The 55,787-nt window shown below is 68.3% G+C and carries 56 protein-coding genes; 34 read left to right on the top strand and 22 right to left on the bottom strand.

Going from position 1 to position 55,787, the window contains the following annotated elements; translation table 11 throughout:
• Window positions 1–204: 204 nt before the first annotated feature.
• A complete protein-coding gene (locus ACSVDM_RS27125) occupies window positions 205–1,542 on the bottom strand; it encodes a lipase family protein (RefSeq protein ID WP_439268637.1) in 1,338 nt (445 codons plus the stop codon).
• A 338-nt stretch (window positions 1,543–1,880) separates the two neighbouring features.
• Here ACSVDM_RS27125 and ACSVDM_RS27120 point away from each other — a divergent pair, with 338 nt between their 5' ends.
• From ACSVDM_RS27120 to ACSVDM_RS27100, 5 genes are all read left to right on the top strand, one after another.
• Window positions 1,881–2,132, top strand: coding sequence for a hypothetical protein (locus ACSVDM_RS27120; protein WP_067638753.1), 252 nt, complete (start codon window positions 1,881–1,883; stop codon window positions 2,130–2,132).
• Between the two features lie 67 nt (window positions 2,133–2,199).
• On the top strand, window positions 2,200–2,682 hold the full coding sequence (locus tag ACSVDM_RS27115; RefSeq protein ID WP_439268636.1) for a DUF2599 domain-containing protein: 483 nt from the start codon (window positions 2,200–2,202) through the stop codon (window positions 2,680–2,682).
• A gap of 33 nt (window positions 2,683–2,715) precedes the next feature.
• Window positions 2,716–3,372, top strand: coding sequence for an SDR family oxidoreductase (locus ACSVDM_RS27110; RefSeq protein ID WP_439268635.1), 657 nt, complete (start codon window positions 2,716–2,718; stop codon window positions 3,370–3,372).
• A gap of 34 nt (window positions 3,373–3,406) precedes the next feature.
• Window positions 3,407–3,547 (top strand): hypothetical protein, encoded by a 141-nt coding sequence (locus ACSVDM_RS27105; protein ID WP_439268634.1) that lies wholly within the window; start codon window positions 3,407–3,409, stop codon window positions 3,545–3,547.
• A gap of 173 nt (window positions 3,548–3,720) precedes the next feature.
• Window positions 3,721–3,960, top strand: a complete 240-nt coding sequence (locus ACSVDM_RS27100; protein WP_067638759.1) for a hypothetical protein — start codon at window positions 3,721–3,723, stop codon at window positions 3,958–3,960.
• Window positions 3,961–4,017: 57 nt separating this feature from the next.
• On the opposite strand, the gene ACSVDM_RS27095 is transcribed toward ACSVDM_RS27100, so the two are convergent.
• The gene (locus ACSVDM_RS27095) at window positions 4,018–4,902 is read right to left on the bottom strand and encodes a helix-turn-helix domain-containing protein (protein WP_181697057.1); all 885 of its coding nucleotides are present in this window, start codon (window positions 4,900–4,902) and stop codon (window positions 4,018–4,020) included.
• 18 nt (window positions 4,903–4,920) lie between these two features.
• A complete protein-coding gene (locus tag ACSVDM_RS27090) occupies window positions 4,921–5,154 on the bottom strand; it encodes a DUF397 domain-containing protein (RefSeq protein WP_370465698.1) in 234 nt (77 codons plus the stop codon).
• Between the two features lie 351 nt (window positions 5,155–5,505).
• Here ACSVDM_RS27090 and ACSVDM_RS27085 point away from each other — a divergent pair, with 351 nt between their 5' ends.
• The 5 genes from ACSVDM_RS27085 (at window position 5,506) to ACSVDM_RS27065 (ending at window position 10,234) form a co-directional block, all read left to right on the top strand.
• Window positions 5,506–5,739, top strand: coding sequence for a hypothetical protein (locus ACSVDM_RS27085; RefSeq protein ID WP_067638762.1), 234 nt, complete (start codon window positions 5,506–5,508; stop codon window positions 5,737–5,739).
• A gap of 89 nt (window positions 5,740–5,828) precedes the next feature.
• Window positions 5,829–6,263 carry a CBS domain-containing protein gene (locus ACSVDM_RS27080; RefSeq protein WP_439268633.1) on the top strand — a complete coding sequence of 145 codons (435 nt, stop codon included), beginning with the start codon at window positions 5,829–5,831 and terminating at the stop codon, window positions 6,261–6,263.
• 49 nt (window positions 6,264–6,312) lie between these two features.
• The gene (locus ACSVDM_RS27075; protein WP_439268632.1) at window positions 6,313–7,542 is read left to right on the top strand and encodes a heavy-metal-associated domain-containing protein; all 1,230 of its coding nucleotides are present in this window, start codon (window positions 6,313–6,315) and stop codon (window positions 7,540–7,542) included.
• A complete protein-coding gene (locus ACSVDM_RS27070) occupies window positions 7,539–8,930 on the top strand; it encodes an alanine racemase (RefSeq protein ID WP_439268631.1) in 1,392 nt (463 codons plus the stop codon). The genes ACSVDM_RS27075 and ACSVDM_RS27070 overlap by 4 nt, the downstream gene beginning before the upstream one ends.
• Window positions 8,927–10,234 (top strand): pyridoxal-phosphate dependent enzyme, encoded by a 1,308-nt coding sequence (locus ACSVDM_RS27065; protein WP_439268630.1) that lies wholly within the window; start codon window positions 8,927–8,929, stop codon window positions 10,232–10,234. The genes ACSVDM_RS27070 and ACSVDM_RS27065 overlap by 4 nt, the downstream gene beginning before the upstream one ends.
• Here ACSVDM_RS27065 and ACSVDM_RS27060 read toward each other — a convergent pair whose 3' ends face one another.
• On the bottom strand, window positions 10,235–11,725 hold the full coding sequence (locus ACSVDM_RS27060; RefSeq protein WP_439268629.1) for a condensation domain-containing protein: 1,491 nt from the start codon (window positions 11,723–11,725) through the stop codon (window positions 10,235–10,237).
• 225 nt (window positions 11,726–11,950) lie between these two features.
• Here ACSVDM_RS27060 and ACSVDM_RS27055 point away from each other — a divergent pair, with 225 nt between their 5' ends.
• The 3 genes from ACSVDM_RS27055 to ligD all read left to right on the top strand — a co-directional run bounded on the left by ACSVDM_RS27055 (window position 11,951) and on the right by ligD (window position 14,514).
• A complete protein-coding gene (locus ACSVDM_RS27055; protein ID WP_067638768.1) occupies window positions 11,951–12,316 on the top strand; it encodes a cold-shock protein in 366 nt (121 codons plus the stop codon).
• 123 nt (window positions 12,317–12,439) lie between these two features.
• Window positions 12,440–13,519: an ATP-dependent DNA ligase gene (locus ACSVDM_RS27050; RefSeq protein ID WP_439268628.1), complete on the top strand. Its 1,080-nt coding sequence runs from the start codon at window positions 12,440–12,442 to the stop codon at window positions 13,517–13,519.
• On the top strand, window positions 13,516–14,514 hold the full coding sequence (gene ligD / locus ACSVDM_RS27045) for a non-homologous end-joining DNA ligase (protein WP_439268627.1): 999 nt from the start codon (window positions 13,516–13,518) through the stop codon (window positions 14,512–14,514). The genes ACSVDM_RS27050 and ligD overlap by 4 nt, the downstream gene beginning before the upstream one ends.
• Window position 14,515: 1 nt before the next feature.
• Here ligD and ACSVDM_RS27040 read toward each other — a convergent pair whose 3' ends face one another.
• Window positions 14,516–15,214 (bottom strand): hypothetical protein, encoded by a 699-nt coding sequence (locus ACSVDM_RS27040; protein ID WP_439268626.1) that lies wholly within the window; start codon window positions 15,212–15,214, stop codon window positions 14,516–14,518.
• 126 nt (window positions 15,215–15,340) lie between these two features.
• Window positions 15,341–15,886, bottom strand: a complete 546-nt coding sequence (locus ACSVDM_RS27035) for a TetR/AcrR family transcriptional regulator (RefSeq protein ID WP_245655316.1) — start codon at window positions 15,884–15,886, stop codon at window positions 15,341–15,343.
• A gap of 234 nt (window positions 15,887–16,120) precedes the next feature.
• Here ACSVDM_RS27035 and ACSVDM_RS27030 point away from each other — a divergent pair, with 234 nt between their 5' ends.
• Entirely contained in the window at window positions 16,121–17,551 is a 1,431-nt protein-coding gene (locus tag ACSVDM_RS27030) for an SDR family NAD(P)-dependent oxidoreductase (RefSeq protein ID WP_439268625.1), read from the top strand.
• 71 nt (window positions 17,552–17,622) lie between these two features.
• Window positions 17,623–17,997 (top strand): DUF2784 domain-containing protein, encoded by a 375-nt coding sequence (locus tag ACSVDM_RS27025; RefSeq protein ID WP_067638773.1) that lies wholly within the window; start codon window positions 17,623–17,625, stop codon window positions 17,995–17,997.
• Here ACSVDM_RS27025 and ACSVDM_RS27020 read toward each other — a convergent pair.
• On the bottom strand, window positions 17,978–18,724 hold the full coding sequence (locus tag ACSVDM_RS27020; protein ID WP_439268624.1) for a thioesterase II family protein: 747 nt from the start codon (window positions 18,722–18,724) through the stop codon (window positions 17,978–17,980). The genes ACSVDM_RS27025 and ACSVDM_RS27020 overlap by 20 nt on opposite strands.
• 21 nt (window positions 18,725–18,745) lie before the next feature.
• Window positions 18,746–19,315, bottom strand: coding sequence for a TetR/AcrR family transcriptional regulator (locus tag ACSVDM_RS27015; RefSeq protein ID WP_439268623.1), 570 nt, complete (start codon window positions 19,313–19,315; stop codon window positions 18,746–18,748).
• A 109-nt stretch (window positions 19,316–19,424) separates the two neighbouring features.
• Here ACSVDM_RS27015 and ACSVDM_RS27010 point away from each other — a divergent pair, with 109 nt between their 5' ends.
• From ACSVDM_RS27010 to ACSVDM_RS27000, 3 genes are read left to right on the top strand one after another with little or no spacing between them, the layout of a single operon-like run.
• Window positions 19,425–20,636: an FAD-dependent monooxygenase gene (locus ACSVDM_RS27010; RefSeq protein WP_439268622.1), complete on the top strand. Its 1,212-nt coding sequence runs from the start codon at window positions 19,425–19,427 to the stop codon at window positions 20,634–20,636.
• 27 nt (window positions 20,637–20,663) lie between these two features.
• Window positions 20,664–21,704 (top strand): nucleoside hydrolase, encoded by a 1,041-nt coding sequence (locus ACSVDM_RS27005; RefSeq protein WP_439268621.1) that lies wholly within the window; start codon window positions 20,664–20,666, stop codon window positions 21,702–21,704.
• Entirely contained in the window at window positions 21,701–22,588 is an 888-nt protein-coding gene (locus tag ACSVDM_RS27000) for an amidohydrolase family protein (protein ID WP_439268620.1), read from the top strand. The genes ACSVDM_RS27005 and ACSVDM_RS27000 overlap by 4 nt, the downstream gene beginning before the upstream one ends.
• A 36-nt stretch (window positions 22,589–22,624) precedes the next feature.
• On the opposite strand, the gene ACSVDM_RS26995 is transcribed toward ACSVDM_RS27000, so the two are convergent.
• From ACSVDM_RS26995 to ACSVDM_RS26985, 3 genes are all read right to left on the bottom strand, one after another.
• On the bottom strand, window positions 22,625–23,257 hold the full coding sequence (locus ACSVDM_RS26995; protein WP_439268619.1) for an NAD(P)-dependent oxidoreductase: 633 nt from the start codon (window positions 23,255–23,257) through the stop codon (window positions 22,625–22,627).
• A 94-nt stretch (window positions 23,258–23,351) separates the two neighbouring features.
• The gene (locus ACSVDM_RS26990) at window positions 23,352–23,981 is read right to left on the bottom strand and encodes a response regulator (protein ID WP_439268618.1); all 630 of its coding nucleotides are present in this window, start codon (window positions 23,979–23,981) and stop codon (window positions 23,352–23,354) included.
• Window positions 23,978–25,117 carry a sensor histidine kinase gene (locus ACSVDM_RS26985; RefSeq protein ID WP_439268641.1) on the bottom strand — a complete coding sequence of 380 codons (1,140 nt, stop codon included), beginning with the start codon at window positions 25,115–25,117 and terminating at the stop codon, window positions 23,978–23,980. Before ACSVDM_RS26985 ends, ACSVDM_RS26990 begins: the two co-directional genes overlap by 4 nt.
• A 256-nt stretch (window positions 25,118–25,373) precedes the next feature.
• Between ACSVDM_RS26985 and ACSVDM_RS26980 the strand changes: the two genes are divergently transcribed.
• Window positions 25,374–26,870 carry a multicopper oxidase family protein gene (locus ACSVDM_RS26980; RefSeq protein ID WP_439268617.1) on the top strand — a complete coding sequence of 499 codons (1,497 nt, stop codon included), beginning with the start codon at window positions 25,374–25,376 and terminating at the stop codon, window positions 26,868–26,870.
• On the opposite strand, the gene ACSVDM_RS26975 is transcribed toward ACSVDM_RS26980, so the two are convergent.
• The 6 genes from ACSVDM_RS26975 to ACSVDM_RS26950 form a co-directional block, all read right to left on the bottom strand.
• On the bottom strand, window positions 26,864–27,343 hold the full coding sequence (locus ACSVDM_RS26975) for an SRPBCC family protein (protein WP_439268616.1): 480 nt from the start codon (window positions 27,341–27,343) through the stop codon (window positions 26,864–26,866). The two genes, ACSVDM_RS26980 and ACSVDM_RS26975, sit on opposite strands and share 7 nt — an antisense overlap.
• Window positions 27,340–27,705, bottom strand: coding sequence for an ArsR/SmtB family transcription factor (locus ACSVDM_RS26970; RefSeq protein WP_067489363.1), 366 nt, complete (start codon window positions 27,703–27,705; stop codon window positions 27,340–27,342). Before ACSVDM_RS26970 ends, ACSVDM_RS26975 begins: the two co-directional genes overlap by 4 nt.
• 102 nt (window positions 27,706–27,807) lie before the next feature.
• A complete protein-coding gene (locus ACSVDM_RS26965; RefSeq protein ID WP_357143724.1) occupies window positions 27,808–28,122 on the bottom strand; it encodes a hypothetical protein in 315 nt (104 codons plus the stop codon).
• 189 nt (window positions 28,123–28,311) lie between these two features.
• Complete coding sequence (gene meaB / locus ACSVDM_RS26960; RefSeq protein WP_439268640.1) at window positions 28,312–29,361, bottom strand: methylmalonyl Co-A mutase-associated GTPase MeaB; 1,050 nt, start codon at window positions 29,359–29,361, stop codon at window positions 28,312–28,314.
• 175 nt (window positions 29,362–29,536) lie between these two features.
• Window positions 29,537–31,801: a methylmalonyl-CoA mutase gene (gene scpA, locus ACSVDM_RS26955; protein WP_439268615.1), complete on the bottom strand. Its 2,265-nt coding sequence runs from the start codon at window positions 31,799–31,801 to the stop codon at window positions 29,537–29,539.
• Window positions 31,801–33,672, bottom strand: coding sequence for a methylmalonyl-CoA mutase family protein (locus tag ACSVDM_RS26950; RefSeq protein WP_439268614.1), 1,872 nt, complete (start codon window positions 33,670–33,672; stop codon window positions 31,801–31,803). The genes scpA and ACSVDM_RS26950 overlap by 1 nt, the downstream gene beginning before the upstream one ends.
• A 119-nt stretch (window positions 33,673–33,791) precedes the next feature.
• On the opposite strand from ACSVDM_RS26950, the gene ACSVDM_RS26945 reads away from it, so the two are divergent.
• The 6 genes from ACSVDM_RS26945 (at window position 33,792) to ACSVDM_RS26920 (ending at window position 40,568) form a co-directional block, all read left to right on the top strand.
• On the top strand, window positions 33,792–34,481 hold the full coding sequence (locus ACSVDM_RS26945) for a TVP38/TMEM64 family protein (protein ID WP_357396445.1): 690 nt from the start codon (window positions 33,792–33,794) through the stop codon (window positions 34,479–34,481).
• Between the two features lie 215 nt (window positions 34,482–34,696).
• The gene (locus ACSVDM_RS26940) at window positions 34,697–36,121 is read left to right on the top strand and encodes a condensation domain-containing protein (protein ID WP_439268613.1); all 1,425 of its coding nucleotides are present in this window, start codon (window positions 34,697–34,699) and stop codon (window positions 36,119–36,121) included.
• A 2-nt stretch (window positions 36,122–36,123) separates the two neighbouring features.
• The gene (locus ACSVDM_RS26935; RefSeq protein WP_439268612.1) at window positions 36,124–37,380 is read left to right on the top strand and encodes a glycosyltransferase; all 1,257 of its coding nucleotides are present in this window, start codon (window positions 36,124–36,126) and stop codon (window positions 37,378–37,380) included.
• Window positions 37,377–38,330, top strand: coding sequence for an ATP-binding cassette domain-containing protein (locus tag ACSVDM_RS26930; protein WP_439268611.1), 954 nt, complete (start codon window positions 37,377–37,379; stop codon window positions 38,328–38,330). Before ACSVDM_RS26935 ends, ACSVDM_RS26930 begins: the two co-directional genes overlap by 4 nt.
• Before the next feature lie 23 nt (window positions 38,331–38,353).
• Window positions 38,354–39,172, top strand: coding sequence for an ABC transporter permease (locus tag ACSVDM_RS26925; protein ID WP_439268610.1), 819 nt, complete (start codon window positions 38,354–38,356; stop codon window positions 39,170–39,172).
• 16 nt (window positions 39,173–39,188) lie between these two features.
• The gene (locus tag ACSVDM_RS26920; RefSeq protein ID WP_439268609.1) at window positions 39,189–40,568 is read left to right on the top strand and encodes a hypothetical protein; all 1,380 of its coding nucleotides are present in this window, start codon (window positions 39,189–39,191) and stop codon (window positions 40,566–40,568) included.
• A gap of 11 nt (window positions 40,569–40,579) precedes the next feature.
• On the opposite strand, the gene ACSVDM_RS26915 is transcribed toward ACSVDM_RS26920, so the two are convergent.
• Window positions 40,580–41,008: a DUF779 domain-containing protein gene (locus ACSVDM_RS26915; protein WP_378671337.1), complete on the bottom strand. Its 429-nt coding sequence runs from the start codon at window positions 41,006–41,008 to the stop codon at window positions 40,580–40,582.
• Between the two features lie 613 nt (window positions 41,009–41,621).
• Here ACSVDM_RS26915 and ACSVDM_RS26910 point away from each other — a divergent pair.
• From ACSVDM_RS26910 to ACSVDM_RS26880, 7 genes are read left to right on the top strand one after another with little or no spacing between them, the layout of a single operon-like run.
• Window positions 41,622–42,671 (top strand): 3-oxoacyl-ACP synthase III family protein, encoded by a 1,050-nt coding sequence (locus tag ACSVDM_RS26910; protein ID WP_067638808.1) that lies wholly within the window; start codon window positions 41,622–41,624, stop codon window positions 42,669–42,671.
• 8 nt (window positions 42,672–42,679) lie between these two features.
• Window positions 42,680–43,576, top strand: coding sequence for a hypothetical protein (locus ACSVDM_RS26905; RefSeq protein WP_439268608.1), 897 nt, complete (start codon window positions 42,680–42,682; stop codon window positions 43,574–43,576).
• Window positions 43,573–45,219, top strand: coding sequence for a fatty acid CoA ligase family protein (locus ACSVDM_RS26900; RefSeq protein WP_439268607.1), 1,647 nt, complete (start codon window positions 43,573–43,575; stop codon window positions 45,217–45,219). The genes ACSVDM_RS26905 and ACSVDM_RS26900 overlap by 4 nt, the downstream gene beginning before the upstream one ends.
• Window positions 45,216–46,259: an NAD-dependent epimerase/dehydratase family protein gene (locus ACSVDM_RS26895; RefSeq protein WP_439268606.1), complete on the top strand. Its 1,044-nt coding sequence runs from the start codon at window positions 45,216–45,218 to the stop codon at window positions 46,257–46,259. The genes ACSVDM_RS26900 and ACSVDM_RS26895 overlap by 4 nt, the downstream gene beginning before the upstream one ends.
• Window positions 46,260–46,274: 15 nt before the next feature.
• Window positions 46,275–47,471 (top strand): peptide synthetase, encoded by a 1,197-nt coding sequence (locus ACSVDM_RS26890; RefSeq protein WP_439268605.1) that lies wholly within the window; start codon window positions 46,275–46,277, stop codon window positions 47,469–47,471.
• Complete coding sequence (locus ACSVDM_RS26885) at window positions 47,468–49,549, top strand: MMPL family transporter (protein ID WP_439268604.1); 2,082 nt, start codon at window positions 47,468–47,470, stop codon at window positions 49,547–49,549. Before ACSVDM_RS26890 ends, ACSVDM_RS26885 begins: the two co-directional genes overlap by 4 nt.
• Window positions 49,542–49,688, top strand: coding sequence for a hypothetical protein (locus tag ACSVDM_RS26880; RefSeq protein WP_439268603.1), 147 nt, complete (start codon window positions 49,542–49,544; stop codon window positions 49,686–49,688). The genes ACSVDM_RS26885 and ACSVDM_RS26880 overlap by 8 nt, the downstream gene beginning before the upstream one ends.
• Here ACSVDM_RS26880 and ACSVDM_RS26875 read toward each other — a convergent pair.
• From ACSVDM_RS26875 to ACSVDM_RS26865, 3 genes are all read right to left on the bottom strand, one after another.
• A complete protein-coding gene (locus ACSVDM_RS26875; RefSeq protein ID WP_439268602.1) occupies window positions 49,685–50,377 on the bottom strand; it encodes a hypothetical protein in 693 nt (230 codons plus the stop codon). The two genes, ACSVDM_RS26880 and ACSVDM_RS26875, sit on opposite strands and share 4 nt — an antisense overlap.
• A 241-nt stretch (window positions 50,378–50,618) precedes the next feature.
• Window positions 50,619–52,010: an MFS transporter gene (locus tag ACSVDM_RS26870; RefSeq protein ID WP_439268601.1), complete on the bottom strand. Its 1,392-nt coding sequence runs from the start codon at window positions 52,008–52,010 to the stop codon at window positions 50,619–50,621.
• 55 nt (window positions 52,011–52,065) lie between these two features.
• Window positions 52,066–53,007 (bottom strand): quinone oxidoreductase family protein, encoded by a 942-nt coding sequence (locus tag ACSVDM_RS26865; RefSeq protein WP_439268600.1) that lies wholly within the window; start codon window positions 53,005–53,007, stop codon window positions 52,066–52,068.
• Between the two features lie 86 nt (window positions 53,008–53,093).
• Between ACSVDM_RS26865 and ACSVDM_RS26860 the strand changes: the two genes are divergently transcribed.
• On the top strand, window positions 53,094–53,723 hold the full coding sequence (locus ACSVDM_RS26860; protein ID WP_439268599.1) for a TetR/AcrR family transcriptional regulator: 630 nt from the start codon (window positions 53,094–53,096) through the stop codon (window positions 53,721–53,723).
• A 156-nt stretch (window positions 53,724–53,879) separates the two neighbouring features.
• Here the strand turns inward: ACSVDM_RS26860 and ACSVDM_RS26855 are convergent, their stop codons facing one another.
• Entirely contained in the window at window positions 53,880–54,785 is a 906-nt protein-coding gene (locus ACSVDM_RS26855; protein ID WP_439268598.1) for an SDR family NAD(P)-dependent oxidoreductase, read from the bottom strand.
• A 164-nt stretch (window positions 54,786–54,949) separates the two neighbouring features.
• On the opposite strand from ACSVDM_RS26855, the gene ACSVDM_RS26850 reads away from it, so the two are divergent.
• Window positions 54,950–55,678 carry an alpha/beta hydrolase gene (locus ACSVDM_RS26850; RefSeq protein ID WP_439268597.1) on the top strand — a complete coding sequence of 243 codons (729 nt, stop codon included), beginning with the start codon at window positions 54,950–54,952 and terminating at the stop codon, window positions 55,676–55,678.
• Window positions 55,679–55,787 lie beyond the last annotated feature (109 nt).

Raw genomic sequence — 55,787 nt, 5'->3', positions numbered from 1 at the left:
ACGGCATTTCGTTTCTCCGTGGGGTTCTGGGTAGTTCACCACCAGTCGGCGACGGGCCCCATGACGGCACACAGGAACTTTTCCCCACGACGATCCCGCAGGTCGGGACGCTGATCGGAAGAAATAGTGATACTTCCCAGAACATTCGGCCGTTCACACTGACCGAGCACTGAAACACCAACATTTCGGCCGGAAAAATGGGGCTCAGCATTCGCTGTGCGCGGGAATCCCTCGTAGCCGCTCGTCGAGCCACAGCATCGCCTCCGGATATCCGGTCACCGCACCGACGATGTGCTCGCCGAACACCCCGCGATACACCGCGGTCGCGCCGAGTTCGCACTGTTCCTGATAGAGATTGCGCGCGCCCTCGGCCGGGATCCAGAACTCCTGCTCCCCGTTGTAGACGTAGAGCGGTGTGGCCGAACGCATTCCCTCCATCCGGGTGACCTCGTAGATCCGGGCGGCCAGGTCCGAGCGCAGGGGGTCGGCGATATTGGCGCCGACATCGATGGGCAGGTGCAGGATGCCGGGCAGCGCGAAGATGCTCACGCACTGGTCCTTCATCGCCGAGGTCGCCACCCAGCGGCCGAGATTGTTCATGGCGGCCAGGATTTCGGGCCGCTCGCGCCCGACCGCGAGGGTCGCGGCCATGAAGATGCCCGACGCCAGATTGGCGTTCATGCTGCGGGCGAGGATCTCGAAGTCGGCGGGCACGCCACCGAGTGCGGCACCGACGATCACCTCGGCCAATTCCGGTGCGTAGGAGGCGATCAGCTTCGCCGCGCCGTGCGTGGCGATGGCGCCGCCGGAGTACCCCGTCATCGCGAACGGGCTGGCGCCGTAGGTCTGCGGTTCGACATTCCTGGTTGCCCGGATGGCGTCGAGGACGGCATGTCCGGCGACATACGGTTCGGCGTAAGCCATTCGGGGGCCCTGATGGTCGGGGATCAGGACCGCGTATCCACGTAGCACCGCCAGCTGGGTGGTCGGCGGCAGGAACTCGGTGGCGCTCGATTTCAGCGAAAGCCCGTGTGTGAACGTGTAACCGGGCGTGCAGGACAGGCCGAGCGCGTCGATGGGCAGGTTGTTCACCAGTACCGGTCGGTCGCCGGGACCGGTCCACTCGGTGGCGGGCACGATCAGCGTCGCGGTCGCGAACGACGGGGCGCCGTGGGCGTCGGAGGTGCGGAACTTGAGCAGATGCGCGGACCGTACGGGAACCAGGGTCAGCGGGCCCGCGACGGCGGTGACGTCGCGCACCTCGACGAGGTCACCCGGTGTCAGCTCGGCCAGGCCCTCGGGCCAGTGGTCGAAGGTGGGATCGCCTACGGGAGAGGGCATTACGGCTGCCCGCAGCGCGGCGAGCTCGGCGTCGGTATCCGCGCCGGACGGGATCGGCGAGGGCAGCACCTGATCGATCCAGCGTTGCAGATCGGGCAGGATTCCCGGGGCGGCCGGGGGCAGGGGTTCGGCGGTTGCGGTACCGACGGCGAGCGGACACAACAGCAGTAGCGAACAGAGCAGGACACGCACAGATCTCATGGCACTCACACGCCTTCGGGTGGCACATCGGACTCGTGACCTGACACCCGGCGATGCGGTATTCGAAGCCGCGGCGAAACCTCCCCTGTGCGCCGTCGTCAGTGTTCTCACGGTACGTCCCACCGCATCGGCGCACGGCCGTCGTTCCCGACTCGTGCACGCCCCGCGTCCGGATCGCAACAACCGCGCGTGCTCGATACTTCGGAGAAAGTACCGGCTCCGGACCAGGCGGTTTGTGAATTCTCCAGCCGAGTCCGGAACATGTTCTCCTTCATGGTCGCGCGCCCTACCGTCGAGTAGCAAGGCGCCTACCAGCGCCGGGGCAGAAGGAGCACGCCATGATTCCCATCGACGCGAACATTGCCGCCGCCGGTCACCCCCTCGACCACACCGACATACCGACGCGGCGGATCACCGTCTACTTCGACGGGCCCACTCCGCAGGACGCGATGGTCCTCGAATACGCCGCAACCCAGTCCGAGGCATGGGAATTCACCACCGCCGCCGTGCACGCGGGCCTGTTGGTGACCGTCGACGGACGAGTGGAACCCGGCCTACGCCGGCTGCCGTGCCGTTCGCTGTGGCACTGAGCCCCACACCGCCGCACTAGGCTGGTGCGGCGGTCGTGTCCCGATCGCAGGGACACAGGAGGCGCGCGTGACACGGTGGCAGTACCCGGTCGCCGTGGCCGTGCTCGCGGCACTGGCCGTGGCCGGTTGCGGTTCACAGGAGGCCGAGCAGGCAGCGCCGACCACCGTCGCACCGACCACGACCGCCCAGCGCACCGCCGTCACCCTCGCACCGCCGACCACCACCGCCGACCCGTACGCCGGACTGCCGCTCATCGACGAGGTCCGCTGGACGAGCAATGTCGACGGCCCCCGCCTGCTCGTGTTCCCCACCGTGGCGGGTCGCAAGACCGCCGCACCCGGCAACGACGAGACGGCCTGGCAGGAAGTGCTCGCCCTCGACCCCTCCGCCGACTCGCCGGGGATGCGTGACCAGTTCCTGTGCCACTGGGTGTGGGCGAGGATGGTTGCGCCGGACAAGACGAGCTGGAACCTCGAACCGTGGCGACCGGCCGTCGGCTACTCGGCCACGGTCTCGGCGAACTGCAATCCCGGCGGCCCGGAACGCTGAGGTCCGCGCCGCGCGGCGAAAGGAGCACAGGTTATGCGCGTTGTCATCGCAGGCGGACACGGCAAGATCGCCCTGCTACTGGCCGGGCTGCTCACCAGGGACGGCCATCAGGTGCACGCTCTCATCCGCGATCCCGCCCAGGCCGCCGACATCACCGCGACCGGCGGTGTCCCCGTGATCCACGACATGGAACGTGACGACCCGGCCGACCTCGTCACCGCGGTCGCCGGGTCGGACGCGGTGGTCTTCGCCGCGGGCGCGGGCCCGGGCAGCGGCGTGGAGCGCAAGTACACCGTCGACCTGGGCGGCTCGGTCCAACTGGCCGACGCGGCCGACCGGGCCGGGGTGCGCCGGTTCGTGCAGATCTCGACGATGGGCGCCGGTCAGCCGCCCGCACCGGGGACCGACGAGGTGTGGGCCGCCTATATCGATGCCAAGACCAAGGCCGAGGACGATCTGCGGGCCCGCGCGCTGGACTGGACCGTCGTGCGGCCGGGCATGCTCACCAACGCCGAGGGCAACGGTCTGATCACGCTGGGACCACCGCCGGTCGGGCGCGCCGATGTGCCGCGTGCCGATGTGGCCGCGACGCTCGCGTCGATCTTGATCGCCGACAACACTTTTCGGCGCACCCTCGAGTTGGTTTCGGGGCAGGATCCGATCGAGGCGGCCGTCGCCGCGATTCATTAGCCGAAAATTAACCAGGTCAAGACTTTTCGGGCCGATGGGGGTGCAAGCGGGGTGCTGGGCACCGGCTGCCGCCCACCGGTACGCCGCCGAACCGCCGGTCACGCCGCTGTTCGGCGCGGACGGTGTGCGAATCCGGTGGCGCCGAGCAGGATTCGCCGCCCAGAAGCCGGGGTGAGCACCGAATCGAGACCTAATCGATCGTGCAGATGTGCTTGCATCTGAAAGTGTCTCCGTCCTAAACTCAGGGCCGCAACACAATTCAGGGGATAGTCAGGGGAGGCCGCGAGCGGCACACCTGGGGCTATAGTTGCCTCGGGTTTGCCACTGCCTAGACACAGGGGCGTTCACATGAACCACACCACCGGCCGTTTCGGCCTCGCTGATCGCGCAGCGATCACCCACCCCTCGAGGGAAACCGCGGTCGCTTTCGTCATCGACGCCGTCGAATCCACCGGCGCCGCGACCCGCAACGATTTCGATATCGAGCGCATCGTCACCACGGCCCACGAACTGGCCGACGACTGGGATCTGCAGGTGCTGACCCCGGACACGTTCTGGCGTATCGCATCCGGCTGCATCCGCTACTGAGTCGGCCGACCGCCGCTTCCGACGAACGGAAGCGGCGCCGCGGCCCGGCTGGCGCACTCAGGCCCGCTCGGCGTACTCCCGCAGGATCTCGCGCGAGCGGTCCGGGTGCGCGGCCTGCACGCTGAGCTGATCCATCACCGACAGGTACAGCGCGAGATCCTGCCTGCGCTCCAGGTAGAGGGCGCTGGTGAGTTGCTCCAGGTACACGATGTCGGGCAGCTCCGGCTCGGCGAAGCGGAGAATGCTGAACGAACTGCCCGCCGCCGCGTGCCCGCCCGCCGAGTACGGCAGCACCTGCACGGTGACGTTCGGCAGCAAAGACAGTTCGATCAGGTGACGCAACTGATTCCGGTGCACCTCGCGCCCACCCACCGGCCGGTGTAGCACGGCCTCGTCGATCACCGCCCACACCACCGGCGGGTCGACGCGGCGCAGCACGTCCTGACGCAGCTGACGAACCTGCACGCGCCGCTCAGTCTCGGCATCGTCGAGACCGACCGTGACGATCGCCCGGGTGTACTCCGGGGTCTGCAGCAGGCCGGGTACCAATTGGGTCTCATAGGTACGGATTTGGCTCGCGGCCTGTTCGAGCCCCAGGTAGGTACTGAACCATGACGGCAGCAGATCGCTGTAGCGGTGCCACCAGCCCGGTTCGTTCGCCTGCCTGGCCAGATCGAAGAACGCCTCACGATCTACGGGGTCGGTGACTCCGTAGAGCGTGAGCAGATCACGGATATCGCGTTCCTTGAAACCGGTGCGGCCCAGCTCGAGTCGGCTGATCTTGGCGTGGGAGCCGCGGATCGCCTCCCCCGCGGCCTCGCGGGTGATGCCCTTGCTCTCCCGCAACCTACGCAGTTGCCCACCGAGCGCGATGCGCAGCACAGTGGGTCCACGGTCGACGATCGGTTGTACACGACCGATCTCGTGGGGTTCAGCCGTCATGACTCGCGATCTTACCGATCAGCAGGTCAAGTCGTCGAACTCTCCGGCCTTGGCGCCGCGGATGAATGCATCGATCTCCGGGCGTGTGTAGTAGATGACCGCGCCGCGCGGGTCGCGCGAGTTGCGCACAGCTACCGACCCGTCGGACACGGCGGCAACCTCTACGCAATTGCCGCTGGCGTTGCTGTACGTGCTCTTACGCCAGGCGTGGTCGGCGGGCCGTTCGCGCTGATCATGGTGCATTGCGGACATGCATTACTCCCTGTTCTCGTGTGATGTCCATCGGAGTGAAAGTTGCAGATGCACGCACAAACGTTCTTGCATCCGCTTTGCGCGATGCGGACATTAACACGCAGCCCGCCGTTGCGCACCGGTCGGTACGTACTCGCGCCCAGGGGGCGGGTGGCGTTCGCAAAGTGACGTCCAGTCCCCTGAATTCGCAAGGGCCACAGAGCCATCGGCCGCCGAAACGCCCCGAATGAGATCTCCGATGTGCTTGCATCTGCAATCGCCGCGCCCATAGACTCGGGGCAAGATCAACCCCGGGGCCCGCTCGTCAAGAGCTGGGGCAGGCCCGGGCCCACCGGACACGAGGGGCCTGCGATGAGCATTCCGTATCGACCACCCCGCCGGGTCTCGGCCGGCACCGCCGGGCTCGAGCTCCCGCGCAGCCTCGCGGCAGAGGTAGCGCCGGTTTCCGCGTGTAGCGACGAGCCCTACGGGCTCACCTATCGGCAGGCTCGCGAGATGCTGCGTCAACACGACATCCACGGCCCGCAGTGCCGCCAATGGCTGGCCGCCGCGGCCTATCTGTCTGCGGGCCTGGACGACGAATAGCGTGGTCGTAACGTCTTCGTGCTGGTCACAGCGGTAAAAGCGGGGCATGCTTGGAGACGGACGGTCGGCGCGAGCACAGGTGGCGGCGTATGCGGATTGCGGAGATTCTGCGAAGCAAGGGCACGGCGGTAGCGACGGTGCCACCGGACACCACCGTGCGCGCGCTGCTGGCGGTGCTGGCCGAACGCAATATCGGTGCCGTGGTCGTCTCCCCCGACGGCGCGACGATCGAGGGCATCGTGTCCGAACGCGACGTGGTTCGCCGCCTAGCCGTGCACGGCGCCGAACTGCTCGATCGTCCGGTCGCCGAGATCATGACGGCACGGGTACGCACCTGCGGTCCCGACGACCACGTGTCCTCGCTGCGCGACGTGATGACCGAGCACCGCATCCGGCACATGCCGGTGGTGAGCGAGGACCGGTTGATCGGCATCGTGAGCATCGGGGACGTGGTCAAGAGCGAGATCACGGAACTGGCCACCGAACGCGAGCAGCTGGTCGACTACCTGCAGGGCAGGTACTGATCGTCGCGCTCGCGGCCGAAAAGCGTTGCCCGCGCGTATCGTTGACGAGGTGCACCCCGCGCAGCAGTACGACCGCCGTGTCGCTTCGCAGGTCCTCGCCCGGCTAGCCGCGCCCGGCGTCTTCGCGGGCATCGAGACCGCGCCCACCCAAATCGCCTTCCGCGCGAGGGCTTTACAGCCCGAGCCGGGCGGGCGGCTCACCCAGTCGCAGCGGATGTATCTCGAGCGCTTCATGCGACCGTGCCGCCCGGAGCAGGTGACCAGCGCGACGCATCGCATCACCTGGACCGACAGCGCGGGCATTCCCAATACTGCGTACTACCGCCGGGACGGCGCGGGACCAGAGCTGGCTGTGGTCGCCAGGGAAACCGTACTGGCACTGTGGGATTCATTGGCGCGATCGGGTCTGCCGGAGCGGGCCGCCGAACTGAGCGAGCACGAACGGTCGGTGCTGGCGGCGACCACCACCGACCACGAACCGCACGAGATCTTCCGGGTCGGCATCGAAGCCACCGGGCGGGCCCTGGTCCAGCACGGTCTCCTCGCCGGCGACACCCCGTATCGCGGGATCGCCGAATTCGCCTGTGGAATGCGTGATTCGGGGATTTTCGCGGCGGTGGCGACGCGGTGGTTCTGGGAGTTGCAGGCCTCCACCTATCGGCGGGGCATGATCCCGGTCCGCTTCACCACCTCGCCCGATGGCACCGTGCGGTACACGCCCGAGTCGGTGGCGGTACTGCGGGCGATGAAGGAGGCCACCATTGCCGACGCGCACGCGGTGATGCGCAAGGCGACCACCGAGGAGGGTCTCGATGTCGAGCAGGCGGTGGCCAAGTACCACGACGACCTCGATCTGATCTCGCGGCAGTACGCGCTGCTGCCGCCCGGAACCGGGCCGACGTGTCTCGCGGCGCCACCGCGCGCGGACGGGTCGTCGGTGCTCGGCGCGGTCGCGAATCAATTCGTCGAGACGTTCGTGGCGCTCTCGGAACTCGTGGAGGTCGTCGAGGACGTCACCGAGGTACCGGCCGGTGGCGAACCGCTCGCCGACGACAGCGTGTTCTCGGTGCCGGACATGAGTTGCCGCCACTGTGTGCGGACCATCGGCGCCCTGCTCGAGTCGATGGATGTTCCCGTGCTCGAGATCGACCTGGCCACCAAACGGGTGATCGCCCGGATCCGCAGCCCGCGCCATCGGTTACGGGTGTTCGAGGCGTTGCGCGACGGCGGGTACAACCCGGTCGACGAGGTGCCCTCGCCCGGCACACCGGTGGAATGACCCCGCCTGCCGTTCCCGCTGCCCTGCACCCGGTCGTGGCGGCGTTCCTGGCGGACCGGGCGGCAGTGCACGCGGCGCTGGAGCGGTTCGGATCACCGCTGCACCTGGTGTTCCCGCAGGTGTTCGACGACAATCTCGCGGCGCTCACCGGAGTGCTGGACAGGGCACGGTGTAGGTCGCGGATCTACTACGCGCACAAGGTGAACCGATCCACGGCCTTCGTCCGCTCGGCCGCACGGGCGGGGATCGGTATCGATGTCGCGTCCGGGGCGGAGTTGCGGTCGGCGCTGGAGGCGGGCTTCACACCCGACCGTATCGAGATCACCGGACCCAAGGGATCGTCACTGTTGCGGGCGGCCGTGGCGGCGGGGGTGACGATCAATGTCGACAATCTTTGGGAGCTGGCGCGTATCGCCGAACTCGCCGACGCGCGAGTGCCGGTGCTGCTACGTCTTTCGGGCTTTCCGGGGAGTGCGCCGAGCCGGTTCGGCATCGATCTCGGCGAAGTGGGAGAGGCTTTCGATCTGCTCGCCCGGCACCCCGATCGGCTGGTACTGCTCGGGGTGGCCTTCCACCTCGATACCGCGTCCACACAGGAACGGGTACGGGCCGTCGGCGAGTGCCTGACGGTGATCGAGCGGGCCTACGCGCGCGGGTTCACACCGTCGGTGCTCGATATCGGCGGTGGGCTGCGTCAGGTCTTCGTGGCCGACCCGGCCGCCTACGACGCCTACGATCAGGCTTTGCGGGCCGGCTTGCTCGGCCACGGGCCCGCTTTGCACTGGGGCACGGGCAATTTCGGCTATCACGTCGCCGACGGTGTCGCACACGGCACGCCGGTGTTCCACAAGTACGCCAATACGGACTCGGCCACCGACATCCTGACCGAACTCCTCGACGCGCCCTTGCCAGGACATGGCGGCCGGGCGCTGAGCGCGGTGCTGGCGGACAATCTCCTCGACCTGTGGCTGGAACCCGGCAAGGCATTGGCCGATCGCGCGGGGATCACCGTGGCGCGGGTCGAATTCGTGAAGCGGGCGGGGACCGGGGCGACGCTGGTACACCTGGATCTGAGCCGCGACACCGTCACCGCGGCCGACCAGGAGGTGCTCATCGATCCCCTCGTGCTGTCCGAGCCCGGCGAGTCCGCGCCCGCCGGAGTGTTCTTCGCCGGTCATCTGTGCTTGGAACGTGACCTGGTGACCCAGCGGCAGGTGCGGGTGACGCGGATTCCAGACCCCGGCGACCCGGTGGTGTTCCCCAATACCGGGGCCTACCACATGGATCTGTCGGCAGCCAACGCCGCCATGCATCCGACCCCACCGAAAGTGGCTGTGCTGCATCGTGACAGCCGATTCGATCTGTGCGATGACGAGGTGTGGCGATGATCTACTCCCACATCACCGAGCTGATCGGCAACACTCCCCTGCTCCGCCTCGACCCGCAGGTGCACGGGCTCGCGGGGGTCGAGCTGTACGCGAAGCTGGAGTCGCACAATCCGTTCGGGTCGGTGAAGGACCGCATCGCCTGGTCCATGATCCGCGACGACATCGAGGCGGTGGCGGCAGGCGGGCAGTCGTTCATCGAGGCATCCAGCGGCAATACCGCCAAGGCGCTGCGGGTGCTCGGCGCGCTGCACGGGGTTCCGTTGCGTGCGGTCACCAACCGCATCCGGGTCACCGAGGTACGCCAGTTGCTGCAGTTGCTCGGCACCGACATCGTGGAGCTACCCGGCCTGTCCGAGTGCCCGGATCCGCATGCGGCCGACGATGTTTCGGCCGTTATCGAGCACACCACCGGGCAGGCGCCCGAGCGCTGGTACCACCCGTCCCAGTACACCAACGAGCGCAATGTCGAGGCCCACCGCGACGGTACCGGTGCCGAGATCGCCGCCGACCTGGCCGCGGCGGGTGTCGAACACCTCGACTACCTCGTCGGCGGGCTCGGCACCACCGGGTCCACCCGTGGCACCGCCACCGCCCTGCTGGCCACCCATCCGGCGCTGCGCACGATCGGTGTGGTGTCGGACCGTTTCGATTTCATCCCCGGCATCCGCTCCGAACGCGAGATGTGGGACGTTGGCCTGTTCCGCCCGGATTTCTACCACGACATCGTCACCGTCGACTCCGCGACCGCCATCGACGCCACGCTCGATCTGGCGCGCGGATACGGCGTGCTCGCGGGTCCGACCAGCGGTGCGGGCTATGCCGCCGCCCTGCGCACGCTCGCCGACGCTCCACGCCCCGGGGACCGCCCGCTGGTCGCCGTGCTCATCGTCTGCGACCGGCTCGAGCCGTACCTGTCGTATTTCGCCAAGCGCCGACCCGACCTGTTCGGTGCGCCCGAGGCCCCACCACCACCGGACGCCGGCTCCGCACCGACGCTGACACCTGCGGAGCTGGCCGAGCTCGACCGCACCGACCGCCCGACGGTCGTCGACACTCGCGGTGCGATGGCCTACCGGGTCGGCCACATACCGGGTGCGATCAACCTGCGCGACGATCAGCTCGACGACATGCTCGGCCAGGGGATGCCGTTCCCGCGCTCAAGGCCGGTCGTGTTCGTGTGCCCGGTCGGAGAAGCGTCGCTGCGTTTCGCGGCCTCGACCCGGCAGGCCGGATACGAGGCCTTCAGCCTGGCGGGCGGGGTGGTCGCCTGGCGCGATGCGGGCCTGCCGCTCGAACGTGGCTGATCAGACCAGCGCGCGCATCGCCCGTCGTGGCGACGGTGCCCGGCCCGTGGTCGCCAGCAGCGGCGGCAACGGGCCACGGTAGCCGTCGGCGAGCAGCGCGACCACCGCGCGGAACCGGTCGACGAAACGCGCGGCGACGGCGGGGTCGAAGCGCGCGAGGGGATACAGAAAGGACCCGTCGATTCCGGCCGGAGCGCCGTGGGCCTCGTAGTGCGCGGTCAGGCCGAACTCGAGATCGTGCTTGGCGCGCACCACCCCGGTCGGCACGTCCGTGATCGAGAAGGACTGCGCGGCCAACTGTTCCGTTCGCGTCGACTTCTGCAGGATGAGCGTCGCCTGGAACAGCGGCAGCGCGGCGTCCTGCGGCAGGCACCGCTTCAGTCGCGGATTCGGGGTGTCGGGATGGGCGTAGGCGGCCAGCGCGACCCGGCGGACCTGATCGACGAGTTCGTCGACGTCGGCCGCCCGGTCCAGGCGCACCCGCATCAACACGTCGTCGGAGAAGTTGCCGACGAGGTCGTCGAGCAGTCGGTGGTCGCGGCCCGAAACCGCCGTCGCGACAGTCACATCGGCACAGCGGGCGAACGCGCCGACGGTCACCGCGAACGCCGCCTGCAGCACCATGAACAGGCTCGCCCGCCGGTCCTGGGCCAGCCGCAGCAGACCCGCGTGGGTGGTGGCGTCGAAGGCGAGGGGAATCAGCGCCCCGGCAGCGGGGTCGCCAAGCGGCGCCGACTGTTGCCGCGCCGGGAATTCGAGCAATGCGGGCCTGCCCGCCAAAGCATTGGCCCAGTAACGCAATTGGTGGGTGGCACGGCTCCACTCGTCGGTGAACTCGCCGAGCTGGGCGTGTTTCCACAGGGTGTAGTCGCAGTAGGTGACCGGCAGCGGCTCCCAGCGCGGGGCCGTGCCGGTACGGCAGGCCAGGTAAGCGGTCACGAGGTCGCGGGTCAGCGGGGCCATCGACCGTCCGTCGACCGAAATGTGGTGCACCACAAGGGCGAGGACGACGTCATCGGGAGCGAGGACGAACAGCCGGGCCCGCAGGGGCAGATCGCGGGCCAGGTCGAACGGCCGCGCCGCCAGATCGGCGATCTCGGTGCCGACGGCATCCTGGCCGACGTGTCGCACCGCGATGTCGAGCACGACCTCGGCCGGGTCGAGCACCTGCTGGGCCGGCCCGTGCTCGGTCACCGGGTAGCGGGTCCGCAACGGTTCGTGCCGCGCGACCAGCAGCTCGAGGGCGCCGCGCAGAGCGTCCACATCGATATCGGTGCCACGAATGCGCAAGGCGCGCGCCACATTCCAGTCCGCCGAACGTCCCTGTCTCGCCGCATGCCACATGCGCTCCTGCGCGGGCGCCAGCGGCACGTGCGCGGGCCGGCGGCGTGGTTCGAGCGTCACCACGGGCGGCGCCGGGAAACACACCGCCTCGGCCCGCGTCGTCGCCACCGCGACACCGCGACCGAAACCCCCCGACCTGATCCCCACACCGGGATCCACCACAGACCGCCAACCTCCACCCGTCTCGAAACAGATGTGGGACGCTAACGAGCCGATGTGAACAAACAGTTACCGCATCGTGACCAGGTCTGGGCCACCCCGCACCGGGCCGTCGCCGACTATCCACTTTCCGGAGAAAACACCCAAAAGCCGCGTTAGAGTGGGCGACGGGAAAGCGGAGCGAGGAGCTGGTCGGTGTCTGTCGGGAAATTGGTGTCTTTCGATGGTTCGCGGGGTTTCGGGTTCATCCGCCCCGAAGACGGTGGCCCCGATGTGTTCGTCCACGTCAACGACATCGGTCTCGACGAGGACGAACTGCGCCAGGGCAGGCTTTTCGAATTCGAGGTCACCGAGGGCGATCGCGGCCCCAAAGCCGTCAACCTGACCGCCGCCGGGCACAGTGCCCCGAGCGGCCGCAGCCGCAAGGGCGGCGGCGAACGACTCGGTTCCGAGGAAATGCGCAGGCAGATCACCGAACTCCTGCTCGAGGCGTCGCCCGCCCTCACCGCCGCCGAGATCATCACCATTCGCGACCGGTTCACCACCTTCGCCGACGAACACGGCTGGCTCGACAGCTGATCCGAACGCGCTGATCACGGTCCGCGTGTGTGTCGGTCCCCCGGCCTACGATCGCAAGGCAGCGATTAATCGCGTGCGCTCGCGACGTCGATACGGGTGACAGGAACCCGCGAGGAGGATCGGATGGATCTACCGGTGATGCCGCCAGTGCGCCCGATGCTGGCCAAGTCCACACCGTCGCTGCCCCGCGAACCCGGGCTGAGCTACGAACCCAAATGGGACGGCTTCCGCTGCATCGTCTTCCGCGACGGCGACCAACTCGAACTGGGTTCGCGCAATGATCGTCCGCTCACCCGGTATTTCCCCGAATTGGTCGACCTGCTCAAAGCGGCACTGCCACAACGGTGTGTGATCGACGGCGAGATCGTGGTCGTCACCGAGAACGGGTTGGATTTCGACACACTGCAGCAGCGCCTGCATCCGGCAGCATCCCGGGTGAACAAGCTCGCCGTCGAGACCCCGGCCAGTTTCGTCGCCTTCGACCTGCTCGCCAACGGCGATCGCGATCTCACCTGTGAACCGTTCTCCGAACGCCGCCGGGAACTGGAGACGCTGCTGCAAGCCGCCCCCGGCCGCATTCATCTCACCCCCATCACCCAGGACCCGGACACGGCTCAGGACTGGTTCACCCGGTTCGAGGGCGCGGGTTTCGACGGAGTGATGGCCAAGGCCGACGACCTGGCGTACATGCAGGACAAACGGGTGATGCTCAAGATCAAACACGAACGCACCGCCGATTGCGTGGTCGCCGGATACCGGATGCACAAGGACGGCGAAGGGGTCGGCTCGCTGCTGCTCGGACTCTTCGACGACAAGGGCAACCTGCACCACGTGGGCGTCGCGTCGAGTTTCACCGCCGCCCGGCGCCGCGAATTGCTCGGTGAGCTGGCACCGTTACGCGAGAACGCGCTGGTGGACCATCCGTGGCGCGACTGGGCCGACGCGGTGGCCCAGGCCAATGCCGACGGCAAGATGCCCGGCGGGGTCAGCCGGTGGACCGGCGGCAAGGACCTGTCCTGGGAACCGTTGCGGCCCGAACTGGTCGCCGAGGTGCGCTACGAACACGTGCAGTCGGGCCGGTTCCGGCACGGCGGGCGGCTGGTCCGGTTCCGGCCCGACCGCACGCCCGAATCGTGCACATACGCCCAGCTCGACGAGGTGGCCCCGGCCGAACTGGACGCGATCTTCGGGGTACGGTCATGAGCGCGGGGGTCGAGATCGAGGTCGACGGGCGCACGCTGACCATCAGTCATCCCGACAAGGTGTACTTCAGCAAACGCGGTGAGACGAAGCTCGACCTGGTGCGCTACTACCAGGCCGTGGCCGAACCCCTGCTCGGCGTCATCGGTGACCGGCCGCTGCTGCTCGAACGCTATCCCGACGGTGCCTCCGGCAAATCCTGGTTCCAGAAGCGGGTCCCCAAGACCGCGCCGGACTGGTTGCAGACCGTCGAGGTCACCACACCGAACGGCACGACGAGCGACGCGCTGGTCGCCCACGATCTGGCACACGTGCTGTGGGCGGTGAACCAGGGCTGTCTCGGGTTCCACGTCTGGCCCAACCACGTTCCCGACCTGCGGATCGCCGACGAACTCCGCATCGACCTCGACCCCTCGCCCGGCATCACGTTCGACGATCTGCGCGGCGCCGCCGTGCGCACCCGTGAACTGCTCGCCGAACTCGGCATCGACGCCCTCGTCAAGACGTCCGGCTCACGCGGCCTGCACATCTACGCGATGCTCGAACCCCGCTGGGACGGTTACCAGGTGCGGGCCGCGGCCGTGGCCCTGGCCCGCGAACTCGAGCGCCGCTTCCCCGAGGAGATCACGGCCCAGTGGTGGAAGGAGGAACGCGGCAGCCGGGTCTTCGTCGACTACAACCAGAACGCCCCACACAAAACCGTGTTCGGCGCCTGGTCTGTACGCCCCAAGGTGGGCGGCCAGGTGTCCACCCCGATCGCCTGGGACGAACTCGACACCATCGTCCCCGACGAACTCACTCTCGCCACCGTCCCCACCCGACTGGCCGAACGCGGCGATCCCTGGGCCGACCGCACCCCACAGTCGATCGAACCGCTGCTCACCATGTCGGAAAAGGACATGGCCGCAGGCCTGATGGACGCCCCCTGGCCACCCCAATACCCGAAAATGCCCAACGAACCACCCCGCGTCCAGCCGAGCCGAGCAAAGAAGGACTGACCTACTCGGTCCAGGGGACCCAGCTGCCGGTGCCCGCTTTGCCTTCGCAGACCAGGGCGTGGTTGTCGGTGGTGCGGCCGGTTTTGTCGACCGACGGGTCGCAGGGCTCGCCCTCGGTGTAGTAGGAGCCTGCTACGCGGTGCGGGCCCGACCAGGTGTGGCCCTTGTCGGAGCGCAGGCACAGCAGGGTGGCGCCGTCGGCGGCGACGCCGAGCAGGCCGACTTGTTCGGCCTGGCAGGGTGTGCCTTTCTGCACCACACTCGCGGCGGGCTGACTCAGGACGGGGGTGGATCCGACCGATGTCGGGGCACCGACCGACGGCACCGCCTCGGTGGTGGTCACCGCGACCGGTGTCGTGGCCGCCTTGCTCGCCAACGCGGGCATCTCGAGTTCCAGTCCACCGAAGAGCACCATTCCGGCCACCGCCACCGCGGCGACCTCGGCGATGCCGAGCAGCAGCGCGAGCATCGCGATCCCCCGCCCACGCGGATGCCCGTACGACAGCAGGGCGAAGACGATGGCGATCGGGAACAGCAGGACGAGGGCCGCGGCCAGTGCCACCATCGCGTAGGGATTCACCCGTGGTTGGTCGTCGCGTGCGGAGTCCTCCGCGGTGGCGTGCGGCCAGCGCTGACCGTTCCAGCGCCGGTCCTCGAACTCCTCATCGGGGTCGTCGTTCCACTGCTCGTATCGTGCCATCAACCCCGGGTCCCTCTCGATCTCCCCGGCCGCGGAAACGAAACAGCGTACGGCGCGGGGTTACGCGAAGAGGATAGGGACTCGCGGCCCGCCGGGCAGCGCAACCGGGAAAGAGTGGGCTAACTCCTAATCGGCCGGGGAGGACTTCACATGGGGGATCGTGCGATCGATGAGGGTGAGCAGGGTGTCGGTGAGCAGTCGGTGCACCTGCGGGCGGGTGAGTGTGCCACGGGTGAGCCATTCTCGCCCGGCCACTTTCACCATGCCCGCGTAGGAAACGACCAGTGCGCGCAATTGTGCATCGTCTGCCATATCGGAGCGGCCGATCATCAGCAGCATGCGTTCGGCGGCGGCGTCGTCGGCCTGGTCGAGGATCTGCTGCACCTCCGGGTCGTCGCCCACGCCTTCGTGGCTGGTCACCTTCACCCAGGTGCTGCCGTGTTCGGCGATGGTGTCGAGTAACCACGACACAATGGCATCGACCCGTTCGACCGGGCTGCCCTGCGGGATGGACACCTTCTCGAGGCGGGGCAGCGTCACCATCCGGCGGACAACGGCCAGGTAGAGGTCGCGCTTATTGCCGAAGTAGTGGTTGATGAGCCCACGCGCGACCCCGGCACGCTGGGCGAGTTCCGCGGTCGACACCGCCGCGTACGGGCGTTCACCGAACATCTCGATGGCACATGCCAAAATCTGCGCCCGACGCTCGTCGGGTTCGAGCCGGCGCCTGCGCGGCGGGTCTGCTGTGTCGGTGTCGAACGGGGAAATCGGGGCGCTCCGTCGGGTTCTGCGGCCGCCGCAGGGTTGCGGAGGCGGTGCACAACGATACCCAGCGGGTCCGTCGCACGGCTAATGAGACAATATTTCCGACCACCGCTCCCGCACGAAGGAATGCCGCACTCCCCGATGACCGAGAAGACGATCGATCCGGACGAGTTGGCAACCTGCCTGCGGGTGCTCGAACAGGCCGGGCAACTGGAAAAGGAACATCCCGATTCGATCGCGGTGCAGCGCGCGGTGGGCCACATGTTCAAAAAGCTCAAGCAACGCCGCCGGATCGAGGCACGACAGCAGGTCGCCGAAGCAGACCGAGCCGTGATCGCCGCGACCGCGACCGGTTCGCCACAGCGCATCGACGACGAGACCGCTGGCATCCCCATCAAGTCCGCCGCCGACGGTGAAACCGCGGGAACGCTGGTGCGGGCACGTCCCTGCTACATCTGCAAGCAGCGCTACACCCAGGTCGACGCCTTCTATCACCAGCTGTGCCCCGAGTGCGCGGCGTCGAGCCACGCCAAGCGCGATGCCCGCACCGACCTGTCCGGCAAGCGGGCGCTGCTCACCGGCGGGCGCGCCAAGATCGGCATGTACATCGCGCTGCGGCTGCTGCGCGACGGCGCCCACACCACCATCACCACCCGCTTCCCCAACGACGCCATCCGCCGCTTCGCCGCGATGGAGGACAGCGGCGACTGGCTGCACCGGCTGCGCGTCGTCGGGATCGACCTGCGTGACCCGGCCCAGGTGGTCGCCCTCGCCGACGATGTCGCGGCGCAGGGCCCGCTCGACATCCTGATCAACAACGCCGCCCAGACCGTTCGCCGTTCGGCCGGTGCCTACAGCGCGCTCGTCGAGGCCGAGTCCGCGCCGCTGCCCGTCGGCATGCTGCCGGAGATGGTCACCTTCGGCAAGACGATGCAGGCGCATCCGACCGCGCTCACCGCCTCGCTCACGCCGTCGCTGTCGGCTGTCGACGTGGCCGAATTGGCCCTGGTCGCGGGCTCGGCGACGCCGGAGCGGATCGCGGCGGGTGTGGCCATCGACGCCGGTGGGCTCGTGCCGGATCTGGCGCACACCAACAGCTGGGTGCAGACCGTCGGCGAGGTGGACGCCACCGAGCTGCTCGAGGTGCAGCTGTGCAATTCGGTGGCGCCGTTCATCCTGGTGTCGCGGCTGCGTCCGGCGATGGCGGCGGCGCCGGGCAGGCGTAAGTACGTGGTGAACGTGTCGGCGATGGAAGGCCAGTTCAGTCGCGGCTACAAGGGCCCCGGTCACCCGCACACGAATATGGCCAAGGCCGCGTTGAACATGCTCACCCGCACCAGTGCGCTCGAGATGTTCGAGTCCGACTCGATCCTCATGACCGCGGTCGACACCGGGTGGATCACCGACGAGCGCCCGCACTACACCAAGGTCCGCCTGGCCGAGGAGGGCTTCCACGCTCCCCTCGATCTGGTCGACGGCGCCGCCCGCGTCTACGACCCGATCGTGCAGGGCGAGAACGGCGTCGACCTCTACGGGTGCTTCTTGAAGGACTACCGGCCGTCACCCTGGTGATCACCTGGTCGATGCCGAACCGGAATGTTGATCATGATTCCGATCGGCGGGCGGCCGCTTAATCTGGATATGTGCCGTTCCGGGTGTTGGCCGATCTGATCGCCGTCACCCACGTCGCGTTCATCGCGTACGTGGTCGCCGGCGGTTTCGTGGCGTGGCGGTGGCCGCGCACCATCGGGGCTCACCTGCTCGCCGCGTCCTGGGGTTTCGGCACCATCCTCATCGGTTTCGACTGTCCCCTGACCTACGCCGAGAACTGGGCCCGCGCTCGTGCGGGCGTTGCCGGCCTCCCCGAAGCCGGTTTCATCGACCATTACCTCACCGGCGTGATCTATCCCGACAGCGCCCTCGGGCTGGTCCGTGCGGTGGCCGCGACCGCCGTCCTGGTCTCCTGGCTGGGCTACCTGCGCCTGCACCACCGCTCGGTCACGTCAGACACCGCGTGATTTCCTCGGCGACCACACCGGGCTCGTCGTCGAAGTAGAAGTGCCCACCGGGGAAGGTGTGCAGGCTGAACGGTCCATCGGTGATCGTCTGCCACTGCGCGGCCTGAGCTCGGCTCGTGGTGGGATCCTCGGTGCTGACGAACGCAACCACCGGGCAATCGAGCACCGGGCCCGGCCGGTGGCGATAGGTCTCGACCGCCTGGTAGTCGGCGCGGACACCGGGCAGAACCAGGTCGGCCAGGCTCGGCTCGGTGCGCAGCAGCCGCACCGGCGCCGGATCGGCGGCCAGGCGCTCCAGGTTGTCGATGAGGTCGGCGTCGGAGGCCTTGTGCAGGAGTCCCGTCTCGACGAAATCCGGTGCGGGACGGCCGGAGACGATCAGTTCCCGCACCGGCTGCCCGCCTGCCGCGAGCCGCCGCGCCACCTCGTAGGCGACAGTGGCGCCCATGCTGTGACCGAACAGGGCGCGCGGAGCGGGTGGCTGCCGCAGCAGATCGGCGGCGATGCGGTCGGCCAGCTCGTGCAGGTCGGTGATGAGCGGGTCGCCGAGGCGGTCTTGGCGCCCCGGGTACTGCGCGGCGAGGACCTCGATGCCGGGACCGAGGTGGCGGGCGAGGTCGCGGTAGAACGCGGCGGACGCACCACCGGGCGGGAGGCAGACCAATTGCCTGCGCCGGGCCACATCGAGGCGTAGAGCCCGAATCCATTGCGTTGCAGCAGTGTTCACTCGCACTGTTCCCTTTTCCGGTCAGCTGCCCGCGAGGGCGCGCACGGCGGTCGACAGCTGGTCGCCGTCGAGAAGAGTTTCGCCGGGCTTCAACAGCCACAGCACACCGAGGCCCTGGGCGAGGACGAAATACAGGCGGCCGATGGCTTCGGCCTGCGCTTCGTCCAGGCCGGGATGGGCCGCCCGGAGATCGGCCGCGAGATCACGGTAGGCCTCGTCGAGCTGGTCGCCGAGCTGGGAGCGCGCTTCTTCGGAGCGCACGATGCGGACGATGTTCTCGAGACTGGCCAGCATCGCCTCGTGGTTGTCGGCGAAGACCGCGGGCATGCCGTTCCACAGGCGGGCGAGACCGGACAGCGGTGAGCCGCCCGCACCTTCCTCGATGAGTCCGCGCATTCCCTCCCCCAGCGCGTCGCCGAGCGCCTCACTGAGCGCCTCGGTGACCAGGCGATCCTTGGAGCCGAAGTGGTAGCCGATGGCGGCCAGGCTCACCCCGGCGGCGGCGGCGATATCGCGTGCGGTCGTCTTGGCCACCCCGCGCTCCATGATCACTTTGCGCGCCCCGGCCAGCAAATCTTCTCGGTTGCCCATGACGGCGAGACTACCCGACCGTCTTAGACATTTGTACTAGACATCCGTGCAAACCTCTGTTAGACATTGGTCTAAGACATTCGTTCAAGTTTTCGAGGCGGGACACACTATGACCTCCACTGCACTGCACGTTCTGGTCGCCGGCGGCGGCATCGCGGGCAATACGGTCGCACTCCAGTTGCTGCGCGAGGGCATTCGCACCACAGTCGTGGAGCGAGCGGCTGTCCCCCGGCCCGGCGGTCAGGCGGTGGATCTGCGCGGACCGAGCAAGGAAGCCGTCGAACGCATGGGGCTGATGGAGGGCATCCGCAAGTACCAGCTCGACGAACGCGGGATGGCCTATGTCGACGGCGACGGTCGCGTCTATGCCCGCATGGCGATGGAGGACTTCGACGGTAAGGGCGCCGTCGCCGACATCGAGATCACCCGTGGCGATCTCAACCAGGTGTTGCTCGACGCGGTCACCGCAGCCGACAACGGTCACCTCGACTACCGCTACGGCGACTGGATCGAGCGCGTCGAGCAGGACGACACCGGCGTGGACGTCACTTTCGCCTCGGGCGAGACCGGGCGCTTCGATCTGGTGATCGGCGCCGACGGCGTGCATTCGGCGACCCGCCGCCTGGTGTTCGGCCCGGAAGACCGGTTCGTCACCAACCTCGGCGCCTACGGCGCGTTCTTCACGATGCCGACACCCGCCGACGCCGAACCGGGCTGGTTCGCCATGCGCCTGCTGCCCGGCGCGATGCTCGGCATCCGGCCCGACGCCGACCCGGCCACCGCGAAGGCCATCATCATGGTGCGCACCGGCATCGATCCCGCCCTGCGCCGCGACCCCGAAGCCCAGCGTTCACTGCTCCGAGACGCTCTCCGTGACACGGGCTGGCGGGCCCCCGAGATCCTGGCCGCGATGGAGACCACGCCGGACTTCTACTTCGACGACCTCGCCCGCGTCGACGTGCCCGAACTGGCGGTCGGCCGGGTCACACTGGTCGGCGACGCCGGGTATTGCGGTTCTCCGCTGACGGGCATGGGCACCGCGATGGCGATCGTCGGCGGGTACGTGCTGGCCGCGGAGATCGCCGCCACTCCGCACGATCTCCCCGCCGCACTGCGCCGCTACCAGGACACGATCACCCCGTTCCTCGCCAAGGCCAAGGAGATTCCCGGTGGCGGCATCGACATGATGGTGCCGCGCAGTGCCCTGATGACCCGGATGATGCGCGTCAGTGTGCGGCTGCTGACGTCGCGGCCGATGCGCCCCGTCACCGCGAAACTGTTCTTCGCCGACAACGAGGACTTCGCCCTGCCGCGCTACTGAGTGCGGGCGCCTGGTTACTCTCGGAGCGTGGCGCAGCAGATCATCCTCGACGTCGATACCGGAATCGACGACTCCCTGGCCATGCTCTATCTGCTCGCCTCGCCGGAGGCCGAGATCCTCGGGATCGCGGCCACGGCGGGCAATGTGCCTGCCGCGCAGGTGGCGGCCAATACGCTCGCCGTGCTGGATCTCGGCCGGGCACCCGAGATCGAGGTGGCGCTGGGGGCGGCCGACCCGCTGGCGATACCGCTGCGCACCACCGAGGACACGCACGGTCCGCAAGGGCTCGGGTACGCGGTCCTGCCGCTGTCGCCACGCGAGGTTTCGGAGCGGTCGGCGGCGCGGATGTGGGTGGAGCTGGCGCGCGCGAATCCGGGTGCGGCGATCGGGTTGTGCACCGGCCCGCTCACCAATCTGGCGCTGGCCTTGCGGATGGAACCCGAGCTTCCGCGGCTGTTACGCAGACTGGTCGTGATGGGTGGGGCGTTCAATCACCCCGGCAATACGACGCCGACCAACGAGTGGAACATCCACGTCGATCCGGAAGCCGCCAAGGAGGTGTTCGACGCCTTCTCCGCCGCACCGCCGGATCGTCGCCCGCTGGTGTGCGCGCTCGACATCACCGAGAGAATCGAGATGCGGCCCGAGCATCTCGTCCTGCTGGCCGAGGCGGCGGGCAGTACCTCGCCGGATCTGGTCGCGGCGGGCCATCCGGTCGAATGGCGTTCGGCCGCGACCAATCCGATCGTGCGGTATCTCACCGACGCGGTGCGCTTCTATTTCGACTTCCACCACCAGTACGACCTGGGGTACCTCGCGCACATGCACGACCCGTTCGCCGCCGCCGTCGCCCTCGATCACACGCTGGCGACCACCCGGCCGGCGACCGTCGACGTGGAGCTGGCGGGCACCATCACCCGGGCCACGACCGTGGCCGACTGGGCGGGCATGTGGGGCCGGGAACCCAACGCCGACATCGTGATCGACACCGACCCGGCCGTGTTCTTCGACCGTCTCGTCACCCGCGTCGGAGCGTTCGCGCGACGCCTGTACCCGGAGCACTCATGACCATCGATACCGTCACCTATCTCGCCGACTTCCGCCGCAGGCTGGAGCTGCCAGCGATCGTCGACGTGCACACCCATTTCATGCCCGATCAGGTGATGCGCAAGGTGTGGGCCTACTTCGACACGGCGGGCCCCCTCACCGGCCGCCCCTGGCCGATCACCTATCGCGACGACGAACAGGTGCGCCTGAAAACGTTGCGCGACTTCGGTGTTCGGGCCTTCACCTCCTTGGTGTACCCGCACAAACCGAACATGGGTGAGTGGCTCAACGAGTGGACCGCCGAGTTCGCCGCCCGCACCCCCGACTGCCTGCACACCGCAACCTTCTACCCCGAACCCGACGCGCCACGGTATGTGGCCGACGCGATCGAGCGCGGTGCGCGAATCTTCAAGGTGCACATCCAGGTCGGCGCGTTCTCCCCGCTCGACCCACTGCTCGACCCGGTGTGGGCGATCCTCGCCGACACCGGCGTCCCCGTCCTCATCCACTGTGGTTCGGGCCCCGCCCCCGGCGAATTCACCGGCCCCGCCCCCATCGCCGAACTCCTGCGCCGCTTCCCCACCCTGCGCCTGATCATCGCCCACATGGGCACCCCCGAATACCGCGAATTCCTCGACCTGGCCGAGCGATACCCCCAACTCTACCTCGACACCACCATGGTCTGGACCGACTTCAGCGAGGCAGGCGCCCCCTTCCCCACCGACCAACGAAACCGCCTACCCGCCTTCGGCCACCGCATCCTCTTCGGCAGCGACTTCCCCAACATCCCCTACCCCTACGCCGAGGCCGTCGCCGCTCTCGAACGCCTCGACCTCGGCCCCGACTGGCTCCGAAAGGTATGCCACGACAACGCCGTCCACCTGTTCGACCTCGACGCGTCCTAGCCCTTCCGCGTCGAGCACTCGTCCAGGCGATCGCTGCTATCCACCCGCGGCGACTGTGAACCGAGTGCGACGGTGGGCGGGACGCTCGGCTTCGTCGAGCAGTGCCACCGCGAAGTCCTCCATCGAAATCCAGGATCGGCCGTCGGCGTCGACCAGAAGATCGTCGGCGCCGACCCGGTAGTTGCCCGTGCGCACACCCGGATTCAGTTCGGCCGGTGGGCTCAGATAGGTCCAGTCGGCGGTCGTGTGCGCGCGGCAAGCCGCCAGTTGCTCCGCGCACGCCTGCGCGATGGCTGCCAATTCCGTGGGGAATCCCGGTGTTTCGTACAACGTGGCGCCCAAGCCTGGCACCAGCAGCGTTGCCGCGCCGCCGACGACAAGCAGCCGGACACCACTGCGCGCGACGCCGTCGAGCATGGCCGCGGCGACGACCGGCAGTTCCGGTTCACGCCCCGGAGCGGGACGAGTGGCGGCGACCACGACGTCTTGTCCGGCGCTGAGCGCTTCGACCTCGTCCGCGTTCGCGGCATCGCCGATACGCACCCGCACACCGTCGGGCAGATCCACGGCCCGGCGCACGACCGCGGTGACGTCGTGTCCGCGCGCGATCGCCTCTGACACCACCCGGCCACCGACCGCTCCGCCCGCCCCGAACACCGTGATACGCATGATCAAACCTCCTGTGTGACAGCCCATCTGCCTCACACAGGAATATATTTCAATGTTGATCTAATTAATGATACGGTATCTCACCATTGAGATATCAGGGCAACTTGGAGGCGTAGACCGCGAGGCGGACGCGGTTGTCGGTGCCGGTTTTGTCGAGCAGGTTGGTGATGTGGGTTTTGACGGTGCTCACGCCGAGGTGGAGGCGGTCGGCGATCTCCTGGTTGCCGTGGCCTTCGGCTACCAGGCGCAGGACGTCACGTTCGCGAGGAGTGAGATCGGCTGGGGGCGCCGGTATTTCGGGCGGGGTGGTCAGTGCTCGGGTGACGAGTCTGCGGAGCAGGGTGGGCGAGAAGAGGAGGTCGCCTTCGACAGTGCGGCGGATGGCGTCGAGGAGGACAGTGGGGTCGGTATCTTTCACGAAATAGCCTGTGGCGCCCGCGGACAGGGCGGGGAACAGGTGTTCGTCATCGTCGAAGGTGGTCAGCACCAGGACCTTCGCCCGGGGGTCGGTGGCGAGAATCTGCCGCGTGGCACCGATGCCGTCGAGGCCTGGCATGCGCAGGTCCATGATCACCAGGTCGGGACGTAGTTCGGTGTGCAGGCGGACCGCTTCGACGCCGTCGGCGGCCTCACCGGCGACGGTGATGTCGTCGGTATCCTCGATGAGCATCCGCAGCCCGGCCCGGATCAGGCGTTGGTCGTCGGCGAGTAGTACGCGGATCACTCTTGTCCTCCTCGAGGCCGGTCCGGAAGGTGAGCACGCACGACCCAGCGCTGGTCCTCGGCGGTGGCGGTCAGTGTGCCGCCGGCGAGTTCGGTGCGCTCACGCATGCCGACGATGCCGTGGCCGGGCGTTGTCGCGGCATTGTCGGCGCCGCTGACGACGGTGAGGGTGATGCCGTTGTCGTCCCGGTCGATCGTGAATCGCACCGGTACAGCGTGATTCGCGTGCTTCATCACATTGGTGAGCGATTCCTGCACCAGGCGGAGCAGGGTGAGCCTGCGGATGGCGTCGAGCCCATCCAGTTCACCGACGGTCGACTCGACAGTGAATCCGGCGGCTCGTACGCGTGCGACGGCGGCGTCGATCTCCGCACCGACGGCGTCGGGCTCGACCAGCGCCACCTCCCCCAGCGCGGGATCACGGAGGACCGCGAGCAACCTGCGAATATCGCCCAGCGCGTCGGTCGCGGTGGCCCGGACGTCGTCGAGGACCACCGTGATCCGCGGATCCGCTTGCCGGACAACGTGACCGGCCACCGAGATCCGCAGGATGATCGACGCCATGTGGTGGGCCACGACGTCGTGTAGTTCCCTGGCCATCGCCGCTCGCTCGTCGAGGCGGGTGCGTGCTTCGGCGTCGGCGGCGCGCAGGCGCAGATTGTCGGCCAGCTCGCGTTGCCCGCGCAGGTACAACCCCAGCAGCAGCGGCAACCCCACGTAGGCGACGCCCTCGACGAGGGTGGAAGCGCGACCGATGGATGTGTCGTGCAGCCCGATCCACCCGAGGACAACCGCTGCCGCCCACCCGCCGGTCGCGAGGACAACGGTAGAGCGCCGGTCGGTCCGGGCGACGACATCGACCAGCGCCACGGCCCCGAGATACGGCACCAGACCGGCAACACCCCACGCCTCGGTACGAAACATGGGGACCGCCAGCGCTGACAGTACGAGCGACACCGCCAACGGCCACCGCCGCCCCACAGCGAAGACCACCGCGGCGCTCATCGCGAGCACCCAATAGTGCACGGGCACCCGGAACTGACCCGGGTACGTGCTGGCCGCCAGCAGCACCGGGACCACAGCCACTGGCAGCCACCGCAGCAGGCGACGCAGGTCGGGGCGAGCACGCACATCGATCACGCTCCCACCGTATGCGTCGACCGCGGAAGGCCCGACCGCCCGCAACCACGACACACCGGGCCGCCCGCCGCCACACGTGTCCCTCGAGCCCGGCGGCATCGCCCTACAGGTGGCGAGGGTCTTCGGAGACCCGACTAGCAGACCACAGGAAGGTGCGCAAGGGTCGGGCGGGCGGAATTTCCGGGCGGTAGTCGGGCCGGTGGGCTGAGCCGGGCGCGGAGGAACCCGGCGAAGCTGAGGTTCCCCCTCAGAGATGGAGTTACCTGTGGTTTCGCGACGAGGATTCCTCACCGGCTTGGCTCTTGCCCCGGTCGTGTATGCGGCCGGGTGTTCGGTTCGGCCGTCCGTTTCGGCCGCGAACGGCACTCGTCCGCTGCCGATCCCGCCGCTCGCGCCGTCGTCCGTCGGTGCCGACGGTGTCCGGCGGTTCACCCTGCGCGCCCAGGTGGGCTCGACCGAGATGTTGCGCGGGGTCTCGACCCCTACCTGGGGTTACAGCGGGTCGGTGCTCGGCCCGACGGTGCGGGCGCGGCGGGGTGAGCGGGTCGAGTTCGCGATCAGCAATGCCCTGCCCGAGGCGACGTCGGTGCATTGGCACGGCATGCACCTGCCCGCGAAGTTCGACGGTGGACCGCATCAGATGATCGCGCCGGGCGCGGTGTGGACGCCGAGCTGGACGGTGCAGCAGCAGGCCGCGACCCTCTGGTATCACCCGCACCCGCACGGTGTGACGGAAAAGCATGTGCACCGTGGTCTGTCCGGCTTGTTCCTCATCGATGACGATGCCGCCGATGCCCTGCCCCTACCGAAAGAGTATGGGGTGGACGATATTCCGCTGGTGATCCAGGACCGCCGGTTCACCGCCGGCGGCGCGGTGGACGAGTCCGATCCCACCGATGTGGGCCTGCTGGGCGACACCATCGTCACCAACGGCATCGCGGGCGCGCACCTGCGGGTCACCACCGAACGGGTGCGTTTGCGCGTCCTCAACGGCTCCTCGGGCCGGCTCTACAACCTCGCCCTCGCCGACGGCCGGGCTTTCCACCTGATCGGCACGGACGGCGGCCTGCTACCGAAAGCTGTTGCGCTGGAACAGCTCCAGCTCAGCCCCGGCGAGCGCGCCGAGATCGTGATCGCGCTGCGACCCGGCGAGAACACCACGCTGCGGTCGCTGCCGATCACCGACCGCGCGGGCATCGACCGTGCCGCCGAGTTCGGCTTCGACGACACTTTCGACTTCCTCGCCCTCCAGGCCGCCGAAACCCTGCGCCCCAGCGCGCCACTACCCGCGTCCTTGATCCCGATGACCGCACTCGCCGCCGCGACGACCCCGGCGACACGGTCCTTCGACCTGCAGTGGTTCATGATCAACAACCGGCGCATGGACATGAACCGCATCGACATGACCATCCCCGTGGACACCACCGAGGTCTGGTCGGTGCGCAACAAGGACAACTGGCCGCACAACTTCCACGTCCACGATGTGCAGTTCCAGATCCTCACCGTCGACGGAAAGGCCCCTCCCCCAGCGCTATCCGGCTGGAAGGACACCGTCTACACCAGCTCCGGCTCGACCTACACCCTGGCCATGCGCTTCGCCGACCACACCGACCCCACCTACCCGTACATGTTCCACTGCCACCTGCTCCACCACGAGGATCAGGGGATGATGGGCCAGTTCCTGGTCCTCGCCCCGGGACAGCGGCCCGCGCCGATGGCCATGGACATGGGCGCGAAGGGGCATCACTGAACCTGGGCCGCAGTGGCGAGGTAGCGGGCGAGGTTCTCGACCAGTTCGCGGGTGCCCTCTTCACGCTGGGCGCCGGTGTCGAATCCGTCCAGGTGGGCGCCGAATTCGACGAGGGTCAGCTTGGTGCCGGTGCTGGTCGGTTCGAATTCCCAGGTGGCGACCGAGGTGGAGATGTGGTCGCCGTTGATCCACATGTCGTAGGTGTAGACGAGGCGTTCGTCGTCGACGATGTCGGTGTAGGTGGCGACGAAGCGGGAGGTCATCTTCCCTTCGAAGGTGCCCTCGTTGACCTCCTGGCCGCCCACACGGAAGTCCATGGAGACCTCACCCTGCTCCCAGCCTTCCTCGCCACCGAACCAGCGGCTCTTGATCGCGGGGTCGGCGAAGGCCTGGAAGGCGACGGACGGCGCGACGGGCACCTCCCGCTCGATGGTGAACTGGGCGTGCTTGACGGAACGGGTCACGGTGTTCATTGTTGTTCTCCTTCTGAGGATTTCGCTGTTTCGGTGAGCAATGCGGTCAGCCGGTCGAGCTGCCGTTCGGCGGGTGGGCGCTGGCGCCCCAGCCAGTCGATCGCGGGCCCGAAGGCGCCGGGAACCAACTGGTAGGTGCGCACGCGCCCGACCTTGGCCGAGGCGACGATCCGCCCCGCTTCCAGGGCTTTGAGGTGCTGCACGATCGTCGGCATCGCGACGTCGAAAGGCGCCGCGAGTTCGGAGACCGACGCGGGTCCCCGCGTCAGCCGTTCGACGATCGCCCGCCGAGTCGGATCCATGAGCGCCCGGAAGACATCGTCGAGTCTCCCGTCCGCTTCACCGCTCGAATACTTAGGCACATACCTAAGTATTCACACCGACGTCCCCTCGCGCAACCCCTGGACAAGAAGAACCCACCGCGGTCCGCGCGGTGGGTTCCGGAAGACCGTTGTCGAGCCAGGTCAGGCGAGTCGGGCCATGAAGAGCCCACAGAGTGCGATCGCGCTGTTCAGTCGCTTCCACAGGCGCACCATCGCGAGCTCGAGGATGATGCCGATGCGATCGGCGCAAGTGGTGGCCTCCGCCAGCGCCATCCGGTCGTAGACCAGGTCCGGGTCGCTGAGAATCTCGTCAAGGCGCAGTCCCGATATCGCCTGATCGGTCGTGAGGCCGAATTCCGGCAACCAGGTGAGCCGCCACCGGCCGTCTCCCCCGAGAACCGCCTGTTCGGGGGTCTTGTCGCTACCCATGATCCGATTCGTGCGGTAGATCGCCATCACTACCTCCTCGGCAGTCGCTTGCGGCGTCTACCTTCCAGCATCCACGGAAATAGTCGCAGACAACAGCTGGCGAATGGAGTGGCAACGGAATATCATCCGCGAACTTCGAGGTGAAAGACCATGAACCCCAGCGGACACCGCCCCGATAGGCAAGCCTTACCATTGCCAGCTATCGCGGGGCGATCGTCAACTCCGGTCGAATGCCGCGAGAATCTCCTCGGCGGCGAGAGCGGGGGTGAGCTCCCCGGCGCGAACAGCCGACTCCACCTGCGCGCGAACCTCTTTCACGCGCGGATTCTCGGTCAGTCGGCGCAGGATCTGGTCGTGCACCATGGTCCAGGTCCAGTCGACCTGCTGGCGACGGCGCTTCTCGGCGAACTCCCCCGCCTCGGTGAGCACCCGCCGATGTTCGAGCACGGTGTCCCAGAACTTGTCCAGGCCGAGACCTTCCAGCCCACTCATGGTGAGCACCGGCGGTTTCCACAGGGCGTCGTGCGGGTGGATCAGCCGCAGTGCACCGGCCAGCTCACGCGCCGCACCCTTGGCCTCGACCTCGTGCTTGCCGTCGGCCTTGTTGACCGCGACCACCTCGGCCAGCTCGAGCACACCCTTCTTGATGCCCTGCAACTGATCTCCGGTGCGGGCCAGGGTGAGGAAGCAGAACACGTCGACCATATTGGCGACGGTCACCTCGGACTGCCCGACGCCGACGGTTTCCACCAGGATCACGTCGTATCCGGCCGCCTCGAGCAGCACGATGGTCTCGCGGGTGGCCTTGGCCACGCCGCCGAGCGTGCCCGCCGTGGGCGAGGGCCGGATGAACGCGTCGGCTTCCAGGGACAGCCGCGCCATCCGGGTCTTGTCGCCGAGGATCGACCCACCGGTGCGGGTCGAAGACGGGTCGACGGCCAGCACCGCGACCCTATGCCCCTTGCCGAGCAGATACATGCCGAGCGCATCGATGAACGTCGACTTGCCGACGCCCGGAACGCCGGTGATCCCGACCCGGTTCGACACCACCGCACCGGGCTCCCCGCTCACCCGCAGCAGCAGCTGCTGGGCGAGTTCGCGGTGATCGGACCTGGTCGACTCGACCAGCGTGATCGCCCGGGCCAGCGCGGCCCGCTGACCGGCGCGGATACCGTCGGCGAGCGCGTCGACATCGATGGTGCGCGGTGTCCGCGCCACGGCTCGTCCGCCGTTGCGGGGCGCCCCGACACCCGCCGTGGTGCCCAGGCGGGGATGCCCGCCCTGTGCGGCCTCGTTCATGTCCGTGTCCCTCCGACCGGCACCGGTCCGCGCTGCCGCCGACCCGGTGCCTCCACCGTGTGCCCGTCACCCGCCCACACAGGCAGGCCCGAACCCGCTGCGCCGCAGGCACATTCGTCCGTGGCGCAGCGGGCCGGCCACGTCATACCGGGGTGTCGCCCCCGAGCTCGTGCCCGAGCGAGGCACCGAGCTTGCGCAGCAGATCGATCGCCGCGTCGGCGATGACGGTGCCGGGCGGGAAGATCGCCGCCGCGCCCGCTTCGTAGAGCTCGTCGAAGTCACCGGGCGGGATGACGCCGCCGACGATGACCATGATGTCGGGGCGCCCGACCGAGGCCAGTGCCTGCCGCAGGGCGGGCACCAGCGTGAGGTGACCCGCGGCCAGCGAGGAGACACCGACGATGTGCACGTCGTTGTCGGCCGCCTGGCGCGCCACCTCTTCGGGGGTCTGGAACAGCGGGCCCACGTCGACGTCCATGCCGAGGTCGGCGAAGGCGGTCGCGATCACCTTCTGGCCGCGGTCGTGCCCGTCCTGGCCCATCTTGGCGACCAGGATGCGGGGGCGGCGGCCCTCGGCCTCGGCGAACTCCTCGACCAGCGCGATGGCGGCACCGATGTTGGATGCCTTGCCTGCTTCGTCACGGTACACACCGGACAGGGTACGGATTTCGGCCTGATGGCGGCCGTACACCTTCTCCAGCGCGTCGGAGATCTCACCGACGGTGGCCTTGGCGCGGGCCGCGTCGATGGCCAGCGCGAGGAGGTTGTTCTCCATGCCGCCCTCGGAAGAGGCTGCCGCCCGGGTCAATTCGGCCAGCGCCTGCTCGACCGCCACCGAATCGCGCTCGGCGCGAAGACGTTCCAGCTTCTCGATCTGCTCGGCACGCACCCGCGAGTTCTCGACCTTGAGGACCTCGACCTCGTGGTCCTCTTCGACCTGGTACTTGTTGACGCCGATCACCGGCTGCTGCCCGGTGTCGATGCGCGCCTGGGTGCGGGCGGCGGCCTCCTCGATGCGCAGCTTCGGAATGCCTTCCGAAATCGCCTGCGCCATGCCGCCGTGGGCCTCCACCTCGGCGATGTGGGCGCGGGCCCGCTCGGCGAGCTGGTGGGTGAGCCACTCGACGTAGTACGAGCCGCCCCAGGGGTCGATCGGGCGGGTGGTGTTGGACTCCTGCTGGATCAGCAGCTGGGTGTTGCGGGCGATGCGGGCGGAGAAGTCCGTCGGCAGCGCGAGGGCTTCGTCGAGGGCGTTGGTGTGCAGCGACTGGGTGTGGCCCTGGGTCGCGGCCATCGCCTCGATGCAGGTGCGCGCCACGTTGTTGTAGGCGTCCTGGGCGGTCAGCGACCAACCGGAGGTCTGCGAATGGGTGCGCAACGACAGCGATTTCGCGCTCTTGGGCTCGAACTTCGAGACCAGCTCGCTCCACAGCAGGCGCCCGGCGCGCAGCTTGGCGACCTCCATGAAGAAGTTCATGCCGATGGCCCAGAAGAACGACAGGCGCGGGGCGAACTTGTCGACGTCCATGCCCGCCGCGATGCCCGCCCGAATGTACTCCACGCCGTCGGCCAGGGTGTAGGCCAGCTCCAGATCAGCTGTCGCACCGGCCTCTTGGATGTGGTAACCGGAGATGGAGATCGAGTTGAACTTCGGCATCTTCGCGCTGGTGAAGGCGAAGATGTCGGAGATGATCCGCATCGAGGGCTTGGGCGGGTAGATGTAGGTGTTGCGGACCATGAACTCTTTCAGAATGTCGTTCTGAATGGTTCCGGCCAGCTGCTCGGGCGTGACGCCCTGTTCCTCGGCGGCGACGACGTAGAGCGCCAGGATCGGCAGTACCGCACCGTTCATGGTCATCGACACCGACACTTGGTCGAGGGGGATCTGGTCGAAGAGCTGGCGCATATCCAGGATCGAGTCGATCGCCACACCGGCCATGCCGACGTCACCTTGGACGCGCGGGTGGTCGGAGTCGTACCCACGGTGGGTGGCCAGGTCGAAGGCCACCGACAGGCCCTTCTGGCCTGCCTGCAGGTTGCGACGGTAGAAGGCGTTGGAATCCGCGGCCGTGGAGAAGCCCGCGTACTGGCGGATCGTCCACGGCTGGTTCACGTACATCGTCGGGTAGGGACCACGCAGGAACGGTGCGACACCGGGCACCGTGTCGAGCGGATAGCCCTCTGCGACAACGGCATCGCGGTCGGCCTTGGTGAACACCGGCGGCACGTCGATGCCCTCCGGGGTGGCCCAGGTGAGCTGGTCGGCGGTGGTGTGGTTGGCCGCGGCCGCCTCGGCCACGAACTCCCGCACCTGATCCGCGTCCACGGCGGCGGGCTCGGGCGCCCGCTCGGTGAGCGGCACCTCGGCGAAACTGCCGATGCGGTGCTCGATATCGGATGTGGTCATCAGGCTCCCACCTTCTCCAGCAGCTGCGACAGGACCGCGACCGCGTCGATGCGCAGACTCAGGAATCCGTCGGGACGCTGCGTTCCGCTGAAATGCTCGACGGCCTTCTCCGGCCCGGCCAGCAGCACCGTCTCGATCCCGGCGCCGCGCAGCGCCTCGACCGCCGCGCCCGCCTCCTCGCCGTAGCGCTTGTCCGCACCGCACAGCACCGCGATGCGCGCACCGGATCCGGTCGCGGCGGCGGCGATTCCGTCGACTGCGAGCGGTCCGGGGTTCACCGACTCGATGCCGCCCGAGGCAAGCACGTTCGCGGTGAAGATGGTGCGCGCGTTGTGTTCGGCCACCGGGCCCAACGCCACGATCAGCGCCTTGGGCCGCTCTCCGTTCACCGCGAGGTAGGCGTCCGAGCGGTTGCGCAGGGCCTCGAACGCGGCACCGTAGCGCACCAGCGACGCCTGTTCGCGCGCCTGCTCCGACAGCGGCGCCTCGGCGAGGTTCGGGAACTCGTTGACACCGGTGACGGCGGTCTTGCGATGCGCGATGTCGGCGGCGCGCGCGGCGGCGGTCTCGGCGACGCGCGCGGCGATCAGGCCGGTGTCGAGCGCGGCCGGGTAACCACCGGCGGACTCGATCTCCTGCATGAATTCCCAGGCCTTGGCGGCGAGGTCGTCGGTGAGAGACTCGACGTACCACGAACCGGCACCGGGATCCTGCACGTGACCCAGGTGGGATTCCTCCAGCAGCAGCAGCTGGATATTGCGGGCCATGCGCTCCGAGAACGACTGTGACACACCGAGTTCGCCCGCGGGCAGGGCGGAGTCGAACGGCTGCACGGTGACCGAATCGGCCCCGCCGACACCGGCACCGAACGCGGCGAGGGTGGTGCGGAGCAGGTTCACCCACGGATCGCGCTGGGTCATCATGGCCGAGGAGGTGACCGCGTGCTGCGGGGCGGCGCCGAAAGCGGGCGCACCACACACCTGGGCCACGCGCGCCCAGAGACGGCGGGCGGCGCGGAACTTCACGATGGTGGCGAACTGGTCGTCGGTGGCCGCGTAGCGGAACTCGAGCTGACCGAACGCGTCGGCGATGTCGACGCCCGCACCGGTCAGTGCGCGCAAGTAGGCCAGACCGGCGGCGATCGAGGCACCGAGCTCCTGCGCGTCGGCGGCACCGGCGTTGTGGAAGGCGGTGCCGTCGACGGTGATCGCGCGCACCGCTTCGGGACGGGCGATCGCGCGGCGAGCCAGCGCGACGGCCTGCTCGACATCGAGGTCGGCGTGACCGGCGAAGGCGTCGGTGAGCGGCGCGGCGCCCAGGCCGACCCGGATCTGGGTGCGGTCCTCGAGCTGGTAGCCGTCGAGCACCTCGAACACCTGCTCGGCGGCCGCGCTCACCTCGGCACCCGCGACCAGCGACAGCGGCGCGAGTTCGAACAGCACCCCGGACAGGGCGGTCGCGATCTGCGTCACCGGCACGCCGTGGTCGCCGACCCCGAGCGAGATCGCGCTGACGCCGTTCTCGAGCCCGGCGAGGATGGCGCGGTTGGTGCTCGCGGCGTCGGCCGAACCGGCGAAGGCGCCGACGAACCAGCCGCGCTGCGGGTCGCGGGTGGCGTCGCCGCCGCGCACGAACGGGAAGGTGCCGGGCAGCGGCTGCTCGGGCAACTCGTCGCGGCGGGTGTAGAGCGGGGCGATGGTGAGCCCGTCATAGGTGGTCTCGTCGAGCAGATGCTCGGGCTCGGTGGGCAGCTCGACGATATCGACCCGTCGCGCCTTGGCCAGCACGCCTGCCACACCCTTGCGCCAGGCGGCGTACTCGGGCACCGGATCCGGTGCGAGACCTGCCCCTGCCTCTGAACCAATCGGCATAGCTGCTGTTCTCTCCTCCGTCACGGCGAACCGGGATGTGTCCGGTTCGCCTCCGATGCTATCTGTGACATCGTGTCCACCCACTGGGGCCATCCCCTACCGACCGGTACGCTGTCGCGGTGCTCCAGCTGATCCGCTCCCCCCGACTGCTGCTGACCCTGGCCGGGTTGGCGGCCCTGTTCGTGGTGGCGATGCTGGTTCCCCTTCCCGGCCCACAGCAGGTCAGGGACTGGGCAGGCGGCGTTGGACCGCTGCTTCCCCTGCTGTTCTTCCTCTTCTACTCCCTCGTCGCGGTCGCGCCGGTACCGCGCACCGTACTGACAGTCACCAGTGGGGTGCTGTTCGGTCCGCTGCTCGGGTCGGTCATCGCCCTCGGGGCCACGGGGGTGAGCGCCGGTCTCGCCCTGCTCGGAGTGCGGGCGATCGGCCGGGCGCGAGTCGCCGAGCACCTCACCCATCCGGCGGTGCGGGCGGTCGACCTGCGGCTGGCGCAGCGCGGCTGGCTCGCGGTGGCAGCGCTGCGGCTCATCGCGTTCGCGCCGTTCTCGGTCGTGAACTACTGCTGCGGATTGTCGTCGGTGCGCTTCACCCCGTACCTGCTCGCGACGGTGGTCGGCTCGGCGCCGGGGACCATCGCGACGGTCGTGCTGGCCGACGCGCTGACCGGCGGCACGCACCCGGCCGCGATCGCGGTGTCGCTGGTGTGTCTCGCCTTCGGATTGCTCGGTCTGATCGTCGATGCCCGGATGCCGGTCGTTGCCCCGGAAACCGATGCCCCCTACTCCAGGGGCATGGTGTCGCGCCGGTGATCGATCACAATTGAGAAAGTGATCTTCTTCACATCTGGAAGTTGTGACTAAGCCGTCTTTCAGAATTCTCACAGAGTTATAGACTCCGGATAGCCCAGGGTTCGCCAGCTACATCCGGTGCGGGATCCAGAGCAACACCCGGTGTCGCGTCCCGTCTTCACCGCTTCCATTCACCGCCGTTCTCGGCACGTTCTTCCACCATGAGGTGACCCGGCATGGAATACACCCATCTCTCCGATTTCCGCATCCGATCCGGCGATCTGTCGATCTGGACCCCTGAGCTGATCTCGCCCGACTCCTGGCACGACGACGAACGGCCGCTGGCCAGCGTCCACGCCCAGTACCTCGGTTTCCTCGACCCCGACGACCCGCAGCCCGGCCGTGGCCGCTGGATCGGCACCATCTTCGAGATGGACGCCCCGCTCGACGAGCGAGCCTGGGCACGGACCCTCGAGTTGTGGCACGACCGTCACGAGGGTTTCCGCACCACGGTCGCACCCACCGGTGACGGCGACTACCACCGCATCACCACCGCGCCCGGCACCGTGCGCGTCGCGTCCACCCCGGTCGCCGATCTCACCGACGGTGAACAGATCAACGAATTCCTCTGCGATGTCCTGGAATTGCGGCTCTCGGCACTGGTGTGGCCGCACCTGCTCGTCGCGACGGTCGCCCACGACACCGACGACTTCACCGTGCTGGTAGGCGCCGACCACTCCGTTCTCGACGCCTACTCCCAGGCCGTGCTGATCCTGGAACTGCGCACTCTCTACACCGCCGTCACCACCGGCGGCGAGATCCGCGACTCCTCGACGTTCGGCAGCCCCGCCGATTTCGCCGCCATCGAGCGCGCCGCCGCCGAGGAACTCACCCCCGACTCCCCCGCCGTGGCGGTGTGGCGGGATTTTCTCGGTGCCCCCGGTTCCCCGATGCCCCGTTTCGGCGCGGGCATGGTGGCCGAACTCGACGGTGAGCACGCCCAGCCGAGCGTGTCGCGCACCCTGCTGACCATCGCCGAACTCGAGGAGGTGGAGGCCCGGCTGGATCAGCTCAAGCACCGGCTGTCGGTCACGGTGTTCGCCGCGCTGGCCGTGGCCTGGCGAGAGGTGTTCGGCCAGGACCGGTTCCGCACGGTGATGCCGATCGCCACCCGGCCCGACCTGACCTGGCTCGAGTCGATGGGCTGGTTCGTCAACGTCGTACCCGTCGACATCACCCTGCCCTCGGGCGCCGACATGGCCGCCGCGCTCACCGCCACCCGGGCCTCGCTCAAACGCGCCCATATCTGCAACGACGCCTCGTGGGGTCGCTCGCTGGCCATGGTCGGTGCGATGGAAGGCCCGACCTTCGGCGCGTCGTTCCTCGACATCCGGATGCTGCCCGACTACGAACTCGTCGCCGACCTGCGCGGACGGACCCTGCGCGCGGTGTCGTACTCGACCGAGGAGGTGTACTTCTGGGTGGTGCGCGGCCCCGAGGGCCTCTATGTCTCCACCCGGTATCCGGCGGGTCTGCCCGCCGAGGTGATGGACCGCTACCTCACCGAATTCGCCCGGGCCATGTACGCGGTGACCACGATCGCCGCGCCCGCCGCGGCCGCCCCGGTCGCCGACGTGCCGGCGGCATTGAGCGCGAGCTGACCATGCGTGCGCTGCTGGCCTTCACCGGAAGCAGGGGCGATGCCCAGCCCGGCATCCTGCTCGCCCGCGAGCTCATCGCGCGCGGGCACGCGGTGACGCTCGCGCTGTCGCCCAATCTCGTCGAGTTCGCCACCGGCCACGGCATCGCCGCGGTCGGGTTCGGGTGCGACAGCGCCGAACTGCTGCGCACCCAGCACGCCGACCGGCGCTTCCGTAGCGCCAGTCCGCGTCAGCGGATGCGCGCGGTGCTGGATCTGCAGCGACGCGGTGTCGCCGAGGCGGTGCGTGACCTGCTCGCGCTCGCCCCGGGGCACGACGTGCTCGTCACCGGCATGGCGGGCGAGGAGGCGGCGGAGAAGGCGGCGCGGCACGTCGGATTGCCGTTGGCGGCAGTGCATTTCTTCCCGATCCACCCCAGCCGGTCGGTACCGGTGGTGCCGACCGGCTGGGGGCGGCGGGTGCCCGGTGCGCTCAACCGCCGGATCTGGTCGGGTCTGCGGTGGGCGCGTGACGCCGCCCTGGCCGAGCCGCTGTCCGAGTCCGGGATCGTCGAACATCCGCTGCCCGATCGGGTGTCGGTCCAGGCCTACGACACCGACCTGTTTCCCGGGCTGGCTGCCGAGCTGCCCGAACGGCACCCGGTCACCGGGTTCATCGTGGACAGCGACGGATTCCTCGGCGCCCCAGCCGATCCCGCGCTGGCGGCCTGGCTGGTGGCGGGACCCGCCCCGATCTATGTCGGCTTCGGGTCGATGACCGTCGATGATCCCCCCGCTCTGGTCCATATGCTGCGCACCGTGTGCGCGCGGCGCGGGCGGCGACTGCTGCTCGCGGCGGGCTGGGCCGGGATCGAGCCGGAACTCTCGCCCGAGGTGGCCGTCGTCGAGCAGGTCGACCACGCGACGGTGTTCCCGCGCTGCCTGGCAGCCGTGCACCACGGCGGCGCCGGGACGACCGCTGCGGCTCTGAGAGCCGGTGTGCCGCAGGTCATCTGCGCGATCCAAGCCGATCAGCCGTACTGGGGGACGGCGCTGTCGCGGCTCGGCCTCGCCGCGACGACCCGCGCCGCCGCACTGGACGCCGATCGCCTAGACGCGTTGCTCGACGCGGTCGCCGACCCGCAGGTGGTGGCCCGGGCCGCCGCCTACGCCGTCGGCTTCCGCGACGACGGCCTGGCCCGCGCCGCCGACGAGGTGGAAGCCCTTGTCCCCCTGTCTGTTCCGACACCCCAGTTCGACCACGCCGGGAGGCCGCAGTGAGCACCGACATCGCCGTCCGCACCAGCGGTCTCGGCAAGTCCTACGGCGATTTCACCGCCGTGGGCGCCATCGATCTCAGCATCGCGGCCGGATCGGTGTTCGCCATGCTCGGCCCCAACGGGGCGGGCAAGACCACCACGGTGCGCATGCTGGCCACCCTGATGCGTCCCGATCGCGGCAGCGCCGAAGTGTTCGGCTACGACGTGGTGCGCGATGCCACGGCCGTCCGGTCGATGATCGGGCTCACCGGCCAGTACGCCTCCGTCGACGAAACCCTCACCGCCGCCGAGAATCTGCGCCTGTTCGGCCGGCTGCTCGGATTGTCGCGGCGGGCCGCCGCCGCTCGGGCCGACGAACTGCTCGAGGAGTTCGAGTTGTCAGCGGTGGCGCGGCGTAGCGTCAGCGCGTTCTCCGGTGGGATGCGTCGACGCCTGGATCTGGCGGCCACGCTCATCACCGTGCCGCCGCTGATCTTCCTCGACGAGCCGACCACCGGCCTGGACCCGCACACCCGTGACCGCATGTGGGGCATCGTGCGCGGGCTCGTCGAGCGCGGCGCGACCGTCCTGCTGACCACCCAGTACCTGGAGGAGGCCGACGCGCTGGCCGACCGGATCGCGGTGATCGATCGCGGCAGCCTCGTCGCGGAAGGCACTGCGGCCGAACTGAAGTCGTCCATCGGCGAGCAGGTACTGCGCCTCGACATCCCCGACACCGCCGACCTGCGCCGGGCCGAGGCGCTGATCTGCGAGCTCACCGGCGAGGTGCCCGAGGGATCCTCCACCGGGACGCTCACCGTCGCCCTGCCGGAGGTGGGAACAGGCGCCGACATCGTCGCCGCCTGCCGCGCCGCGGGCATCGAGCTACGGGGATTCGCCGTCGACCGTCCCGACCTCAACGAGGTGTTCCTGTCGTTGACCGGCCACGCGACCTCCGCCGACGCGGCATGACCGCCCTTCGTGAAAGCACCGCAATGACTCTGACCACCGAGAAGACGACCACCCAGGTCGTACGCGCGCCGCGCGTCACCCGGGTGAGCCCGTTCGCCGCGCTGCAGCATTCGCTGATGATGGCGTGGCGTGGGCTGCTGACCTTCCGGCACAGCCCGCAATTGCTCTACGACGCACTGCTGTTGCCGATCGTGGGGCCGGTGCTGTTCGGCAATATCTTCGGCACCGCCATCGCAGGCAGCATGGCGGCGTATCTGCCGATCATGATTCCGGGTGTGCTGGTGCAGATCGTGCTCACCTCCTCGGTGGCCACGGGTGTGCAGCTGTCCGAGGACATCCATTCGGGGGTGTTCGACCGGTTCGTCGCCATGCCGATCGCCCGCTCGGCACCGGTTGCGGGCGCATTGCTGGCGGGCATGGTGCGCTATCTGCTGGCCGCGACGACGGTCGTGGTCGTGGGCTCGGCCATGGGCTACCGGCCCGAGCACACGGCCGGTTTCCTCGCGGGCGCGGTGCTCGTCGTCTTCGCCACCACCGCCATCAGCTGGTTGTTCGCCTTCATCGGCGCGACCATCGCCCGCCCGGCCGCCGTGCAGGGTATGTGCATGCTCGTGCTCACCTTCCTCGGTTTCGCGTCCAACGCGCTGGTGCCCGAGGAGGCGATGCCCACCTGGATGCGCCACGTCTCGGACCTGAACCCGGTGTCCTACCTGGTGTCGGCGGTGCGGACGCTGGCCACCGAGGGCACGATCGGCGCCGACGCCTGGTGGTCACTGGTGGCCTCGGTGATCGTGGTCGCCGTTTTCGCGCCGCTCACCGTGCGCACCCTGCGTTCCCGCTGATCAGGAGATTCCCCCGATGACCGTCACCTCGCCCGTCGTCCCGGTCGCCACCACCGGCCTCAACCGGATCACCGCCGACGACGACCTGTTCTTCAAACTCCACAGCCTCTACCCCAACGCCCTGGTCAACCAGCTGGCCTACCGGTTCGACACCGCCGTCGGCCGGGAGTCGTTGCAGCGCTGGCACGCTCATCTGGCCACGGGTTTCATCGCCCGCCGCGTGCGTACCACCCGTTTCCCGATCGCGCGGGCCCACTGGGAGCCCGCCACCGAGTCGCTGCCGCTGCGATGGTCGGACACCCCGATTCCCGACGACGCCGTGCTCGACTGGTTCCTCGAGCAGGCCGCGGTGGAATTCGACCCGGCCCGGGGACTGGTGTGGCAACTGGCCGGTGCCCCGACCGAATCCGGTGGCACGGTGGTCACCCTCGTCGCCTCCCATGTCGCCTGCGACGGCGGCGGCATGATGCACGCGATCGTCGACTCGCTCGACCGCCTCGGGCGCGGTGAGCAGCCCGACCGCGACGTGAGCGCGGGCAGACTGGTCGGGCCGGTCGCCGGGCCCGGCCGGTTGGCCGCCGACCTCGCCGACGCACGCGCCCAGCTGCGCGCGGTGACACGAGGTGTGCGCGCGGCACGGCGGGCGCGCGGTGTGAGCGAACCGGCCCGCAATCCGCGTCCGGCCCAGCCCCGGCTGCCGCATGCCGACACCTGGCAGGCCGCCGACGCGATCGTACAACTCGACCTGGCCGAGTGGGACGCCGTCGCCGCGGCGCACGGCGGCACAACCAACGGCCTGCTGATCGGCGTCGCCGTCGGTCTGCTCGGTCGCAGTGGCCGCATCGCCGACGGAGCGAAAGTGCGCGTGGACATTCCGCACTCGATGCGGGAGGCCGACGACCCCCGCGCCAACGCGACCACCGGCCTGCCGATCAGCGTCGCCTACCGCGCAGGCGCCCGCACCGACCTGCCCGCGGTGCGCGCGTCGCTCAAGGCCGCCGCCCTCGCCTACCGCGATCCGGCGACGATTCCGCCGATCCAACACCTGCAGCCGGTGCAGATGCTGCTGCCGAAGGTGGTGCTGCACAAGTTCGCCCGCACCGCCAAGGCACCGGAATGCCTGTGCACCAACATGGGTCGCACCGCGCAGAACATCGCGGTGCTCGACGGTCATCGCGCCCGCGACGTGATCATGCGCCCGGTGGTGAATCCCGGCCCGGTGGAGTTGTTCCGCCAGGTGGAGGTCGGCGTGAACCTGGCGTTCTCCTGCGACGACGACACCGTCACCCTGGTGGTCACCGGTGCCGACCCGGACCGTTTCCCGAACCGCGCAGCGCTGCGCGAGCTGCTCACCGCCGAATTCGCCGATTGGTCGTTGACACCCCGCTTCTGGTGAGCCGGAAGGATTCAGGAAGCCTCGTCGACCAGTTCCGCGGCTTCGGGCTTGCTGATACGCAGCGTGAAGCGGAAACCGCAGTCGGATTCGAGCGAGCCGGATTGTCGTCCCGTTCGCACCGCGCTGCGTACCTCGATGCCGACATCGAGGTCCTCGAATCCGGCGTAGAAGTCGCCCGCCATCCAGAACTCGGTGTGCGCGGCGGTGCGGCCGGCCATGACATCGTCTGCGCTGGGACAGAATTCGGCGCGGCGCACGCAGATCGGGCTGCGGCCGTCGGTGCCGGGCGCCAGATAGAGGACAACCGGGCCGTGCATCTCGGTGAGCAGAGCGAGCACGTCACTCGCTTCGCCGGTGGCCTCGATCGCGCGATGACGGTGACTTCCCCAGTGGGCGTGGAGATCTCGGTCGCGGTGTACGGACCCGGCACGGTTACCCATGGTGCGCTCCTTGCATGTCTCGACGGTGTTCGGTGCACACTATCGGTGCGCAAGGTTGGTCCAACGTTGGTACGCCCCGAACCTTGCCGAACGACTGCCCTCATCTCCGGCCGCCCACCCGCGATTTCGCCGATTTCATCAGTCCCTGCCCTTCTCCGGCGACCATTCCGCGCAGCGATATTCGGGCGATGTTCGCGAAACCAAATCGCCTCCGATGTTTTCGGCGCGAGAAACAACTTCCGAAACAGCAGCGGCCATTCCGTCACCCGCACCGACGTGAGGTCCCTCACGCCACACCTGACAGTCCGGGCGCCCCGAATCGGGGGCTTCCACACCGCCCGATCGATAGCTGACAACTTGCCGACAAGCAGCTGCGCCGAGTCCCTGATGTCGAAAGATTGAGGAATATCGGCAGTCTCGGTGCATTTGCTGTGTAACTTCACCATTGCCACCGGCAGATGTCTGGATGGGATCCAGCCCGGCTCGCGCCGCGAGCCAACCCTCCGCGACCGCCGACGCCGCCCCGCGAAACCCGGTTACTTTCCGGTAGTGTCCGCTCGCATCGGCCCCCACCACGGTCACCGGCGACCCTTTTCGACTGTCAGGAGTTTTCGTGTCGCATTCGCGTTTCGAATCCATCGGTGCGTATCTTCCGTCGAATATCGTCTCGACCGAGGAATTACTTTCCCGGCTCGCCACGCCGCCCGCTTTCGACCTCGAAAAGATCACCGGCATCAAGGAGCGCCGGTTCCGCGACACCCGGCCCGACAGCCTCGAGGACTCCTTCACGCTGGCCGTGAACGCGGCCCGCGACTGTCTCGAGCGCTCGCGCTACGGGGCGGGCGAGCTCGAGGTGATCATCTCCTGCTCGATCACCCGCAGCAACGAGGGCACCCGCATGTACATGGAGCCCTCCTTCGCCTCGACCATCGCCAAGGAACTCGGCGCCGAGCGGGCCATCACCTTCGATGTGTCCAATGCCTGCGCGGGCATGCTCACCGGCACCTACCTGCTCGACCGGATGATCCGGGCGGGCGTGGTGCGCAACGGGATGGTGGTCAGCGGGGAGTCCATCACCCCGATCGCCGAGACCGCGGTCAACGAGATCTCCGAGAAGTACGACCTGCAGTTCGCGTCGCTCTCGGTCGGTGACTCCGGATGCGCGGTCGTGCTCGACCAGGCCGTCGACGACGCCGACAAGATCCACTACATCGAATTGCTCACGGCCGCAGAGCATTCCCACCTGTGCCTCGGCATGCCGAGCGACAAGTCCTCGGGTGTGGCGCTCTACACCGACAACCGCAAGATGCACAACGAGGCCAGGTTCCAGCTGTGGCCCGATGCCCAGGGCGAGTTCCTCGCCGCACAGGGCCGTACCTTCGCCGACGAGGAATTCGACTACATCATCCACCACCAGTTCGGCGCCGCGGCCGTGCCTTTCATCAACGCGGTGGCCGCCCGCGAGTTCGGCGCCCCCATCCCGCCGGACCTCAATGTGATCGAGAAGTACGGAAACACCTCGACCACTTCGCATTTCATCGTGCTGCACGATCAGCTCGAACAGGACGGCATCGAGGCAGGCGCGAAGGTTCTCATGGTCCCGGCCGCCTCGGGCGTCGTCGCGGGTTTCCTGTCCACCACCATCTCCTCCCTGAAGGTCTGAGGTTCGTCATGGGCGTGCGTATCCGAGCCACCGGTACCAGTCGGTCGACCGACACCCACAGCATCGTCGAGCACAGCGGGCGCGCGGCCCGTAACTGCCTGGAGCAGGCCGGGATCCGGCCCGACCAGGTCGGTGTGCTGATCAATACCGGCATCTTCCGCGATTCCAACACCGTGGAACCCGCCGTCGCCGCGATGATCCAGAAGGCCGCGGGGATCGGCCTGGACTACGGCAAGAACGACCCGCGCACCTTCTCCTTCGACCTGATGAACGGTGCGACCGGCGTGGTGAACGCGGTGCAGGTCGCGGGCGCGATCCTGGCGACGGGGACCGAGCACGTGCTGATCGTCGCAGGCGACACCCATCCCTCGCTCACCCGTTCGCGCGCGGACGCCGAATTCCCCTATGCCACAGCCGGTGCCGCGTTGCTGCTCGAGTACGTCGAGGGCGCGGAGGGCTTCGGACCCGTGCACACCGTCACCGCACCCGGCACCCCGGCCGGACAGGCCTACGTCGACACCGCGACGATGGGCACCGTCGGGCGCAGCCTCATGACGGTGGAACGCGAACCCGATTTCGAGGACCGGGTGCTGGCGGTGGCGGCCGAGGCCGGTCGCGCGGCGCTGGTCGAGGCGCCGGACGCTCGCGTCGCGCTCATCGCCTCCACCCCGAGCGCGCACTTCCCCAAGCGCCTCGCCGACGCCCTCGGCCTGGACCAGAATGCCGTGCGCACACCGGATCTCACCGACGGCGACCCGCACACCGCCGCGCTGCCCCTGGCCTACGCGCGCGCCACCGAGGATGCCTCTCTCGGTGGGTTCACCCACATCCTGTTCGTCGGTGCCGGTGCCGGTCCGTCGGCCGCGGCCACCCTCTACCGGCTGCCCGAGGAGCACCTCGCGTGACCACCGCGACATACTGGGCCACGATCGACCGCTTCCGCGAATTCGCCCGCACCGAACCCGATCGCCCGGCGGTGATCTACCCCGACGGCACCACCGCCGACGGCATGCCCGACTACCGGCGGGTCACCTACCGCGATCTGGACCGCTGGTCCGACGCCATCGCCGAACACCTGACGAGTTCCGGTGTCGGCAGCGGCACCCGCACCATCGTGCTGGTGCTGCCGAGCCCGGAGCTGTACGCGATCCTGTTCGCGCTGTTGAAGATCGGCGCGGTGCCGGTGGTGATCGACCCGGGCATGGGGGTGCGGCGCATGGTGCACTGTCTGCGCGCGGTCGAGGCCGAGGCGTTCATCGGGATCCCGCAGGCACACGCGCTGCGCGTGCTGTTCCCGCGCAGCTTCCGCCGGGTGCGCACCACCCTGACCGTCGGCCGCCGCTGGTTCTGGGGCGGACCCACCCTGCAATCGTGGGGCCGCGCCCCGGCGGGTCTGCTGCCCGACCGTGCGCCCGCCGCCGAGGACGACCTGCTCATCATCGGTTTCACCACCGGAAGCACCGGCCCGGCCAAGGCGGTCGAACTCACCCACGGCAACCTCGCCGCCATGGTCGAGCAGGTGCACGCCGCGCGCGGACACATGCCGCCGGAGTCCTCGCTGGTCACCCTGCCGCTGGTCGGCGTGCTCGACTTGCTGCTCGGTTCCCGGTGTGTGCTGCCGCCGCTGATTCCCAGCAAGGTCGGTTCCACCGATCCGGCGCATGTGGTCGACGCGATCACCAAGTTCGGGGTGCGCACGATGTTCGCGTCCCCGGCCGTGTTGATCCCGCTGCTCGCCCACCTGCGGGCGCACCCCGTCGAACTCGACTCCCTGGTCAGCATCTTCTCCGGAGGCGCGCCGGTGCCCGCGTGGTGCATCGCCGGGCTGCGCGAGGTCTTGCGCCCCGATGTCGAGATCTTCGCGGGCTACGGTTCCACCGAGGCGCTGCCGATGACGACGATCGAATCGCGGGAATTGCTCGACGGCCTGGTCGAACGGGCCGCGAACGGTGAGGGCACCTGCATCGGACGCCCCACCGACAATGTCGAGGTGCGCCTCGTCGCCGTCACGGACGCCCCGATCGCGAATCTCGCCGACGCCGAACCCGCCGGCCGGATCGGCGAGATCGTCGTCGCCGGACCGAATGTGAGCACTCGCTACTACTGGCCCGCCGAGGCCAATGCGCTGGGCAAGATCGCCGACGGTGATCGGGTCTGGCACCGCACCGGCGACCTGGGCTGGATCGACGAGCAGGGCCGCGTGTGGTTCTGCGGGCGCAAGAGTCAGCGGTTGAGCACCACTGCGGGGCCGATGTTCACCGTGCAGGTCGAGCAGGTGTTCAACGCGGTACGTGGGGTGTCGCGTACGGCGCTGGTCGGTGTCGGACGACCCGGTGCGCACCGGCCGGTGCTGTGTGTAGAACTGGAGCCGGGTGCCGATGCGGTGGCCGTCGACCTGCGCCTGCGCGACCGGGCCGCCGCGTTCGACACCGCCGCACCGATCACCGATTTCCTCATCCACCCCGGTTTCCCGGTCGACATCCGGCACAACGCCAAGATCGGCCGCGAAGAACTCGCCCGTTGGGCAACGAAGAAGCTGAACTCATGAAGATCCTCGTCACCGGCGCGTCCGGATTCCTCGGCGGCGCCATCGTGCGGGCCCTGGTGGCCGACGGTACGCACGACGTATCGATCCTGGTGCGGCGCACCAGCGTGCTCGACGACCTCGGCACCGCCCGCGACGCCGTCACGATCGTCGAAGGCGACCTGACCGACGCCGACTCCCTGCGCCGCGCCGCCGACGGGGTGGACGCGGTGATCCACAGCGCGGCCCGCGTCGACGAACGCGGCACCCGAGCCCAGTTCTGGGTGGAGAACGTGCGCGCCACCGAACTGCTCCTCGACGCCGCCCGCCGCGGCGGTGCGCACCGATTCGTGTTCATCTCCAGTCCCAGTGCCCTGATGGACCGTGACGGCGGCGACCAGATCGACGTCGACGAGTCGCTGCCCTATCCGCGCCGCTACCTCAACCACTATTCCGAGACGAAGGCGACGGCCGAACAGGCTGTGCTCGCCGCGAACACCGCCGAATTCAGCACCGTGGCCTTGCGTCCGCGCGCGATCTGGGGTGCCGGTGACCGGTCAGGCCCGATCGTGCGGTTGCTCGCCCGCACCGCCGACGGTGCCCTGCCCGACCTGTCGTACGGCCGGACGATCGAGGCGTCGCTGTGCCACGTGGACAATATCGTCCACGCCTGCCTGCTCGCGCTGAGCGCCGAGAACATCGGTGGCAAGGCGTATTTCATCGCCGATGCCGAGAAGACCGATGTGTGGGGGTTCCTCGGTGAGGTCGCCGAAGGGCTCGGCCTCCAGCGGCCGACACGCAGGCCGAATCCGCGTGTCCTCGCCGCCGTTGTCGCGGCCATCGAGACGGTGTGGCGGATTCCGGCCGTCGCGCGGCGCTGGTCGCCGCCGCTGTCGCGCTACGCCGTCGCCCTGATGACCCGCACCGCCACCTACGACACCGGCGCGGCCCGTGCGGACCTCGGCTACCGCCCGGTCGTCGACCGTGCCACCGGCCTGTCCACCTTCTCGGCCTGGCTCGACGACCAGGGCGGCATCGAGTCGCTCGCCAGGCACCTGCGGTAAACCCGAGAGGCAATCATGAACGGCGACACCGACTTCCGTCGACCCGTGACGACCACCGAACGCATGTACTTCCCCATGCGCACCCTCGCCCCACCCTTCCTCATGCAGCTCGTCGTGCCGGGTGAGGGCACGATCGACCCGCGGCGCTTGCGCCAGGCGGTTGCTGCGGCGGCGGACGTGACACCGGGCGCGCGGCTGCGCAGGCAGGGCGACATCTGGGTGGACAGCGGCATCGTCCCCGCCGTCCGGGTGGTGGACGACCACGAATTCGGTTATCCCGCACTGGAATCCGATCCGGTACTCACCAGCGATATCGGGCCGACACCGGATGCCACCGTCGAGGTCCTGCTGCTCACCGCGACCACACCGACCCTGGTATTCCGCGTGTTCCACGGCGTGATGGACGGTATGGGCATGGTGCTGTGGGCGACCAATGTGCTGCGCGCGCTGCGTGGCGCCGACCCTGTTCCGCAACCGGACCCGGTGGCCGATCAGCAACTCGTCGACCGGGTCGGTGCCCCGGGCAAGCCGACTCCGATGATTCCGCGCTACCGCAGCGCCGTGGGGCGCGGCAGGCAGCGGCGCGGCACCGCCCGGCACCTGCTGCGGCACCGGCGCGTACAGGCCGCCGGACCCGGTGCGCTGGCTCGCGTCTGCGCCCTGCTGGCCGCCGAGACCCCGGGAACTTCGCGGATCATGATGCCCGTCGACCTGCGCCGTCACGATCCGGCGCTGCGCTCGACCGCCAACCTCGCACTACCGCTGTTCCTCGACATCGCACCGGGCCAGGACTGGACGCAGGTCAAAGACGGCATCAAAGCCGGGCTCGCGCAGCGGCGGGAACTGAATCAGCTGGCCAACACCCGCATCACCCTTGTCCCGGACCCGGTCAATCGGGGGGTGCTGCGGACGACGAACTGGCTCGGCGCGCGGCTGGGCCGCAACCTGGCCTCGGCCACCGTCTCCCACATGGGCCGATTCACCTCCGACGACCTCGCGGTCCCCGGTTTCCGGCCCACCGGCCTGTTCGTGCTCCCCCAGCACAGCGTCGCCATGCCGTTGCTGTTCGGCCTCACCGAATTCGACGGCCACACCGAGCTCACCGTGTCGGCCCGCAACGGTGCCGGGATCGAAGCACGGCTGGAAGCCCTGCTCGACCGGATCGTCGCGATGCTGGAAGCCGAACTACCCGTGGTGGATTCGGCGCGGTGACCACACTCGCCCGCTTCGTCACGGCCCGGCCGCGCACCGTCCTCGCCGTGGTCGTGGTGTTCATCGGGTTGTGCGCCGCATACGGTGCGACGGTGACCGAACGCCTCAGTGCGGGCGGGTTCATCGACGGCGGCAGCGAATCCGCCCTGGTCGACCGCTTCGTCACCGAACAGCTCGGCCCGCAGAGCCCCGATGTGGTCGCGCTCTACACCGCACCCGAGGGACGCACGATCGACGAGATCGGCCCGCAGGTGCGCACCGCTGTCGACCGCATCGACCCGGCGCTACTCGCCCGGCCCGTGGAGAGTTACTGGTCGGCAGTGGTGCCGCGCAAGAACTTCCTGGTCTCCGAGGACCGCAGGCACGCGGTGGCCGTGGTGTACACCGCCGGTGACGACACCGCCCGCATCGCCGCCTATCCCGCTGTCGCCGAGGCGCTGCGGGTGCCCGGTGTCGAAACCCGGCTGTCGGGCTACAGCGCCCTCAATGCCGAGATCATCGACCGGTCCCAGCGTGATCTCGTTGTGGCCGAGTCGATTTCGCTGCCGTTGACACTGCTGGTGCTGGTACTGGTGTTCGGCGGCATCGCGGCCGGCGCATTGCCGGTGGTGGTCGGCATGCTCGCCGTCGGTGGTGCGCTCGGCGCCATCCGGTTGCTGACCGAGGTCACCGAGGTCACCACTTTCGCGGTCAATATCGCGTCCCTACTCGGGCTCGGCATGGCCATCGACTACGGGCTGTTCCTGGTGAACCGGTTCCGCGAGGAATACGGTGCGGGCGGGGATATCGGCGCCGCGGTCGGCCGGACGATGGCCAGTGCCGGTCGCACGGTCGCTGTGTCGGCGGCGCTGCTGATCTGCGCGTTCGCGGGCACCTTCGTCTTCCCGCAAGCCGTGCTCCGCTCACTCGGGATCGGCGCGGTGGCGGCCGTCGCGTTGGCGGCGGGCCTGTCGCTCACGGTGCTGCCGGCATTGCTCGTGCTTTTCGGTGCCCGCATCGGGCGCGCGAAACCGACCACACGCACCGAGCACTTCTGGGGGCGGGTGGTCGACGCGGTGCTGCGCAGGCCGGGAACGGTGACGATCGCCGTAGGCGCGATCCTGCTCGTCCTCGCCGCACCGCTGGCCGGTATCCGGCTCGGCGAGATCGACCACCGCGCCTTGCCCGCCGACAGCCCGATGCGTCACACGGTCGAGGAGCTGACCGCACAATTCCCCGCGGCGGCGAGCGGGGCGACGGTGCTGCTGCGCGGTCTCGACGGCCCACCGCAATCGGCGGCCGTGGCGGGCGCGCTCGACGCGATCGGCGACGTCGCGGGTGTCGACGATGTCGTCCAGGTGGGACGCGACGACGACTTCGTCGTCCTCCACGCCTTCCTCATCCACGCCGACCGCAGTGAAGAGGCCACCGCCGCCGTCCGCGCCATCCGCGAGCTGCCCGTACCGGGCGCCACCACGCTTGAGGTAGGCGGTGACACCGCGGCCACCCTGGACAGTGTGGACGCGACGCTGGATCGGCTGCCGCTGATGATCGCCGTGATGGTGCTGGTCACGATGGTGCTGCTCACCGTGGCGTTCCGCTCGGTGATCCTGCCGCTCAAAGCCGTGGCCATGGCGTTTCTCAGCTTGGCCGCCACTTTCGGGGTGCTCACCTGGATCTTCGTCGGCGGTCACGGTGCGAGCCTGCTCGGCATCAGTCACGGGCCGCTCCCGGCGGGCATGACGGTGCTCATCATCGCGGTGGTCTTCGGGTTGTCCACCGATTACGAGGTGTTCCTGCTGTCACGGATGGCCGAAGCGCACCGCGCGGGCGCGGACACGGCGACGGCGGTGCGCGTCGGGACCGTGCGGACGGCCCGGGTCATCACCGCCGCCGCCGTGTTGCTCGTTCTGGTCACCGGCGCGTTCGCGCTGTCACCGCTCACGCCGATGCGCCTGCTGGGCATCGGCATGATCATCGCCTTGATCCTCGATGCCACCCTGGTGCGCATGCTGCTGGTTCCCGCCCTGGTCCAGCTCATGGGACCGGCGAACTGGTGGTTGCCGCGACTATCGTGGAGGCGTGGGCATCATGGGTGAAATGTTTCCTGGCAAGAAGCTGCAGCACGAGGGCAGCGGTGACAGCGACGGCCAGGGCCGCGAACCCCACCTCGATCTCGACCTCGACGCCGGTGTCGTCCGTCTGACGGCACCCGAGGCCGAGCCGGCCGAGGACTAGCGCGGCGAACCGGCCAGCGTGGTCCCCGCACCGAGGCGTTCGAGCAGTGGATGCGGGTCGCGCGACAACTCGGCGGACACCACTTCCGACCAGTCGTACCGACCGTTCTCGCACACCAACTCGACCAGCGACAACGACGAGACCGTGTCGTCGAGGGTGAAGTCGGCGAACCCGTCGGCGGCGAGCGCGTTCTCGATCTCGCCGACCGGCACCGGTGTCTTCGTGTAGGCCAGCGCCAGGTACGGGAGCAACGGCTCACCGAACTCGGGCACGCGCTCCCGGATCCAGACGTCGGTCAACGCGCGGGTGAGGTCCTCACGCACACGCAGCAACTCCTCGGGCAACGCGATGGGTAATCGCACCCCGTCGGTGGCGACCACCGGCGGGCCGAAGGTGATGGGGAACGGCGCGTGCTCGGCGAGCAGGCTGCGCGAACCCTCGACCAGACGCGCCAGATCGACGCCCTTCACCCCGTCGACGAAGCCCACGCCCTGCACTTCCACCCGCAGACGCGGCGCGTCGACTTGTTCGAGACCGGGTACCCGCGCCACAGTAGGGGCGAAGATCTCCACGAGCTTGTCGGCGACGGGCTGCGTCGGCATCACCTGCCAGTCGTAGAAGGAACGGCCCGGGGTCCACCCCGGCCGCCACCACCAGCGACTCGCCGTCGTCATCGCGCTCATGTCCATGTCTCGCACCTCCGCCTGCGATGCCCTGGCTACCTCTCGGTAAAGAACTACCCCGCCGAGATCATGGACCAACCCGACGAGACCGATCCGTTGCCGGTTCGATTCCGATTACGCTCATAGCGTTCGGCGCTGCCCTCGGAAGCACGACGAACACGCCAACTGATTCAACGCGCTGGCGGAGTTCGACCTCGCCCAGCTGTTCGGTCCCGGAGAGAATTCGCTCTCGGCCTGCGCATAGCTGTCACCTCGGCTTCGGCGGGACGACGTCAACGCCTTCGACCCTTACGATTCCTTGGGCCGGGATGCGGTCCGGCTCGGCGACCGACTCGTCAGTCGCAGCAGCGGAGCGAGTGGGATCGAACCGGTAGCGATAGGTGATCGGGAGAACGATGATGGTCAAGATCGCCCCGACGACAACCAGCATGCCACCACCCGACGCCGCGATGGTGGTGCCCACCAATGCGGCGGTGACCCCGTGGGAAAGATCGCCGAGCCGTTGACCACCAGCGACCGCGACGGTGAACAGCCCCTGGAGTCGGCCGCGGACATCGTCGGTGGCGATCTGCTGAATCATGGTGGAGCGAAAGATCACCGAGATCAGATCACCGACTCCGGCGATCGCCAGGAAGAAGATCGCGAGAATGAGCCCGCCACCGCCGAGCAGAGTACTCAGACCGAATCCGGTGATGCCCGAACCCCAGATGAAGACACCGACAACCACCGCGACACCGTGTCGGCGCACTCTCGGCACCCATCCGGAGAAGACGCCACCGAGCACCGACCCGATCGCCATCGCCGCGAACAACAAGCCGACGATCAACTCACCCTCCCCCGAACCCGCGGCGAAACCCTTCTCGGTCATCTCCGGAAACAGCGCGCGCGGCAGACCCGCGACCATCGCGACCAGGTCGATCACGAACATCGCCATGATCAGGCGGTGGGACGAGACATAGATCAAGCCGTACCAGATCTCACGGACTCCGGACCGGGTCACGTTGCCGCTAGGTGGTAGCGCCGGGAGACGGCGGGCGGCCCATACTGCTACCAGCATCGCGGCAGAATCCAACAGGTAGGCCAGGGCCGAACCGCCGAAGGCGATGATCACCCCGGCGAGCACGCTCCCGACGATCCCGCCGATCTGAACAGCTGTCATCTCGAGGGTATTGGCGGCCGCAATGTGCTGCGCGGGCAGAATTCGCGGGAAGATCGCATTTCGGGTCGCTTGGTTGACTGCGATGGATGCCTGCTGCAATACGAGGATCGCATACAGCAGCCAGATGTTGTTCACATGTATGAATGCCTGGGTGAACAGCAGAGCGGTGGCGAGTATCATCCCGAATGAACTGCCCAACAGCAGTTTTCGGCGGTCGATCGCATCGGCTAGCGCTCCGCCCCACAAGCCGAAGATGATCAGCGGCGCCAGCGTGAACACACCGACCAGGCCCACATAGGCCGAGGATCGCGTGATCGCGTACACCTGCAGGGGCACCGCGATCACCGTCAGCTGCGCACCGGAGATCGACACGACACCGCTGAGCCACAGACGCCGAAACGCCGGAAATGCCAATGGCCTGCGGTCGATCAGTACACTGCTCCGACGATCGGTCGGCTCCGACCCGTCACCGAATTTCACGGCCGTTACATCGCCGCGTGCTCAGTGGTCAACCACCACCGCGCCGCCCGGCGGGTCACGGAACCAGCACCATTTTGTGCCGCACGAGGGCTGACCGACCCCAGGCAGCAGCGACATCTGCCAATGGGACCAGCTCGTAGCCGACGATCAGCACCCCGCGATCGATCCATTCGATCAGCTGCCGGTAAGCACGCACCATCGCTACCGGCCCCTGGTGCACCGGCATGAATCCTGTGACCGAGGCGCCGAGTGATCGCAGCAATTGCGCGGGCAGCGCCACTGTCGCGCCTGCGCGATCGCCTACCTGGACAAGGCGCACACCAGGATTGCCTGCCGCAAGAGCAGCCGGCGCCGGATCACCCCACGTGTAGTCCACGATGACGTCCACGCCGCCCGAAGCTTCACCGATCGCGATGGTGAGCTCCTCGACCGAAAGTCCGTCGGCCGAGATCGCTGCCGAAGCGCCGAGTTCCAGGCCGGCTTCGAGCGCGCTTTCGTCGCGGCCGACCACGGTGACGGTGCCCGCGCCGAGCAGCCGGGCGGCTTGGATCGCGAGCCTGCCGACCACACCACTGCCACCCAGCAGCACGACGTTGTCGCCAGGCTTCAACCCGGTGGTGCCGGTGAGTGGCATCAGTGCCGCCATACCGCTGTTGCCGAGACAGGCCGCGACAGCGAAGTCCACGCTGTCGGGGATGGGGATCGTGAATCCACCGGAGACTACGGTACTTTCGGCCATCGACCCGAAGGGGCTGATCGGCCTGCCGAAGTAGACACGCTGGTTGTCAGCGGTCACCCCGGCCCCTTCGATACCGGCCACGATCGGAAGCGTCGTGGGACTCAGATAGTGCTTGCCGAGGGCGGTCACCCGGTCGATCGAGTTGATCGTGGCCGCACGAACCTCGATCAGCACGCCATCGGGATAGACCCCCGGTGCTGGAGCGGCGATATCTCCGAACTCCGGTGTGCCATAGCTGTGTAACACCGCAGCTTTCATGAGGCCCCCACTTCGAGAATTGAGTGAATTCACGTTCAGTGAACTATGATTCATTACCGTACGCTTCCCGTAGCGCCTGTCAAGGAGTGATCACCATCGATCCCACCGCGTACCGATCGACGCACCGGCAGCGACAAGCCGCCCGGACGGCCACTGATCTCAAGGCCGCGGCGCGGGTCGTCTTCGCCCGTAAGGGCTATCTGAACACCAAGATCACCGATATCACCGCCGAAGCAGGACGTGCCGCGGGCTCGTTCTACAACCACTTCGCGAGCAAGGAGGAGGTTCTGGCCGCGCTCGCGGTCGACATCGGCGAGGCCGCCGATGCGATCGCGAACAACCCGCCGCACCCCTCGATGCGGACCGTGCCAACGATCCGCGAGTCCACCCGCAATCACATCACCGTCTTCTGGCATACCTACGCCGCCAACCGTGACGTCTTCGCGGCGATCGAACAAGCAGCACTGACGAATTCGGCTTTCGCCCAAGAGATGCGGGCCTACCGCACCGAGCAGATTCAACCCTGGATTTCATGGCTCGACGACCTGTCGGCCCGCGGGGCCCGGCTTCCCGCCGACCCCAGCACCACCGCCGCCATGATCGCTGCCACCGCGGAAACAATGATCCAAACCTGGGACGGCGACCTGCAGACCGGAATCGACAACCTGACAGATTTCATCGCGGCCGGACTGGGCATGGGTGCTGGCGAGCACTGATCAGCAAGACGCCGATCCAACGGCCGCCGTTCACGAACCGACTTCACCGACGCCGATTGCGCCATTCGCGTCAACCTCTGACCATCTCGCAGCCGACAGCAGCGAGGACACGACGTTTTGGCAGCACAGCGCTTCCGAGCGCCGGGCGGGGCGAAATCACTCGTGTTTCGCCCTGTATGGCGCGCGATTCACCAGCCCTGGTCGGTCGGTTGCGACAGCGCATCGGTCATCGAGCCCGGGGAGCTTTTCCGAATAGGCCCACAGCTGTGCGGCCAGCTCGAGATCCACTGCCTGCTTTCGGAACGAACGCCATGGGACATGTCGTTCGAAGTAGGCGCCGTTGATCCAGCCGGCTTCCGCTGCCAAGTACACCAGTGGATCGGCACCGCGCTCTGGGCTGAGGAGCAGCTTCCGTACCGGACGTGATCTGACGATCGCGCCCATCTTGTACGGCCCGTTGTCCCAGGCACCGGTGAGCACGGGCCTCGGATTGACTGCTGCGGTTGTCAGACCGGTGCCCGCTGTGCGGCGCGCCAGTTCTCGCGTGAACAGGATATTCGCCATCTTGGTGTCGGCGTATGCGGTGATCTGGTTGAACGGCCCGGTGACCGCGTTCACTCGATCCAGCCGCAATCGCGCGAAGCGGTGGTCCGAACTCGAGGTGTTCACGACCCGCGCCCGGGACATCTCCAACCGTTCACGCAGCAGGTTCGTGAGGAGAAACCCGGCGAGGTGGTTGACCTGGAAGGTCAACTCGTTGCCGTCGACAGTAGCCGTGCGTCCAGGCCAGGATCCACCCGCGTTGTTGAGGAGCGCGTCGATCCTGTCGTAACGGTCGAGCAATCTCGTGGCGAGCATGCGGACATCGTCCAAGCGGGTGAAGTCGGCCGTGAACGCCGTGCCTCCGATGCGCGCCGCCACCGCGGAAGTCCGCTCCGGTGAGCGGCCGACAACTGCGACCTCGGCACCGCGCGTGGCCAGTTTCGCGGCGGCCGCGGAGCCGATACCCGCGCTCGCCCCTGTCACCACGATGGTCTTCCCGGTCAGATCCGATCCCTGCATGTACCCCTCCGGATGCGCACAACCAATCACTTTGCCGCACAATATATTTCATTTGTCAGTGCCTGTCGCGGTGAAACGGTCCGCAAACAGTGCCGCGAGCAGGTCGGACACGATGTGAGATGTCGCACAGGTAAGGCTCCACTTACTTCTGGCACACTTCCGTTGTGCTCTTCTTCGATGGACCATCCGGGCTGGTGCACTACCGGCGCTGGCGGACAGCGCGATCACGGATGGCCGTGGTGCTTCTCCACGGACTCGGGCAGCAGAGCGCGGACTATCACCGGTTCGCCAGGTTCCTGAACCGGCACCACATCGATGTCTGGGGCATCGACCACATGGGCCACGGATTGAGCGAGGGCGAGTTCGACGGGGTCCCCCCGGTCGACGAATTGGCTACTGCGACAGTGCAGTTGATGGCTCTTGCCCGATCGGCAGACTCGTCCGGCTCGCTGGCACTGGTCGGACATTCCCTCGGTGCGGGAACGGCGCTCATCGCCATGCAGTCCGGCTCCGCCGAGGTGCGGCATGTTTCGCGGGTAGTCCTCACCGGAACCCCGGAACAGGCACAGACCCTCGCCATTCCGGCACCGAAAGTTCCCACACTCGTCCTACATGGGCGTGAGGATCGGCGGGCCAAGATCGACCCGATCAGGACATGGTGCGCGAATCGGCCGACGGTCACCCTGCGGGAGGTGCCCGATGCGGGGCACGATCTGCTACACGAACCGGCCCACCGGACTGTCAGCGAAACAATCGTGGACTTCCTCGCCCAGGAAATGGATCCGTTCACGTCGGCGCAGCAGATCTCGGCCGGGTCATCCTCGGTGCCACGACGGTTCGAGCATCGACGACGGCGCGGCTGCCATCCGGGATGTCACGTCAGCAGCCGATAGGTGACGTTCGACTGCTTCGTCGGCCCGCGTCGGCGGCGACGCAGGCACGCCGAAAACCCTGGATGTTCGGCGACCACCCCATCGCGCCGCCCTTGACATGCGTGGTTGG

Origin of the sequence: Nocardia sp. JW2 (assembly GCF_051843015.1) — a bacterium.
GTDB lineage: Bacteria > Actinomycetota > Actinomycetes > Mycobacteriales > Mycobacteriaceae > Nocardia > Nocardia coubleae.
Note: the sequence above shows the minus strand (reverse complement) of the source record. Positions and strands in the feature narration are given on the sequence as shown.

What these genes read in the sequence shown, in the direction of transcription:
- ACSVDM_RS26895 (WP_439268606.1), top strand. Translation starts at nt 45,216, where the DNA reads ATGAAGATCCTCGTCACCGGCGCGTCCGGATTCCTCGGCGGCGCCATC.
- ACSVDM_RS26950 (WP_439268614.1), bottom strand. Translation starts at nt 33,672, where the DNA reads ATGCCGATTGGTTCAGAGGCAGGGGCAGGTCTCGCACCGGATCCGGTG.
- ACSVDM_RS26940 (WP_439268613.1), top strand. Translation starts at nt 34,697, where the DNA reads ATGGAATACACCCATCTCTCCGATTTCCGCATCCGATCCGGCGATCTG.
- ACSVDM_RS27070 (WP_439268631.1), top strand. Translation starts at nt 7,539, where the DNA reads ATGACCCCGCCTGCCGTTCCCGCTGCCCTGCACCCGGTCGTGGCGGCG.
- ACSVDM_RS27015 (WP_439268623.1), bottom strand. Translation starts at nt 19,315, where the DNA reads ATGGGCAACCGAGAAGATTTGCTGGCCGGGGCGCGCAAAGTGATCATG.
- ACSVDM_RS27040 (WP_439268626.1), bottom strand. Translation starts at nt 15,214, where the DNA reads ATGGCACGATACGAGCAGTGGAACGACGACCCCGATGAGGAGTTCGAG.
- ACSVDM_RS27050 (WP_439268628.1), top strand. Translation starts at nt 12,440, where the DNA reads ATGGATCTACCGGTGATGCCGCCAGTGCGCCCGATGCTGGCCAAGTCC.
- ACSVDM_RS26965 (WP_357143724.1), bottom strand. Translation starts at nt 28,122, where the DNA reads ATGGCGATCTACCGCACGAATCGGATCATGGGTAGCGACAAGACCCCC.
- ACSVDM_RS27030 (WP_439268625.1), top strand. Translation starts at nt 16,121, where the DNA reads ATGACCGAGAAGACGATCGATCCGGACGAGTTGGCAACCTGCCTGCGG.
- scpA (WP_439268615.1), bottom strand. Translation starts at nt 31,801, where the DNA reads ATGACCACATCCGATATCGAGCACCGCATCGGCAGTTTCGCCGAGGTG.
- ACSVDM_RS26935 (WP_439268612.1), top strand. Translation starts at nt 36,124, where the DNA reads ATGCGTGCGCTGCTGGCCTTCACCGGAAGCAGGGGCGATGCCCAGCCC.
- ACSVDM_RS26915 (WP_378671337.1), bottom strand. Translation starts at nt 41,008, where the DNA reads ATGGGTAACCGTGCCGGGTCCGTACACCGCGACCGAGATCTCCACGCC.
- ACSVDM_RS27110 (WP_439268635.1), top strand. Translation starts at nt 2,716, where the DNA reads ATGCGCGTTGTCATCGCAGGCGGACACGGCAAGATCGCCCTGCTACTG.
- ACSVDM_RS27120 (WP_067638753.1), top strand. Translation starts at nt 1,881, where the DNA reads ATGATTCCCATCGACGCGAACATTGCCGCCGCCGGTCACCCCCTCGAC.
- ACSVDM_RS27095 (WP_181697057.1), bottom strand. Translation starts at nt 4,902, where the DNA reads ATGACGGCTGAACCCCACGAGATCGGTCGTGTACAACCGATCGTCGAC.
- ACSVDM_RS26905 (WP_439268608.1), top strand. Translation starts at nt 42,680, where the DNA reads ATGGGCGTGCGTATCCGAGCCACCGGTACCAGTCGGTCGACCGACACC.
- ACSVDM_RS26890 (WP_439268605.1), top strand. Translation starts at nt 46,275, where the DNA reads ATGAACGGCGACACCGACTTCCGTCGACCCGTGACGACCACCGAACGC.
- ACSVDM_RS27105 (WP_439268634.1), top strand. Translation starts at nt 3,407, where the DNA reads ATGGGGGTGCAAGCGGGGTGCTGGGCACCGGCTGCCGCCCACCGGTAC.
- ACSVDM_RS27065 (WP_439268630.1), top strand. Translation starts at nt 8,927, where the DNA reads ATGATCTACTCCCACATCACCGAGCTGATCGGCAACACTCCCCTGCTC.
- ACSVDM_RS26920 (WP_439268609.1), top strand. Translation starts at nt 39,189, where the DNA reads ATGACCGTCACCTCGCCCGTCGTCCCGGTCGCCACCACCGGCCTCAAC.
- ACSVDM_RS26980 (WP_439268617.1), top strand. Translation starts at nt 25,374, where the DNA reads ATGGAGTTACCTGTGGTTTCGCGACGAGGATTCCTCACCGGCTTGGCT.
- ligD (WP_439268627.1), top strand. Translation starts at nt 13,516, where the DNA reads ATGAGCGCGGGGGTCGAGATCGAGGTCGACGGGCGCACGCTGACCATC.
- ACSVDM_RS27085 (WP_067638762.1), top strand. Translation starts at nt 5,506, where the DNA reads ATGAGCATTCCGTATCGACCACCCCGCCGGGTCTCGGCCGGCACCGCC.
- ACSVDM_RS26975 (WP_439268616.1), bottom strand. Translation starts at nt 27,343, where the DNA reads ATGAACACCGTGACCCGTTCCGTCAAGCACGCCCAGTTCACCATCGAG.
- ACSVDM_RS27000 (WP_439268620.1), top strand. Translation starts at nt 21,701, where the DNA reads ATGACCATCGATACCGTCACCTATCTCGCCGACTTCCGCCGCAGGCTG.
- ACSVDM_RS27090 (WP_370465698.1), bottom strand. Translation starts at nt 5,154, where the DNA reads ATGTCCGCAATGCACCATGATCAGCGCGAACGGCCCGCCGACCACGCC.
- ACSVDM_RS27035 (WP_245655316.1), bottom strand. Translation starts at nt 15,886, where the DNA reads ATGTTCGGTGAACGCCCGTACGCGGCGGTGTCGACCGCGGAACTCGCC.
- ACSVDM_RS26875 (WP_439268602.1), bottom strand. Translation starts at nt 50,377, where the DNA reads ATGGACATGAGCGCGATGACGACGGCGAGTCGCTGGTGGTGGCGGCCG.
- ACSVDM_RS27010 (WP_439268622.1), top strand. Translation starts at nt 19,425, where the DNA reads ATGACCTCCACTGCACTGCACGTTCTGGTCGCCGGCGGCGGCATCGCG.
- ACSVDM_RS26880 (WP_439268603.1), top strand. Translation starts at nt 49,542, where the DNA reads ATGGGTGAAATGTTTCCTGGCAAGAAGCTGCAGCACGAGGGCAGCGGT.
- ACSVDM_RS26925 (WP_439268610.1), top strand. Translation starts at nt 38,354, where the DNA reads ATGACTCTGACCACCGAGAAGACGACCACCCAGGTCGTACGCGCGCCG.
- ACSVDM_RS27080 (WP_439268633.1), top strand. Translation starts at nt 5,829, where the DNA reads ATGCGGATTGCGGAGATTCTGCGAAGCAAGGGCACGGCGGTAGCGACG.
- ACSVDM_RS26995 (WP_439268619.1), bottom strand. Translation starts at nt 23,257, where the DNA reads ATGCGTATCACGGTGTTCGGGGCGGGCGGAGCGGTCGGTGGCCGGGTG.
- ACSVDM_RS26855 (WP_439268598.1), bottom strand. Translation starts at nt 54,785, where the DNA reads ATGCAGGGATCGGATCTGACCGGGAAGACCATCGTGGTGACAGGGGCG.
- ACSVDM_RS27100 (WP_067638759.1), top strand. Translation starts at nt 3,721, where the DNA reads ATGAACCACACCACCGGCCGTTTCGGCCTCGCTGATCGCGCAGCGATC.
- ACSVDM_RS27125 (WP_439268637.1), bottom strand. Translation starts at nt 1,542, where the DNA reads ATGAGATCTGTGCGTGTCCTGCTCTGTTCGCTACTGCTGTTGTGTCCG.
- ACSVDM_RS26865 (WP_439268600.1), bottom strand. Translation starts at nt 53,007, where the DNA reads ATGAAAGCTGCGGTGTTACACAGCTATGGCACACCGGAGTTCGGAGAT.